Source organism: Thalassococcus sp. (assembly GCF_982780845.1).
This window is the reverse complement of record NZ_CEYADA010000015.1, coordinates 56,602-113,056: the sequence shown is the minus strand read 5'-3', so window position 1 is coordinate 113,056 and position 56,455 is coordinate 56,602. Positions and strand designations below refer to the sequence as shown.

The following is a 56,455-nucleotide window of genomic DNA, read 5'->3' as shown; positions in this document are numbered from 1 at the left end:
GCGATATCTCCGAGATGTACCGCACCGGCATTGCGGGCGAATATGATTACGGACGCCAGTTCTGGCGCGACGAATATCGTTTGAATGCCTTTATGGCCTCTTATCCAAAGCCAATCGTCAGCTTTTTGCACGGCTTCACCATGGGCGGCGGTGTTGGCGTTGGCTGCCACGGTTCGAACCGGATCGTTTGTGAAACATCACAGATCGCGATGCCGGAATGCGGGATCGGTTTGGTTCCGGATGTGGGCGGCACGTATCTGCTGGCCTCGGCCCCTGGACGGTTGGGCGAATATCTCGGGCTGACGGCAACACGCATGAAAGCAGGTGATGCGATCTATGCGGGTTTTACCGATAGCTTTGTGCCGCAGGACAAATGGGAATTGTTGAAGGCCGCGCTGATCACCACAGGTGATGTGACCGCCATTGAGCAATACAGCGCCCCTGCCCCAGAGTCCGAACTGGCCCAGCAGCAAGACCAGATCAACCGCTATTTCGGTGGCGAACGTTTGGGCGACATTCTGAATGGCTTTGCCGCGATGCCCAGCGACTTTGCCGATGCCAGCCTGAAGGTTCTTAAACGCAACGACCCGTTGGCCATGGGCGCGACTTTGGAAATTCTGCACCGTCTGCGCATGGGCACACCCACTGTCGAAAAGGCGCTTGAGCTGGAGTACCGCTTCACCCATCGCGCGCACGAGGATGGTGATTTTCTGGAAGGCATCCGCGCCGCGATCATCGATAAGGATCGCAGCCCGCAATGGACGCGCAAGCTTGAGGCGCTGCCCTTGGTGGATGTGTCCAAGATGCTGCGCCCCATTCCCGGCATTAAGCTTCAGTTCCATCAGGAGGAGACGGCAATGAAGATCGGTTTCATCGGCTTGGGCAACATGGGCGGCCATATGGCGCGCAATTTGGCCAGCGCCAGACATGAGGTGACAGGGTTCGATACAGCGGATGTGTCGATTGAAGGCGTTTCCAAAGTTGGCACCGCAGCTGAAGCCGCCAAGGGCATGGATGTTGTCATAACCATGCTGCCAAACGGCGCGATCCTACGCGCGGTGGCTGATGAAATCCTGCCGGTTATGTCGGCTGGCGCCGTTTTTGCGGACTGTTCCACCGTTGACGTCGACAGCGCGCGCGCCGTTGCGGAACAAGCCCAAGCTTTGGGTGTCATGCCCGTAGATGCGCCCGTATCCGGCGGTGTGGGCGGCGCGGATGCTGGCACACTGACGTTTATGGTCGGCGGAAGCACCGAGGCGTTCGACAAGACAAAGCCGCTGTTCGACATCATGGGTCAGAAGGCCGTGCACTGCGGCCCCTCCGGCAATGGGCAAGCCGCGAAGATCTGTAACAACATGATCCTTGGCGTCACCATGATCGCCACCTGCGAAGCCTTTGCATTGGCCGACAAACTGGGTCTGGACCGTCAGGCGATGTTTGATGTTGTTTCGACGTCCTCGGGCGCATCCTGGTCGATCAACGCCTACTGCCCCGCTCCGGGTGTTGGCCCGACATCGCCGTCCGACAATGACTATCAGCCGGGGTTTGCCGCAGAACTGATGCTGAAAGACCTTCGTTTGTCACAGGACGCGGCAACCAGCGCGGACGCGGATACGCCGATGGGCCAGCTTGCGGCAGAACAGTACCGCCAGTTTGTTGAAGACGAAGGCGGACAGGGTCGTGACTTTTCGGCGATGTTGCCGCGCTTTGTCTCGCGCCGGCGCAGCTAGGGATCGGCAAGACGTCTCTTAAAACATGCGTTCACGGAAATGTGTCACCTGATTTTTTCAGGTCATGCGTAACGTGAACGCATAGATTGAATAGGAGACACACCATGAAGGCCATTTTTACGTTCGCCACCGCCGCCTCGATCGCATTTGTAGGCAGTGCCATGGCACAGGAAGATTTTTCAGCAAATCTGAAAGCCCGTCAGGGCCAGTTCCGCATTCTGGCGATCAACCTAGGCATTCTTGGCGATATGGCCAAAGGCAAGATGGATTACGACGCCGCAGCCGCCGAAGCAGCAGCAAACAGCATCCATGGCGTTTCAATGGTGCATCAGGCCGCTCTCTGGCCAGAAGGGTCGGACAACATGTCCATCGATGGCACGCGCGCCCTGCCTATGATTTGGGATGACTTCGCAGACTTTTCGTCTAAGTGGGATGCATTGGGAACAGCTGCCGAGAACCTCGTCTCGGTCGCGGGCACGGGGCAAGAAGCCATTGGTCCGGCGCTGGGTCAGATTGGCGGCACCTGCAAAGCCTGCCATGATACCTATCGGGCATCTGCAAACTAAACGGTTGATATGAAAAACAAGCTTGGCATTCTGATCGCATTGGTTGCTGTCGGCTCTGGCGTTGCATGGGGCGTGCTACGTGCATCGCCTGTCGACGTAGACCGGTTCGCCGCACTGAGCGGCAATCCCGACAACGGACAGATCATCTTTACCGCTGCGGGCTGCGCGTCATGCCACCACGCACCGGACGCAGAAAAGGATGCCAAGCTGGTTTTGACTGGGGGGCAGAAGTTTCCCAGCGACTTCGGGACATTCATCGCCCCCAACATATCAAGTGATCCGGAACACGGGATCGGAGGCTGGAGCCTGAACGAATTCGCGAGTGCGGTCACCAAAGGTGTGTCGCCGGACGGGGCGCACTACTATCCCGCATTTCCCTATACGTCCTACACCAAGATGACAGATCAGGACGTGGCCGACCTATGGGCCTACATGCAGACGCTTCCTGCGTCGGACGCGCCTTCGCAACCACATGAAGTCGGCTTTCCGTTTAACATCCGCGCCTCTTTGGGGGGATGGAAGCTGCTATTCATGTCCGATGAATGGGTTGTGCAAAACGTGTCGACCGAAGCAGAAACCAAGGGCCGCTATCTGGTCGAAGCCTTGGCCCATTGCGGCGAATGCCACAGCCCGCGCAACGCGCTCGGCGGATTGGATCGTAACAACTGGTTGGCCGGCGCCCCTAATCCTGCTGGTGACGGACGCATCCCCGCACTAACCCCAGGTCAACTGGATTGGGCGAGCGAGGATATTGCCTACTATCTTGAATCCGGTTTTACGCCCGACTTTGACAGCGTCGGTGGGCACATGGTCGAAGTCGTCGATAACTTCGCAAAACTCAGCGCCGAAGATCGCACGGCAGTCGCACAGTACCTAAAGGCCCTGCCAACCGCCGATTAATTACTTAAATCACTTGCGCGCCAGTTTGGCCTCGCGCGCTTCCCGCAGGCGCGCAAAATCATCGCCCGCGTGGTAAGACGAGCGCGTCAGAGGCGTTGCGGACACCATCAAGAACCCCTTGCCCCACGCGGCCTTTTCATAAGCCTCGAACTCTTCCGGCGTCACGAAACGATCAACGTGGTGGTGCTTTGGCGTCGGCTGCAGGTACTGACCGATGGTCAGGAAATCTACGTCGGCTGCTCGCATATCGTCCATCACCTGCTGAACCTGCGAACGATCCTCTCCCAAACCAACCATGATGCCGGATTTGGTAAAGATCGACGGATCCAGCTCTTTGACGCGCTGAAGCAGGCGCAAGGAATGGAAATACCGCGCGCCGGGGCGAACACTCGGGTACAGGCCGGGTACGGTTTCAAGATTGTGGTTGAAGACGTCGGGACGTGCCTGAACCACCATTTCCAACGCACTGTCGTCGCACTTCAGGAAGTCGGGCGTCAGGATTTCGATGGTTGTGTCGGGCGAGCGATGGCGAATGGCGCGAATGGTTTGCGCGAAATGTTCCGCACCACCATCATCCAGATCGTCACGGTCAACCGATGTGATGACTACATGATTCAGACCCAGTTTTTGAACTGCGTCGGCTACACGACCGGGTTCAAACACATCAAGCGCGTCCGGACGACCGGTGGCCACGTTGCAGAACGTGCAGCCACGAGTACAGATTTCGCCCATGATCATCATGGTGGCGTGGCCCTGTGACCAGCACTCGCCAACGTTCGGGCAACCTGCTTCTTCACAAACCGTGGTCAGGTTGTTGTCCCGCATAATGCGGCGCGTGTCTGCATAGGCTTTTCCACCTGGCGCGCGTACACGAATCCAGTCAGGCTTCTTGGGCTGAGCCTTATCGGGCCGGTGCGCCTTTTCCGGATGACGCTGGCTTGGAATTTTCAGATCACGCATGATCGCTTCTCAGCTCCTTAACACTTTGGAGCCATAGTAATGCGTGGCAGAGGCGTTTGCCAGTACTTGCTTCGGCATAGCGGCCTTGCGATGAGCGCCCCCTTTCCAGAGTATCCTCTGCCCCTCGCGCTCTCGCGACCTGCGCGGCCCGACCGCCCCTTTCGGCTGGGCCGTTTCGACGGTTCGTCAGCCGATCAAGTCACCGCCATTAAACGCCTCGCGATCATAGTGGCGATGCAGACGCATCAAAGCGATCCGCAGAACAACTTTACCAGAACGCGCCGCAAAACCCATTTGCCGTTCCGAGGTTTCAAGCCCTTCCAAAAGGCAGCAGCAGCGCAAAGCAATCTCAGACAGTTCCGGCCCGAGATCTTCCAGCGCAGCGATCAGACGGCCTTTGGCAACAACAGCCCCTTTGCCTGCGTCATCTTCGCCAGGAAACGCCAGAAATGCCTTGGAGCCAGATGCCTCAAGCTCCGACCATTCCGCCCGATCCGGCACGGTTGCCTTGGCCAGTTCGAAATCCTCACGCAGCCTTTCGCCCGCACGCACATGGAAATCCTTCAGATAAGGATCACCGCCTTTGTCCCGACGACGCGACAGCGCCGCCAACGGACTTTCGGGCAGAACAAACCGACCATTCCGTTCCAGCCCTGCCTGAAAGGCATCGGGCAGATCAATACTGCGGGCCCGTCGCGTATCAAAACCCGCCTGAGACTCTGCAAAGCCACGCACTTTGTTTTCGCGTTTGGCGGTCAGCTGGTTCAAAAGGCTTCGGCCCGCGGGCGTGATCCGGTACTTCGACACCCGTCCCGTGGTGCTGCAAGCAATCCAGTCTTTCAGCGCCATGGCCTCGGCCACATCACGCTCGACCACCTGTTTTCCGAAATTGTCGGTCGCATCAGAGCCCTGCACAACCACTGCTTTTTGCATTTCAGCGGCAATCGCCAACACAGCACCGGGCCGGGCAAGCACCTGAAGGACGCGATACGCATCTTTCATCAGACGCTCTTCGCTAACAGGGTTTGCGGCGCTTTTCAGAGGGTTGACCATATCGGATTTATCCTTGGACTGATCTACGCCCTCTTCAAAATTTCCGCATTCCCCAAGACCACGCAACGCCGCATCCACCAACGGATCGTCCCGACGCTGTTCCAGCTTGCGTACCTGCCGCAGAACTGTCGACGGATGACAGTTCTGACGTCGCGCCACAGCCCGAAGGCTTTCGCCGTACTCGGTATGCGCGATATAATTCTTGGCTGCGTCAGGCACCCAATTCGGCAAGCTACGTTCCGCTTTGACAACCATTTCGATAGTCATGTTGACCCCCGTCTAAATTCAATCCACAAAATTACCCACAAATTGTTATGCAACCTATGCGTGATTTTGTTACGGAAAAATTAACTGTTTCCGCTTTCTCAACGGTCGTTTCTGATAGGTAAACAATGGTGAATCCACCGTACGGTTTTACCTCGACGGCAACGCCCCGCATTCTCGTGCAAACAATGACGGCCCAAGAACACGAGGAACGTCATGCACAATCACTTTGGCAATCTGTCCAGCCTACGTCGCCCACGCCTTCTGGTACGCGCCGCGCGCATCGGAGCGGAAGAGTTTCACCGAAACATCCACCTTCCCCGATTTCTGGGGCATTCCGACCTGAGCGATGGCGTGAAAATCCTCGATCAACTGTCGGGTCTGGAACGCGACATCGAACAGTCCCGCAAGGCAGGTGAACTCAGCTACTCGATCAGCCAGCACGTAGATGTGCTGGCCGCTCTGTTGGCTGAACTGAGTTTCCAGCAAATCAAAGAAAAAGGGCTGCACCAAACGGCACAGCCCGAGATGGTCTAGGAAAATCGCCCCGAGATTTACGCAAAGGCGTCTGGCATAGACGCCTTTTTCTGCTCCACGTAGGCGGCCAGATTTTCTGCAATCGCCACGTCCAGAGCAGGCGGCTGATATGTGTTCAGCATGTGCTGCACCTTCTCGGACGCCAAGGTGACGGTGTCACGTGCCCCCTCTTCGCTCCATTGCTCGAAGGGCTTGTAGTCCAACAGATTCGACCGCCAGAACGCTTCTTTGAAGTTGCGCTGGGTGTGGTCACAGCCAAGGAAGTGACCGCCAGGGCCAACTTCACGGATGGCGTCCATCGCTTGCGCATTTTCGTCGATCGAAACGCCCTTTGCCATGTGGTGCAGCGCACCCAGCTGATCGGCATCCATCACGAACTTTTCGAACGACGACACAAGGCCACCTTCAAGCCAGCCACAAGAGTGAAGCATAAAGTTCACGCCCGACAACAGCCCCATGTTCAACGAGTTCGCGCTTTCATAGCCTGCCTGCGCATCGGGAAGCTTGGACCCACAGAAACCACCGGCGGACCGGTACGGTAGGCCAAGGCGACGGGCCAATTGCCCTGCCCCATATGTGATCTGCGATGCCTCCGGCGTGCCGAATGTCGGTGCGCCCGAGTTCATGTCGATCGATGTCACAAAGGCGCCCATGATCACAGGTGCGCCAGCGCGGATCAGCTGGCTATAGGCCACACCGGCCAGCGTTTCAGCCAGAACCTGCGTCAGAGTACCCGCCACAGATACCGGTGCCATAGCACCGCCCACGATGAACGGTGACACGATGCAGGCCTGATTGTTTTTCGCATAAACCTCAAGCGCGCCCATCATCACGTCATCGAACGTCAACGGCGAGTTGATGTTGATCAGGCTGGTCATAACTGTGTTCTGCTGAACAAAGTCTTCACCGAACAGGATGTTACACATATCAACGCTGTCTTGCGCACGGGACGGTTCGGTGACCGACCCCATGAACGGCTTATCTGTCAGCGTCATGTGCGCCAGAAGCATGTCCAGATGGCGTTTGTTCACCGGAACGTCAGTCGGTTCACAAACTGTACCGCCAGAATGATGCAACCACTTAGACATGTGGCCCAGCTTCACGAACTTGCGGAAATCTTCGATGGTGGCGTAGCGACGGCCACCGTCAATATCGCGCACGAAAGGCGGGCCATAGACCGGTGCAAGCACCAGGTTCTTGCCGCCGATCTCGACGTTGCGGTCAGAATTACGGGCGTGCTGTGTAAAGGTCGACGGCGCAGTTGCGCACAGCTTGCGGGCCAGCCCGCGTGGAATGCGCACACGATCACCATCAACGTCTGCGCCCGCATCACGCCAGCGATCAAGCGCAGCAGGGTTATTGGCAAAGACCACGCCGATCTCTTCCAGAACGGTTTCGGCGTTGTATTCGATGACTTCGATGGCTTCTTCTGTCAGCACTTCGAAGTTCGGAATGTTGCGCGTGATAAAACGCGCGACTTCGACATTTACTGCCGTACGTTCGGCACGACGAGCCGCGCCGCCTCCTGTTCCCCGAGAACGTCTGCGTTGCGCTACATCTGTCATGCTTTGAATCCCTTGGTGTCAGGCTTTTTTCTGCGCCTTCGGCATTTTGGTAAGCCTCAATAGCCCAGCACAGCGACCATTCTTGGCCTGTTTCCGTCGTCTGAGAGTGGAAACCGACATTTCCTTAGTCCAACGTCACTTTCCACAGGTGCCAACCGCACAAAAATCACTGACTCGCCTCTTGCGCAAAATCCGGCCTCGGCTTAATGCCGAGACATGGAAAACGCCCAGCATGACCGCCTTCTCATCATCGACTTCGGATCGCAGGTAACGCAGCTGATTGCGCGCCGCTTGCGGGAACTGAACGTCTATTGTGAAATCCACCCCTATCAGAACGTGACTGACGCGTTTCTGGCTGACTTCGCGCCCAAAGCCGTGATCTTCTCCGGCGGCCCGGACTCGGTCACACGTGAAGGATCACCGCGTCCGCCGAAATCGGTTTACGATCTTGGTGTTCCGATCCTGGGCATTTGCTATGGCCAGCAGGTCATGATGCACGATCTGGGCGGCAAGGTTGTTTCAGGCGAAGGCACCGCTGAATTTGGCCGCGCCTATGTAAGCCCCGCAGACGAACGCCTTTCCTTCCTGAACGGCTGGTTCATGGATGGCGACGGACGTGAACAAGTCTGGATGAGCCACGGCGACCATGTTGCTGAAATCGCACCGGGTTTCTCGGTTTACGGTACATCTCCGGGCGCACCTTTTGCCATCACGGCAGATGTCGACCGCCGCTTCTTTGCGGTGCAGTTCCACCCCGAAGTGCACCACACGCCAAACGGTAAAACACTGTACGAAAACTTCGTTCGCGAAGCAGGTTTCTCGGGCGATTGGACCATGGGCGCCTATCGCGAAGAAGCGATCCGTAAAATCCGCGAACAGGTCGGCGACAAAAAGGTCATCTGCGGCCTGTCCGGCGGCGTCGACAGCTCGGTCGCGGCGGTCCTGATCCACGAAGCGATCGGCGATCAGCTGACATGTGTTTTCGTTGACCACGGCCTTCTTCGCCAGAACGAGGCTGAAGAAGTCGTCGCCATGTTCCGCGACAACTATAACATCCAGCTGATCCACGCGGATGAAAGCGAACTGTTCCTTGGCGAACTGGACGGTCAAAGCGATCCGGAGACCAAGCGTAAGATCATCGGCAAGCTGTTTATCGACGTGTTCCAGAAACACGCCGACACAATCGACGGCGCTGAATTCCTTGCCCAAGGAACGCTCTATCCGGACGTGATCGAAAGCGTGTCCTTCTCTGGCGGTCCGTCGGTAACGATCAAATCGCACCACAACGTCGGCGGCCTGCCCGAGAAAATGGGCCTGAAGCTGGTCGAACCGCTACGCGAACTGTTCAAAGACGAGGTTCGCGCCCTTGGTCGCGAACTGGGTCTGCCTGACAGCTTCATCGGCCGCCACCCCTTCCCGGGACCCGGCCTTGCCATCCGCTGCCCTGGCGAGATCACACGCGAAAAGCTGGAAATCCTGCGCAAAGCAGATGCGGTCTACATCGACCAAATCCGCAAGCACGGCCTTTACGATGAAATCTGGCAAGCCTTCGTTGCGATCCTTCCGGTCCGCACAGTCGGCGTCATGGGCGACGGTCGTACATACGACTACGCTTGCGCCCTACGCGCCGTGACATCTGTCGACGGTATGACTGCGGATTACTACCCGTTCAGCCACGATTTCCTGGGCGAAACAGCCACGCGGATCATCAACGAGGTCAAAGGCATCAACCGCGTCACCTATGACGTGACCTCGAAGCCTCCGGGAACGATCGAGTGGGAGTGATCCACACTCAATCCAAAGGTCAGCTTGCATGAGCAACACGGTCCGCGCCTGTCTGTGGATGATCGGGGCGATTGCCTCTTTCACGTCGATGGCGGTCGCTGGCCGCGAGGTGAGCTTTGAGCTGGACACCTTTGAAATCATGCTGTTTCGCAGCCTGATTGGTTTTGCGATCGTTGTGGGCATCCTGACGGTTACGGACCGGCTGAAGGACGTTCAGTTCAGAAAGCTCGACCTTCACGTCTTTCGAAACATCGCACATTTCACCGGCCAGAACTTATGGTTTTACGCGATCACAGTGAATCCGTTGGCGCAGGTGTTTGCGTTAGAATTCACATCGCCTCTTTGGGTGATTGTCCTGTCGACGGTCATTCTTGGCGAAAAGCTGACCCAGCACCGTATCATTGCGGGCATTGTCGGGTTCATCGGCATCTTGGTCGTCGCCCGCCCGTCTCCCGAGACAATCAACATCGGCCTCATCACCGCCGCCTTGGCAGCAATCGGGTTTGCCCTGACAATCGTCTTTACGCGCAAACTGACACGGACCGAGTCCATCTCGAGCATTCTGTTTTTCCTGACGGGTGTGCAGGCTATCCTCGGCTTGGCATTTGCCGGATTTGACGGCGATATCGCCCTGCCCTCGGGCGAAAGCTGGCCTTGGGTTGTTCTGATTGCTGCGGCTGGTTTGCTGGCGCACTACTGTCTGACCAATGCCTTGAAGCTCGCCCCGGCGACGGTCGTCATTCCTATCGACTTCACACGACTTCCCATTATCGCGATCGTGGGCATGCTTCTTTACAAAGAGCCTCTGGACCCGATGGTACTGCTAGGTGCGACCATCATTTTCGGTGCCAATTACTACAATATTTGGCGCGAAACACGTTTGTGACAAATTAGTGACGTAGCGACGCTTTGTGCGGATTCGCACAAAGCTAACGCGGGGTCAAAATTGACCGATAACAAATGCGTCACCTAGACTTTAGTGCAGGACAAAAGGGATGAGGAACCTTCAGATGAAAAATCTGTTTTTGGGCGTATCTGGCCTCGCGATGATGGCAAGCGTCGCATCGGCCGGTGGTCTCGACCGCTCTGGTCAGAGCGTTTCTGCGATCTTCGCAGACGACAACACAGCCAGCCTGTCGTTCGGCTATGTCGCACCCAGCATCACGGGTACAGACAGCCAAGGCGCAAGCTATGACGTTGGCAACAACTATTCGCAAATCGGCCTGAGCTACACGAATTCGATAAACGACAAAGTGAACTACTCGGTCATCTTTGATCAGCCGTATGGCGCGGACGTTTCCTACAACACCAACCCGTTCATTTCGAACCTGGGCGGGACAGGCGCAGATCTGGACAGCCAGGCGATCAGCTTCGTTGCACGTTTCAAACTGAACGATCGCATCAGCTTCTTCGGCGGCATCAAGGGCGAAGCTGTTGAGGGCGAAGTCAGCCTGAACGGTACGTCTTACGCCAGTGCAATCGCTGTCAACGCCGTCGCTGGCGCAACGCCTGGCGTTGAGGCCGAGACACTTGGCGCAGCTTTGCAAGGTGATCCAGACGCCATCGCGGCATTGGGTGGTTTGGCAGCTGTTGGCGCACTGGGCACGGCTGTGGCCACTCAAGCAGGTACATTTCTGACGACAGGCGGCTACTCCTTCGACATGGAGAAAGACACCAAGGTTGGTTACATCTTGGGTGCGGCATACGAGATCCCCGAGATCGCGCTGCGCTTTGCTCTGACCTACTCGCCCGAGATCCAGCACAAAGCGAAAACAACGGAAAACATCTTTGGTGCCGTTGTTACAGGTGACGTTGAGTACGTGACACCGCAGTCTGTGAACCTTGAATTCCAGACCGGTATCGCAGCCAACACACTGCTGACTGCTGGCTATCGCTGGACTGAATTCTCGGCCGTGGATGTTATTCCTGACGCACTGGGTTCTGACCTTGTGAACCTTGACGACAGCCACCGTTACTCGATCGGTATGGCGCGCCGCTACTCTGATGCGTTGGCATCCTCGATCACTCTGACGTACGAACCCGAAGGCGAAGATAACCTCGTGTCCCCGCTTGGGCCGACAAACGGTCTGTTCGGTGTCAGCATCGGCGCACGTTACTCGGAAGGCCCGCTGAACATCTCTGGCGGTGTAAACTACACCAAGGTTGGTGATGCGCTGGCTGAAGTTGGCGGACGTGAAGCAGCGTCGTTCGAAGACAACCACGTCTGGGGCGTCGGCTTTAAGGCTGAAATGTCCTTCTAATCAGGGCCTAAATGCCCGATCCAAAACCGTCCGGCACTGCCGGGCGGTTTTTTTGTTGAAGCGCCCCGCCGCTCTGACTACCCATCTCGGAAGATAGAGTTCCAATTCGAAGGCCCGACCATGTTGTATTCCTCTGCCAAAGAATGGCGCGAAGCCCCGCAAAAACGCGTGTTGTTTTTTGCGATGTCCGGCTTGGGGAAAACCCATGTGTCGAACCTACTGCGCGAAAACGGTGGGTGGTTTCATTATTCGATCGATTACCGCATCGGCACCCGCTATATGGGCGAATACATCATCGACAACGCGAAACGCGAGGCGATGAAGGTCCCCTTCCTGCGTGATCTGCTGCGTTCGGATTCGATCTATATCGGCTCGAACATCTCGTTCGAGAACCTGACACCTGTGTCCACATATCTTGGAAAACCCGGCAATCCCGATGCCGGCGGCACCCCGATTGATGTGTACCGCACCCGTCAGGACCAGTTCGCGCGCGCCGAAGAACAGGCGCTACTGGACACCGGTTACTTCATCCAGCGGGCGCAGGACCTCTACGGCTACCCGCATTTCATTTGTGATACCGGTGGCTCGATCTGTGAATGGGTCGATCCGGAAAACCCCAATGATCCGATCCTGAAACATCTGTCGGAACACTGCCTGATGGTCTGGATCAAAGGAACCGAGGACCACACCGAAGAACTCATCCGCCGCTTTGACCGCGCGCCCAAGCCGATGGCCTATCAGCCTGCGTTTATGACACGGGTCTGGAACGACTATCTGGATCAGATGAACACCAAACCTGACGATGTGGATCCTGATGCGTTCATCCGCTGGACCTATGCGCAGGCACTGGCCCATCGCCAGCCACGGTATGAGGCGATGGCCAACAACTGGGGCATCACTGTTCCGGCATCGGATATGGCAACTGTCACCGACGAAGCTAGCTTTGAAGATGTCATCGCAAAGGCCCTTGAGGCCAAAACAAGCAACGCCTAAATCCACACTCTTACAACTGACAATCTGGACGCATTCCCATGCCAATCAAACTGCCCCGCGATCTGCCTGCCTATGACGTACTCTCGAAAGAGGGTGTCATGGTCATGCCGGAAAGCACAGCAGACCAGCAGGATATCCGTCCCATTCGCATCGGGTTGTTGAACCTGATGCCGAAAAAGATTGCGACCGAAAACCAGTTCGCCCGCCTGATCGGTGCGACCCCGCTTCAGATCGAGTTTTCCTTGATCCGGATGAGCGAGCACGAAACCAAGAACACCGCGGCCGAGCATATGGAAAGCTTCTACCGCCCGTTCTCGGAAGTCGAAGCAACCGGTGAAAAGTTTGACGGTCTGATCATCACAGGTGCGCCCATCGAACATCTGGATTTTGAGGCCGTCACCTATTGGGACGAACTCAAGCGCATCTTTGACTGGACCCAGACCCACGTACATTCCACCTTTGGCGTGTGCTGGGGTGGCATGGCGATGATCAACTATTTCCATGGCGTGAAAAAACACATCCTGGACGCCAAGGCCTTTGGCTGTATTCGTCACCGCAACTGTGATCCCGCCTCGCCCTACCTGCGCGGATTTTCCGACGATATGGTCATTCCTGTATCGCGCTGGACCGAATTGCGCCGTGACGAGATCGAAGACGCAGGCCTGAAAATTCTGATCGACAGCAAGGAAACCGGACCGGCCTTGGTCGAGGATCCGGATCACCGCGCGCTCTATATCTTCAACCACTTCGAATACGACAGTGGCACATTGAAAGAAGAGTATGATCGCGACGTTGCCGAAGGAAAGCCGATCAACATTCCGGCCAACTACTATCCGGATGATGACCCGACGCAGGCACCGCAGAACCGTTGGCGAAGTCATGCCCATCTTTTGTATGGAAACTGGGTATCAGAGATCTATCTGACTACCCCGTATGACATTAGCCGGATTGGGACAGACTCGACCGATCTGCGCAAATAAGGCGTTGGTATGATTGCAAAGACATTGATGGGCGTAATGGCCTTCGGACTTGCGGGCTGTTCATTTGTGGGGAACCGCGCAGAGCGGCGCGAAGCACAATCACTTCAGACGTGGCCACCCGTGGGCCAGTTTGTCGAAGTTGACGGCAAACAGGTGCACGCCTTTGTTGCCGGCTCAGGACCTGATCTTGTTCTGATCCATGGGGCATCGGGCAACATCCGTGACTTTACCTTTCAGTTCGTCGATCGCGTTAAAGACCGCTACCGCGTGATCGTCTTTGACCGACCCGGTCTGGGCTATTCAGACCGCGCCACGGATCAGGACGGGGCCTTTGCGAACACAGCGGAAACGCCCGCGCAACAGGCCGCCCTGCTTCACGCTGCGGCCCAAAAACTGGGGGTCGAGGACGAGATCGTTCTTGGCCATTCCTTTGGTGGCGCTGTCGCCATGGCGTGGGGTCTGAACTATGATCCTGCGGCTCTGGTGGTGGTCTCTGGTGCAACAATCCCGTGGGAAGGCGGCTTGGGCTTTCAATACCGCTTCCTGGGATCATCCATTGGCGGAGCGCTCGCCGCGCCCTTGGCGTCAGCTTACGTCAAACAGCCCCTGATCGAACGCACCATCGAAGATATCTTTGCACCAAACCCGGTGCCCGAAGGCTATGTCGACTATATCGGCCCCGGCCTTTCGCTGACACGGACAGCAATCCGCGCCAACGCGCGTCAGGTGAATACCCTGCACGCGCAGCTGCTGGACATGGCCCCGCGCTATGAAACCATCACGATCCCAGTGGAAATCCTGCATGGACGCGCCGATGACACCGTCCCGCCCCATGTCCACGCTGAACCGCTGCATAATCTTTTGCCCAACAGCAATCTCGTACTGGTCGACAATCTGGGCCACATGCCCCACCACGCAGCGCCTGCCTACGTCGAGGCGGCAATTGACCGCGCCGCGCTACGTGCCGAATTGCGTTAAGCCTTTTAACATCCCATATTAACTGGGAACGATATAAGGACGACGCTGTGACCGACCTGCCTTTTGATGGCGCCATCAGCCACTTTTACGAAGAAGACGCCCCTAAACCGATCCGCGAAGCGATCCAGCGCGCGGACAAGGATGATGTGCTGGATCCCGACTATCCGCACTCCGAGGTGCTGAAGAAGAAAGCCTATGAGAAAGAGCTGAAAAAGCTTCATATCGAACTGGTCAAAATGCAGGCGTGGGCCAAGGAAACCGGTGAGCGCGTTGCCATCGTTTTCGAAGGTCGCGATGCTGCCGGAAAAGGTGGCACAATCAAACGCTTCCGAGAATACCTTAATCCGCGTGGAGCGCGTGTTGTCGCGCTCTCCAAGCCCTCGGAAACCGAACAGGGCCAGTGGTATTTCCAGCGCTATATCCAACACCTGCCCACTGCCGGTGAGATCGTGTTTTTCGACCGCTCTTGGTTCAACCGCGGCGTGGTTGAAAAGGTGTTCGGATTCTGCACGGATGACCAACGCGAACATTTCTTTGCCCAAGTCGGGCACTTCGAAAAAATGCTCGTCGATGACAATATCCACCTGTTCAAATTCTGGCTGAACGTCGGGCGCGCGGAACAGCTGCGCCGCTTTATCGACCGTGAAACCGACGCCCTGAAACACTGGAAACTGTCCTGGATCGACGTTGAAGGCTTGAAAAAGTGGGACGAATACTCCGACGCGATCAAGGAAACACTGGCTCGCTCCGACCATGACGATGCGCCTTGGACGGTGATCCGGTCCGACGACAAACGCCGCGCGCGGCTTGAAGCCATCCGTCACGTTCTGAAATCCCTTGATTACAGCAACAAAGACGAAAAAGCGCTTGGCGAAGTCGACCCGACAATCATTGGGGGTGTGGACATCTGGGATGCCTAAACGCGGTTATCATCACGGCAATCTGCGTCAGGCCCTGATCGACGCGGCCCTGATCCTGATTACGGAAAAGGGCCCGACCGGCTTTACCCTGTCCGAGGCCGCCAAAAGCGCGGGCGTCACCCCTGCTGCCGTCTATCGCCACTTTGCCGGGCGCGAAGACCTGATCGCCGAGGCCGCTCGTCAGGGGTATGAAATCTTTGTCGAGGTGATGGAAAAAGCGTTCAACGACGGCAATCCATCCGCATTGGCCGCCTTCGAATCCACCGGTCGCGCATACCTATGGTTCGCAAGGGAACATCCCGGCCATTACATTTCGATGTTCGAAAGCGGCATTTCCATCAACCACTCGCCGGAACTTGCAGATGTCGCGGGACGCGCGTGGGGTGTTCTGGAAAAGGCAGCAGGCAATCTCTCCCAGCACATTCCCGCTGAAAAACGTCCGCCCGCAGCCATGTTTTCCGCCCACATCTGGGCGCTCAGCCACGGAGTGGTTGAACTTTTCGCACGGAATTCACCGGGTCGCCAATCCCCCTTCCCGCCTGAGGACTTGCTTGAAACCGGCATTGGCGTCTATCTGCGCGGGCTGGGGCTGATCCCGCAGGACGAATAGGCAGACAACATGGGCAAGACGTTCTTTCTGGGCCTCGGCGGCCAGAAATGTGGTTCAAGCTGGATTCAGGCCCAACTGGCCAAGGCCGAGGGCAGCGATTTCGGGCGTCTGGGCGAATATCAGGTTTGGGAACATCAACTCGGCGGCGTTTTCGCCCGCTATAATGTGGCCGAGCCCTCCAAGTTCGAAAAGCTGCGCACACGCCTGAAACTCTCCGTCGGCGCGCCGGAACCTGTGGCGCATCTTCGCTGGCGCCTACAGTCCGATCCCAACGCCTATTTTGACTATTTTGCCGCCTTGCTTGACCAAAAGGGCATACAGAGCACTGGAGATATCACCCCCAGCTACGCCGCCCTGCCCGCCGATATGCTGGCCATGATCCGCTACGGCTTTGCCACTCGAGGAATCGAGACCAAGGTGATTTTTTCCATGCGCGATCCGGTGGCCCGCCTGAAATCGCACTTCCGCATGGACATCCAGAAAGGCCGTATTCTGGAACCGAAAGACTTCGATGCAGCACTGGTCGAGTTCGCGAAATCCGACGAAGGTATGGCCCGAAGCCGATACGATCTCACGCTCGCCAATATCAAAGAGGCCTTTCCCAAAGCTCAAACCCACATCTGTCTTTTCGAGGAGCTGTTCACACCGGAAGGCGTCCAAAGCCTATCTGAATTTTCAGGCGTACCATTGGCAACGAACGCAGGCGGCACCAAGGTGAATGCGCGAAATGGAACGTTAAAACTCAGTGATGGTGCCGAGAGCAAAATAGCTCAACAACTGACGACTGTGTATAAAACCGTTGAGAAAGAATTTCCACAGATCAACGATCTCTGGAGTTCTTACGGCTGGGCTGATAGACAAAACTCATGATAATAAGCCACGAACATCGTTACATTTTTCTTCATTCCCGTAAAACTGCAGGAAGTTCAATTTGCGTTTCTTTGGCGAGGTCACTGGGGCCGAATGATCTTCAATTGTCAGGTCTTTCCGAGACCTTTCAGGAGGGCATTTCATTCACAACAAGAGTGCGAGAAGAAGCCGAGGCCTGGCGAATGGATAGGCAAAGTCTCTCTCAAAAACTACTTCGCTTTCTACCTCTTTCGAATGAGAAAAAAGCAAGAAATGTAAAAAAATACTTGCTTGAAAAGTATCGCCATGAACTTGGAGAAAGCCAACCGCAACACTCCTATGCGACGAGCATACAATCCAATTTTCCCAATGAGTTTAAGAACTACAGAAAATTCTGCGTTGTGCGGAACCCGTGGACAAAAGCCGTTTCGGATTACTTCTGGCGCATTAAGAATATCCAGTCGCCTCCCAGTTTTGAGGAGTTTATCCGAGCAATTGAAAAAGGGGACAGCTTGAATGATATCGTTCGGCTACGGTATCACGACAATTGGCCTATTTACACAATAGACGATGAGATTGTTGCAGATCGGGTTATCCGATTCGAAAAACTGAAGGCGGGTGTACAAGAAACCTGCACAGAATTTGGTATTCCGTTTGACGGCTGGCTCCCAAACGCAAAGGGTGGGCATCGCCCCAAATCTGGCAAAAAGGCGCTGCCGGCTTCTTTTTACACGCAAGAGTTAAAGGATACGGTTGGTCGTCTTTATGAAAATGAAATTAATGCCTTCGGCTATACATTCGACGAGCTTAGTACCAACGCATAAGACCGATTTGCGCTAATTGTTTCGCCCCCGAATACTTGACACTTAGCTTACTAAGCAGACCGTTTGCTTGATGGGCCGATTTTTTTAAAATCTGCGCATATCCGTAATACTTGCGACCGCCATGAGCATGAGCACCTGTCTTGATTGCCGCGGCAGCCTTGTCGCGAAGTCTGTGCGTGAACACAAAATGCGCGATTGCTAACCAGCGATCACTCGCAGGCGCCTTGCTGGAATTATGACTACCTACTTGCCAACTACTTGAGGTTCTTAAGATTAATGGCGTTTTATGTCGTGGTGACGTTTGTGCCCTCTGATCCGCCTTGACTTTGCGCGGCATCCAGAACTTGTGCCAACCCTTCCTTACAAGCGGAGGGGAAATGTTGAACTCCTGATACAACTTTGCGGTCTTTGACTGCGACAAAAACATTGGCTTTGACTTGCCTTCTTCAGGTATCAAAAGCGGTTCAGCTTCAAAATACGGATAAGCCTCAAGTAATTTTTCAAAACTATCAGGAAATCCTTTGAACTCGCTGTCCAAGCTACTTGGGAAAAATTCAATCAAGGACGCGAGAATTGAGGTTTCCCCATTTGCCTTCAAGGCCTCCACAATATCAGCGATACTGCTAACCTCGTCTGGCAGTATCAAGAATTCATCTGCATCCAGGTATGCAGAAAACTTGTTTGGCAGATAAACGTGAGGAGCTGCAACTTTTACGTAAGTTCCGAAACGCACAGAACGTTTAGTGCCATCAGGTTCTAAATACGCCACGGCATCGCCGAAACTGTATTTAGACCTTAAGACGACCACATCTTTCTGAGAAACTAGATACGAGCCACTTCCATCAATAGAATTATCGTCCCAAATTAAAAACTGCTGAAAACCAATTTTTCGATGATGATCCAGCCAAGCTGGCAGAAAGTCCATTTCGTTCTTCATTGTAGAAAACAACGTTAAACAATCTGGCTTCAGCTCACCTGATACTATTGGGGCCAATTCACGAATATTTTCGAAGCTAAGATATCTTGGACTCATTCACAGCCTCCATCGAAAGCACTCAGGCTGGATCGTAACTGATGTCCAACCAAAGCGCATTGTAGCTCAACCCACAAAAAAACGGGGCCCCAAACATGGGACCCCGAAAATCTGTGCAAGCGGTAGAATTAACGCTTTGAGAACTGGAAGGAACGACGCGCTTTGCGCTTACCGAACTTCTTACGTTCAACAACACGGCTGTCGCGTGTCAGGAAGCCTGCGGCTTTCAGAGCCGAGCGCAGTGCGGGATCATAGATCTGCAGCGCTTTGGAGATGCCGTGCTTGACCGCACCGGCCTGACCGGACAGGCCGCCGCCTTTTACGGTTGCCATGACGTCGAACTGGTCTTCAACGCCTGCAACTGTGAACGGCTGGCGCAGGATCATCTGCAGAACGGGGCGTGCAAAGTACGCCTTCATTTCTTTGCCGTTTACAACAACCTTGCCAGAGCCGGGCTTGATCCAAACACGGGCAACAGCGTCTTTACGCTTGCCTGTGGCATAGGAACGGCCCAGTTCATCACGAACGGGTTCGCGAACGATGGCGGTTTCTTCAGCAACCGGAGCAGCGCCGCCGGCAACCTGGTTCAGCTCTTCGAGCGAATTGATTTGATCAGCCATTTATTCACACCCGGGTGTTTTTGGAGTTCATCGACTTCACGTCGAGCACTTCGGGGCTCTGGGCCTCGTGGGGGTGCTCGGCGCCCGCATAGATGCGCAGGTTTGTCAGCTGCTTGCGGGACAGACGGTTGCCGGGAAGCATACGCTTAACAGCTTGGAATACGACACGCTCGGGGTGTGCGCCTTCCAGGATCTGCTGTTTTGTGCGGGATTTGATGCCGCCGGGGTGGCCAGTGTGCCAGTAGAAGTTTTCTTCACGCTTCTTGCCGGTCAGCTGTACTTTGTCCGCGTTAACGATGATGATGTTATCACCAGTGTCCATGTGCGGTGTGAAAGACGGCTTGTGCTTGCCACGCAGACGCATAGCAACGATCGAAGCAAGACGGCCGAGAACGACGCCTTCAGCGTCGATCACGAACCATTTCTTTTCGATTTCTGCCGGTGTTGCAGAATAGGTTTTCATGGTCGGTCCTGTTTTCAAAGTGGGGCAAGCGGGAATCCACCGGCCCAAAAATCCGATTGCCGGGTTATACTCGGCTCGAAAATGCAGTCAAGCGGCACAAGTTCGAAATAACTAAGTAAAAACAATATCTTAAAATTATGGTATAATAATACCCCAATGTCAAACCGCGATTCTTTCCGGTGGATTGTCCAAAAGCACCCGCAAACGCCCCATCGCCTTTTCAAAACTGGACAACGTGACCTGCGCATTGATCGAAATGCGCACGGCATGGGGCACGCGCGCGTCACGCAAAGCAAATTCATCCGCCGACCTGATTTGCACCCCCTCCGCCTCGGCGGCCTGACAAAAGGCAGCGGCCCGCCACCCAGCAGGAAGCGTCAGCCACATAAAGGGCATGTCATTGCGCCAGACCAGATCATAGCCACCCAACACATTAACTCCTGCTTGTACGTACCTGGCGAATTCGTCGCGAATCTTCTGGCTCAGTTTTGGCATTCCCGGATCACACAGAACCATTTCCGCGACGTCTGCCAACGGTCTGGCCAGACCAAAGAACCCGTGCTCTGCCACTCTGCGCAGGTCGGCAACCTTGCCACGCGGCGCGACCACAAACCCGATCCGCAAGGCGGGCGTGATGATTTTAGAGATCGAAGACACATACCAAGCCAGGTCTGGCACCAGCGCGCGGTAACAAGGTTCATGCGATATCGCCATCCGGTAGCAATCATCATCGATGATCTGGAGGCCAAGCCGTTCGGCCACAGCTGCAATCTCCATCCGCCGCTCCATGGGAGTCGAGAGCCCCGTGGGGTTGTGCATTTCTGGCGTCGTACACAGAACCTGCGCCTTATGCTGACGGGCAAGACGTTCTAGAGCTTCGGGAATGATCCCCTTCTCGTCCATCGGAACGCTGACAACCTCGGCACGCAACAGTTCGGCCGCCCGACGGAAGCCCGGATAGGTCAGCTCTTCCAGCAAAACGACCGGCTTCGGACCTGTCAGAATGGACTGCAAAGCCAATGAAATGCCGTTTTGACCACCATGACACAGCACCATATCTTCAGAATTGATCGGGCCAAGGGGTACATTTTTCAACCAATGTACCACTGCTTCGCGCGCCGGTTTATACGCGGCACGAGATGGATAGTTCATCAAATCTTCTGCGGGGCGGTCGGCCAGTCGGGCAAAGGAATCACGGATTAATGCGACCTGACCGCAATCGGGAAGTTTGGGCGAAAACAAACTGACGACTTCGGAATCCACGGGCGCGTTATGACGTTCCCAATTCAGATCGCGCTTAGCGTCCCGTCCCTTAGAGACGGAACGTTTTGCATTGATATCAGCGATATACGTGCCACGCCCCACTTCGGCGATAGCCACGCCATCATCGGTCAGGATGGTATAAGCCCGCGCAACAGTGCCCGGCGTAATATTCAACTTCCATGCAAGTTCCCGCACCGGAGGAAGCTTTTCACCGACCTGAACCTCACCTGCCCGAACAGCGTCGATGATCGCCCGCGCAACCCCTTTGTATTTGGGTCCCGCCTCGGCACATTTTGCGAACCGCTCTAAAATTGTATCCATTACAATGTTTCCGTAGACGAGAGTGAAGCACAATTGTATCAATATATCCGTAACAATACAGTTACATTGTGTCAATACAATTTAGATACACCTAGGACATCTTATTATAAGGAGTAGACCAATGTCCGCGACACCACATGCAGCCCACATCGCGTTCCTCGGAGCAGAGCCTCGTCTCGCCCCTATGGCCTCTTTCGCGCTGACAGCGGCCGTGGTGATCACAAAATGGTCCCAGAACGCGCGAACCCGACGCGCGCTTGCCCAACTAGACGGCCATTTGCTGGATGACATTGGCGTTGATCCGCGTGCTGCCCACCGGGAAGCCCGCCGGATGTTCTGGCAGGACTGATCCCTGACTTGCCAGACCTCTTCCTCTGGGCCGCTTCCGGGCGGCCCCTTTTTGCATAAAGGCGCATCAGCCCCCTTCCCCCCGCGCCCACAAGGTTTTAAAGAGCGCGCATCTGCCAAAGGGGATGACGACATGCAGGAACCGGCCATCACGCCCGAACTGATTGATGCACACGGGATCAAACCCGACGAATACGACCGCATCCTCGAAATTATCGGACGCGAACCCACCTTCACCGAACTTGGTATTTTCTCGGCGATGTGGAACGAACACTGTTCCTACAAATCGTCCAAGATCCACCTTCGCAAGCTGCCGACAAAAGGCCCGCAGGTTATCTGTGGCCCCGGCGAAAACGCAGGCGTTGTTGATATCGGCGACGGTCAGGCCGTGGTTTTCAAAATGGAAAGCCACAACCACCCCTCTTACATCGAACCCTATCAGGGCGCGGCCACAGGCGTTGGCGGCATTCTGCGTGACGTCTTCACAATGGGCGCCCGCCCGATCGCGGCGATGAACGCGCTCAGCTTTGGTGAAAAAGACCACAAAAAAACCCGCCAGCTGGTTCACGGCGTCGTCGAAGGCGTTGGCGGCTACGGCAACTGCTTTGGCGTTCCGACTGTTGGTGGCGAAGTGCGCTTCCACAATGCGTACAACGGCAACTGCCTTGTAAACGCTTTCGCGGCGGGTCTGGCCGACGCTGACAAGATTTTCTACTCGGCCGCTTCGGGCGTTGGTCGCCCCGTGGTTTACCTCGGCGCGAAAACAGGTCGTGACGGCGTTGGCGGCGCGACAATGGCATCGGCAGAATTCGACGACACGATCGAAGAAAAGCGCCCCACCGTTCAGGTTGGTGACCCCTTCACCGAAAAACGCCTGATGGAGGCCTGCCTTGAGCTCATGCAAACCGGCGCAGTGATTTCCATTCAGGATATGGGCGCCGCTGGCCTGACATGTTCCGCCGTAGAAATGGGCGACAAAGGCAATCTGGGCGTGCGTCTGGACCTTGAAAAAGTGCCTTGCCGCGAAAATGGCATGACAGCATATGAAATGATGCTGTCGGAAAGCCAGGAACGCATGTTGATGGTTCTGGATCCGTCGAAAGAGGCCGAAGCAAAGGCTGTCTTCGACAAATGGGACCTCGACTTCGCCATCGTTGGTGAAACCATCGCAGAAGACCGCTTCCTGATCGTCCACAACGGCGAAGTGAAAGCCGACCTGCCGCTTAAGGCTCTGTCCGGCACGGCCCCCGAATATGACCGCCCGTGGGTTCCGACCCCTGCAGCCGCGCCTCTGGAAGATGCGCCCAGCATCAACGCGATTGAGGGTCTGAAAACCCTGATCTCTTCGCCGAACTACAGCTCGCGCGAATGGGTATACGAACAGTACGACAGCCAAGTCATGGCCGACACGATGCGCCAGCCTGGCTTCGGCTCTGGCGTGATCCGCGTACACGGCACCGACAAAAAGCTGGCCTTCACTTCTGACGTGACACCCCGCTATGTGCGCGCCAACCCCGTTGAAGGTGGCAAGCAGGCGGTTGCAGAAGCGTTCCGCAACCTCTGCGCAGTGGGCGCTAAGCCCTTGGCAACAACAGACAACCTGAACTTCGGCAACCCCGAAAAGCCCGAGATCATGGGCCAATTCGTTGGCGCACTGGACGGCATCGGTCAGGCGTGTCTGGCTCTGGATATGCCCATCGTGTCCGGTAACGTGTCGCTTTACAACGAAACCGACGGTCAGGGCATTCTGCCCACGCCGACCATCGGCGCCGTTGGCCTGATCGCCGCTGATGAAGAGCCGATCCTTGGCTATGCGCGCGACGGTCATGTGGCGTTGGTTCTGGGTGAAACGGCTGGTCACCTCGGCCAGTCCGCGATCCTGTGCGAAGCGTTCGGTCGTGAAGACGGCGATGCACCTGCTGTCGATCTGGCAACAGAACGCGCCAACGGCGAATTCATCCGCGCGAACCGCGATCTGATCCGCTCTTGCACGGACCTGTCCGATGGCGGTCTGGCTATGGCTGCGTTCGAGATGGCAGAAGCCGCAGGCGTTGGCGTCAGCATCGATGCAGACGACACACCGACGCTCTTCGGCGAAGATCAGGGCCGCTACCTAATCGCCTGTAACTTCGACGCGGCCGAGGAATTGATGGCACGCGCAGCGCAAGCTGGCGTGACCCTGACCCACGTTGGCAAGTTCGCAGGCACAGACGTCAGCTTTGGTAAAGAAAGCGCATCACTCGACGACCTGCGCGACCTGTATCGCGGTAGCTTCGCCAAGCACTTCGCGTAACAGCCGACCAATCCAAAACGAAAAGCCCCGTCAAATTGGCGGGGCTTTTTCTATTCGTTGATCATGGCCATCAGGCGGGCTTTTTCGCCCAGATCATCGGGCCGTGAAATCGCCTCGGCCAGATCGGCCAAAGACTGGATCGAATGGCTGGCGCGGAAGCTGTCGACATGCGGCAGCATCTTTCTGATGCCAGCGGCCTTCGGCGCGAAACCGTCCCAACGCAACAGCGGATTCAGCCAGATCAGACGGCGCGAGGACAGATGCAGACGCTGCATTTCCTTTTCCAGATCCCCCTCTGGGTCTCGATCCAGACCATCAGTGATCAGAAGAACGACAGCACCCTGCCCCATTACACGCCGCGACCAATCACGATTGAAGCTGTGCAGGCATTCACCGATCCGCGTGCCGCCCTCCCAATCCTGCGCCTCGGCGCCCGCAGCTTTCAGCGCTGCATCCACGTCGCGGGTCGCAAGGTGGCGCGTTATGTTGGTCAGACGCGTGCCAAAGGTAAAGGCATGGACCTTGGCCCAGCCCGCGCCTTTCTGGTTGGCGACGGCATGAAGGAAGTGCAAGACCATCCGGCTATATTGGCTCATAGAGCCTGAGATATCGCAAAGGACCACTAGGTTCGGCCAACGTGGCCGCGGTTCTTTCAAGGCCAGTTTCTGTAACTCACCCCCTTGGCGCATCGCGCCACGGATCGTGCGCCGCCAATCGGCCTGACGCCCGTGGGTAGATGCCTTACCTCGGCGCGATTTGATCGGCTTTACCGGCAATTCCAAGCTGGCAATGATGCGTTTGGCTTCTGCCACTTCCTCAAGCGACATCTGTTCGAAATCTAAACTGCGCAGCTTTTCATCCGTCGAGATCGTCTGCGAGGCGTCCACCTCGATCGAAATCTCTTCCTCGCGCTGCCCGCCTTCGGGTTCAGGCATATCCGGTAAATTGTCATCCAGCAGCGCCTGCGCCGCCCGCTTTTCAGCCGCGTCAGCCGCGCGTTCTTCCTGAACCCCGCGCACGGATGGCAGCATCAGCGACATCATATGTTCAAGGTATCGCGGATCACGCCAATACAGTCGGAACAACTGCGAAAAGGTCGCGCGATGTTCAGGGCGCGTCACGAAACAGGCGTGCAACGTCCAGAAAAAATCGCGCTTTTCGGTAAAGCCTGCCGCCTCAACCGCGCGGATCGCATCAATCACCCGACCCGGCCCAACAGGCAGCCCCGCACGGCGTAAGGCCCGCGCAAAATGGATGATGTTTTGCGCCAGCCGCGGGTTTTCCGGCAACTCTAGGGGGATGTATTCAGGCATGCCCGATCAGCCCCGCTTAATCTGCCATTGCCAGTTGTTCGCGGGTTTCGTCCAGAATGCGTTTCGCCTCGGACCCTTGGATTTTCGCGATGTCGTCCTGATATTTCAGGATCGCACCCAACGTGTCCGAAATCACCTCGGGCGACAGATCGATCACATCCAACGCCAGCAGGCATTTTGCCCAGTCGATGGTTTCCGCTACACCCGGTTTCTTGAACAGATCTTCGGTCCGCAGGCGCTGAACAAAGGCCACAACCTCGCGGCTTAGGTTTTCTGCAACCTCTGGCGCACGGGCGTGCAGGATTTCGACCTCACGCGGGAAATCAGGGTAATCGACCCAGTGATACAGACAACGACGTTTCAACGCGTCGTGCACTTCGCGCGTCCGGTTGGATGTCAGGATCACAATCGGCGGCTCGGGCGCTTTTACGGTGCCCAGTTCTGGGATCGTCACCTGAAAATCAGACAGGGCTTCCAGCAGGAACGCCTCGAACGGCTCATCCGTGCGGTCCAGTTCATCGATCAGCAGAATAGGCGCGCCGTTTTCATCGGGGCGCATCGCTTCAAGCAACGGGCGCTCCACCAAAAATTCGTCCGAGAACAGCTCGGTCTGCAATGCCTGACGGTCGGCACCACCAGATGCCTCTGCCGTACGGATGGCCACCATCTGCGCCGCAAAGTTCCATTCATATACGGCCGAGGACGCATCCAGACCTTCATAACACTGCAAACGGATCAGCTTGCGCCCCAGCATCGCGGCCAGTGCCTTGGCAATCTCGGTTTTACCGACGCCGGCCTCGCCCTCAAGAAACAGCGGTCGGCCCAGTTTCAACGACAGAAAAACGACCGTCGCCAAGGCCCGCCCACAGACGTATCCGGTTTCTGACAAACGCGCCTGAACTTCATCGATGCTTGATGGAATGGTCATATTTCCTCCGTAGCTTTCCCCTAGGCCTCACCCCTCAGCGCGCGCGGGTCAATAGCGCATAGGTCGCATATGCCACTCTGTCGCCCCTTTGCCCGCCATGCAATTGACGCGTAAGGCCCAAGATGAGATGTTTATACAAAAGAACAAGCGCCAGACTTTGATTTGGCGCAAAAGGGCGGAACAGGATTAATGGTGAAGTTGGTAGTTTGGGGGTGGTCATGCGTGTGACCGCGGTAACCTGCGTGAAAAACGAAGGTCCGTTCCTTTTGGAATGGATTGCCTTCAACCGCCTGATCGGTGTGACCGATTTTCTTTTCTATTCAAACGACTGCACCGACGGCACTGATAAGCTGCTGGATGCAATGGCGGCCCGTGGCGGTGTGGTTCACCTGCCCAACCCCGCTGAAGGCCGCAATTACCAGATGGAGGCGCTAAAGGACTGCGCCCACACCGACGTGGTTAAAAATTCCGATTGGGTCTGGATCGCGGATGTCGATGAGTTCCTGAACATTCATGTGGGCGATCACACTATCCCTGCCCTGATCGAGGCGTGCGGTAACCCCAAAGCGATTTCCGTGACGTTCCAGTTTTTTGCCAGCGGCAATGTGCGCGACTTCGAAGATCGTCCTGTGATCGAACAATTCACCCACAGCCATAATCCCGACCTGTGGTGCGCCGAGTCCGCGATCGAGGTCAAATCACTGACCCGTCGCGATTTCCCACTGCAATACTATGGAGCCCATCGTGCTTTTTTCCGCAAAGGTCTGGCAGAAGAAAAGCGGCCTACATGGACCGACGGATCGGGCCGCAAGGTTCAACATAAATTTCTGGTCGCCGCCAACCCGCGCCGCATCCGGAAATTTCCCGCCGCAGGCGCGCGGGACTTTGCGACGCTGAACCATTATGCACTGCGGTCTCTGGACAGCTATCTGGTGAAAAACGACCGAGGCGATGTGAACCGCGAACACCGTGCGTTCGATGACACATATTGGCGCGAACGGAATGACAGCGCGTGGGAGGATACGTCGATCCACCGCTACCTGCCTGCTCTGAACGAAGCCCTGGCAGAACTGAAATCCGACCCCGAGATCGCCGCACTGCACGACGAATGCGTGCGCCTTCATAAGGCCAAGCGCGACGAGCTTATGGCACAAGACAGCTACCGCGAGATGTACGATCAACTCGCATCTTTGCCGCCCTATCCACCGGGAGAGTTGGAACTGATGCAAGAACTGGGGATCGCACCATGAGCCGATTGCGTGTGGTTAACCTTGGCCTTCCAAAATCAGGTACCACTACACTCGGTAAAGCCTTGGCCAGAGCGGGTTTGAGTGTAGCAGATTGGAAAGTACATGAGGGGCAATCCCGCGGCGACGCACTCAAAGATGAGTTTGTAGGGACTATTCTTTACAGAGGCTATTACGGCACCGGCGATCCATTGGCAGAGATGGATGAGTTTGACGCTTTCACCGAAATCAGCACGATTTCCAAAGGTTTGAGCATCTGGCCCCAGTTCGATTATCCGCTGCTATCCGCTATTGAAAAACACCACTCAGGTGCCAAGTTCATCCTTTCCGCACGTCCGGCAAAGGACGTCGTCGATAGCATGATGCGCTGGTCCAACCTCGGCTCAAGACGCCTTCCTAATTATTCAGTTCCAGGTCTACCTGTCGGCTTCGGCACCACAACAGATGAACTTGAGCGCTGGGTTAACGGCCACTACGAATTTGTGCGCAAGGCCTTTGGAGGCCAGCAAAATTTTCTAGAGTACCGGACCGACGATCCCGAAGCGCCCAAAATAATCGGTGATTTCCTGGGGATCGAGTTGCCCTGGTGGGGGCGTAGTAACGAAAACAAAAACAGTGCGTCTGAGGGCGCGGTAAAAGGCAAAGACGAGTAGTGCGGGTTTATCTTCATATCGGGCCGGACGCGGATAGCGCGGACAGGCTACAGCGTGTTCTAGACGCGAAACGTGATCAGTTGATCAGCAAGGGCGTGCTTTACGCCCGCTCACCTGGCGCGCGGAACCATACGCGTTTGTTCATGGCCAGCAGCGATCCGGACGCCGTTGATGCGTTGCGATTCAACCGTGGCTTCATTCTGCCTGAAAAACAGGCCCGTCTTCGTGAAGATGTAACCCAAAGCCTTGCTGCCGAGGTCGGGGCGACGCGCCCTGACGTTTTGATCCTGTCTTGCCATCAGCTTGGTACAACATTGATGCGCACCACAGAACGTGCGCGTTTGCACGACATCCTGCGCCCTTTGTCTGATGACATCCGTGTCATTGCCACGGTCGACGACCCTGCCCGCATGCTTGCCCGCCGTTATGCGGCACAAGTTCTGGATGGTCGCAGCAGCGGGCTTGAGCTTGAACTGGGCCTGATCAAGAAAGACAATTGGTGGGACGGCGCCCTGTCACGCTGGCCCAGCCTTAGGCCCGAGGCCGGTGTTTTCCCCGAGGTCCAAGGCCCCTCGCCCTGGCTTGATCTCGCACGGCTGGTTCAGGAATGGGACAGCACGTTCGGCAAAGGCGCGACACAACTTGTGTCGTTTGATCGCGACCGGATTTGGACCGATGCTTTCGCCGACGATCTGAAGGCTGTCTTTGAAATCCCGCACAACTTTGGCCGTGCGGAACCTACGGACGTACCGCAACAGCCCTCTGCTGCATGGCTGTCCCGAGCGCGCCGTTTCAATGATGCCGTCATCCGCCTTCTGGATCGCACGGATATGATCCTGGGTCGCCCGTTGTGGCGCAAACTCGTTGGCGAGATCAAAGTGTCCGGTGATCCTATCGACACAGGCAGTCTGAACGAAATCTCGGCCTTTTTTGCCGAAGACCTGCAGGAATTGGCCGAAAACCATCCTGATCTCCACCTCGAACATCTGCATCCCGATCCGGAACAGGATCGTTGGGAAGAGGCAGATCCGATGTACGGCTTCCGCCCGACCCAGTACCTGATGGCCGCCCGTTGGCGTATCAATCAGGCCGCAAAGCAGGAAATGGAAACCAAAGCGCAGGCCCTGCAAGCTCTGCAATCCATGCCAGCCCATGAACAAGAAGCGGCCAGCACAACCCTGCCCCCTGTCGATGGCCTGACACCAGAAGCCGAAGCCGTCATGCCACCCCTTGCCAAGGAAAAATTTGCCCAGCTTCAGGGTTCGATCTATGCGCCGCACAACAACATCGGCCGCGTAAACGAAGAAGAGCTTGCCGCCGCATTCGAGCCAATCACGCCCCGTGATTTGCCCGAGGGAAATACCGGCAACGTGATCGTCGGCTGTATGAAGAACGAAGCGCCATACATCGTCGAATGGGTCGCTTATCACCGTGCGATGGGCGTTGATAACTTTCTAATCTACACCAACGGATGCGAGGATGGGACGACCGAAATTCTTGATCGCCTGCAGGAAATGGGCGTTCTTCAGCACCGTTTGAACGACGACTGGAAAGGCAATTCGCCCCAGCAATATGCGCTGAACCGGTCATTGAAAGAACCGGTGATCATGAACGCCGAGTGGATCGCGCATATCGACGTAGATGAGTTCATCAACGTCCGCTGTGGCAACGGCACGCTTCAGGATTTCTTTGAACGCGTCCCCGATGCCACCAACGTTGCGATGACATGGCGGCTGTTCGGGCATAATGGCGTGACGAAACTGGCCGATGAATTTGTCATCGAACAATTCGATACCTGTGCCCCTAAATTCTGCCCCAAGCCGCACACCGTCTGGGGCTATAAAACGATGTACAAGAACATCGGCGCCTACCAGAAAATCAGTTGCCATCGCCCGAACAAATTGAACGAAGGCTTTGATACAAAAGTAAAATGGGTCAATGGCTCGGGTCTGGACATGACCAGTGAGGCTATCAACAATGGCTGGCGCTCGTCCAAGAAATCCATCGGGTATGATCTGCTGCAACTGAACCATTATGCGCTGCGCTCGGCCGAAAGTTTCCTTGTGAAACGCCAGCGTGGCCGCGCCTTGCACGTCGATCGGTCGATTGGTTTGAACTACTGGATTCGAATGGATTGGACCGACTTCAAAGACATCACGATCAAACGCAACGTGCCCCGTCTGCGGGCCGAATACGATCGTTTGATGCAGGATGACACGCTGCGCAAATGGCATGAAACAGGTGTCGCATGGCACCGCGCCAAGGCGGATGAACTTCACGGAATGCCCGAGTTTGAGGAACTGTATCAGCAGGCGTTGTCACTGAAGCTGACAGAAACCGAACGCGTCGCCTATGCGCTGGCTTTGGATTTGGAAAGCTAAGATGTCCGAGGCCGCAAGCGATACCGATGTGATTAACGCAAACGGGATTTTGTTTCCGAATGACCCGCGTTTCATCTCGGACCGGATCGCCAAGCGGCTTGAACGTGGCGGCTATGAAGAACGTGAAGCCAACGCGGTGCGTCAGGTTCTTCGCCGTGGGGATCGCGTTTTGGAACTGGGCGGCGGCATTGGCTTTATCTCGTCCCTGATCGGCACATCCCGCCCCCCGTTAGAGTTTCATGTTTATGAGGGCAATCCCCAGCTTGTCCCGTTTATCCGTCAGGTTCACGCCCTGAACGGTCTGGGCAACATCAGTGTCCACAACACGCTTTTGTCTATCGACGCCACAGACGACGTTCCCTTTTACCTGCGCGAGGATTTTCTGGGCTCTTCCATGGATCGCGACAATGATCCGGACACGATAATCGACACTGTGATGGTACCGCAGAAACCGTTCTCTGACATTATTGAAACGCTGCAACCGACCTTCCTTGTTTGTGACATCGAAGGCGCTGAAAGCACGATTTTACCATCGGCGGACCTGTCATGTCTGCGGGCCGCTGTTGTCGAGCTTCATCCACAATGGACCGGTCAGGATGGTGTGCAGGCCGTCTTTGATGCCTTCCAAAATGCAGGCCTCACTTACTTTGCCCGCACATCACACGGCAAAGTCGTGACGTTCAAAAAGCGAGGATAACCAAATGAAAATACTCGCTATTCTTTGCGTCCGAAACGAAGGCGCGTTCCTGCTGGACTGGCTGGCACATACGCTGGCCTCTGGCGTGACGCATGTACTGGCCTATTCAAACGACTGCGACGATGGCACCGATCTGATGCTTGATCGGCTGTCCGAGGTCGCGCCGGTCTCACACCTGCGCAATCCTGGCCCCTATGATCAGGGCGGCATTCAGTTCACCGCCCTAAAGGACGCCGCCAAGCAGAAATTGGTCAAAGAGGCCGACTGGATCCTACCGCTGGATGTGGACGAGTTCATCAATGTCCACGTCGGCAACCGCACCTTGCCCGATCTGATCAATGCCTTGCCCGATGCCACCGCAATCACGCTGACGTGGCGGTTGTTCGGCAACAACAGTCAGGCGCGTTATCACGACCTGCCCGTGCCACATCGCTTTCCCAAAGCCGCGCCAAAAATCCTGTACTGGCCATGGCGCGCGTCGATGTTCAAAACGCTCTACAAGAACGACGGCACCTACGGAAAACCGGGCGTCCATCGGCCCCGTTCCCCCAACGACAACAAGATCAGCCAAGCGCGCTGGTTTGATGGCCACGGGCGCGAGCTGGACGCGCTGTTCCAGACAAAACGAATCTTTTCGACCTTTGGCCAAGACAACTACGGCATGGCTCAGCTTAACCATTATCCCTTGGGCGATATGGAAAGTTACGTGCTCAAGGCCTATCGCGGCCGCGCTGTGCATTCCGACCATTTGCTGGGGTTGGATTACTGGGTGGAACGCAACTTCAACGTCGAAGAAGATCAGACAATCCGTCAGTTGGACCCGGTCGTGGCCAAGTTCCGCGCAGAGTTCTTGAAGGACGGCAAACTGGCAGATCTTCACGATAAATCAGTAGCTTGGCGCAAAGAGACATTCGACAAGCTGATGTTGGAGGAACCCTACCGAGCACTATTCGGCCGCCTACTCATGACGCCCCCGACACAGCCGGTTCCCCTGAATGCCGCGCGCTTTCTTTCCAGCTATGGCAACCGCGCTCGGGAATTGGCCCTCCAAAATCCTGATCAAAAACCCTAAATCTCCTACGATACGGCTCAATTTTGCCTAAATGCGCTGGAATACGTTAGGAAAATATGCGCCCGAAATGGGCCACGGATCGAGGATACGCAGACAATGCAGGACATTTCTGACCTGATTGATGATGATTTGCCCGAGCTGTCCTACAAGGACTGGCGCGGTCGTATGCGTGCCATCGGCGACGTCCATGGTTTCTACGAAGAACTCGGTCCAGCCCATCACGGGTTGTTCGTCGAAGACGGCGATACGCTGCTTGTGACGTTCGAAAGCTTCGCGGGCATTCAGACCCTTTCCAATGATGGCATGCCTTTGGGTTACCAGATGGTTCAATCCGAAGGCTGGTCGCATCTGGCGGTCGTGTCGAAATCCGACACATGGTTCCGCGCACCCGAGGTCTATGGCTTTTTCGACCAACTCAGCGACGACGGTTTCTTTGACGAATTCGATAAGGTCGTCTTCTATGGCGCAGGCCCCTGCGGATACGCAGCCGCGGCGTTTTCCGTGTCCGCACCGGGCGCACGTGTTCTGGCGCTCCAGCCTCAGGCAACGCTTGATCCGCGCGTTAGTGAATGGGATGAACGGTTCACAGAGCAACGTCGGATGTCCTTTACGGACCGCTATGGATATGCCCCCGATATGCTCGATGCCGCACAACAGGCCTATGTGCTTTATGACCCGCGCGAACATCTGGACGCGGTGCATTCGGCCCTGTTCAATCGCAGCAATGTCAAACGCTTCCGCATGCCGTTCATGGGCGCGGCTTTGCAATCCGACATTATCGATCTGGACCTGCTAGAGCCTTTGCTGATCGCCGTTGCCACCGATACGCTGACGGACCTCAGCTTTGCCAAAATGCTGCGCGCACGGCGCGATCACGTGCCCTATTTGATGAAACTGCTCGCCAAGCTGGACGCCGACGGGCGCGAAGGCCTTGCCCTGATGCTGTGCGAAAACGTGGTGCCACGCCATCCGGTTCGCCGGTTCCGCCGCCGCCTGCGCACGCTGCGCCTTACCGACGGCGATGAAACCGAAACGGACACACAGTCCGCTACCTACGCCGACTGACCAACGCGTCGCGGATCGGGGCCTGAAAGTACCCGATCAATCCGCAGATCAGCATCAGGATCATTGGCGTCGGCATCGTCAAAAAGCTCAGGATCAGCGCGGCCAACCCCATCGTGACGCAAAACGCGATCAACCTACGGCCCGCTTCGTCAGGCAGCCTTTCTTCATCCAGATACCGATGCAGAAATTCTGTCACCCGTGGTTGAACAGGCACGACCGCTGCACCGGCCAGAACTGACAAAACAATGGTCAACAACATCGCAAACCTACCTTCGCTTTCGCGGTGATGTTGCCTGATGTCGGAACCAAGGTAAACATGGACAAGGGCACAGAATGCCTCTGGCCCCGCGTCACACCTCGTGCTAACCGCACAATCATGACCGACATGCTGACACTCCGCCGCCCCGACGATTGGCACCTGCACCTGCGCGATGGCGCAATGCTCAAGGCCGTTCTGCCTGAAACCGCACGCCATTTCGGCCGTGCGATCATCATGCCGAACCTTGTGCCGCCCGTTGTGACATCCACAGACGCAGCCGCCTATCGCGACCGCATTCTGGCGGCCCTGCCCGATGGCATGACGTTCGAGCCGCTGATGACACTCTATCTGACCGAGAACACGGACCCCAAGGATGTGGCAGCCGCCCATGCCTCTGGCCTGATCAAGGCGGTCAAACTGTACCCTGCGGGTGCCACGACGAACTCGGCCTCGGGCGTCACGAATTTCGAAAACGTCCGCGCGGTGCTTGAGAAAATGGCCGAGATCGGCCTGCCCCTGTGTGTGCATGGCGAAGTGACGACACATGACGTCGATATCTTTGACCGCGAAGCTGTGTTTATCGACACCGTTCTGGACCCGCTGCGCAAAAGCACACCGGGGTTGCGCGTGGTCATGGAACACATCACCACGCGCCAAGGCGTCGAATATGCCCGTTCTGGCGGCGACGATCTGGGCGCGACGATCACAACGCACCACTTGGTCATCAACCGTAACCACATTCTGGTTGGCGGCATCAAACCGCATTACTACTGCCTGCCCGTCGCCAAGCGCGAAGAGCACCGCTTGGCCTTGCGCGACGCCGCAACATCGGGCGAAGGCCGCTTCTTCCTTGGCACCGACAGCGCGCCGCACCCCGATGATGCGAAGGAAAGCGCTTGTGGCTGTGCGGGCTGCTTCACAGCAACCAACACAATGTCGATCCTTGCCGAAGTGTTCGAACAAGACGGTGCCTTGGACAAGCTCGAGGCCTTCACGTCGCTGAATGGCCCTGCGTTCTACGGCCTGCCTGCGAACACCGACACCATCACCCTAACAAAGGGCGATGCCGTCACCTACCCCGAAAAAATCCAGACTGGCGAGGCCGAAGTGACCGTCTTCGATCCCGCCATGCCGCTGCACTGGCGCGTCAACGCCTGACCCCGCGATCCAAAGAAAGGTACACTGATGATCCCGACCAGCTTTCCCACAAAAGAGGAAATCGCCCGCCTTTCCGCGCGGATGTTGTTGGAAATCGGTGCTGTGAACTTCCGCCCGGAAGATCCGTTCATTCTGGCGTCCGGTCTGCCTTCGGCGACCTATATCGACTGCCGCAAGCTGATCTCGTTCCCGCGTATCCGCTCGACCCTGATGGATTTCCTGACAGTCACCGTGATGCGTGATGCCGGGTTTGAGGCGTTCGATAACATCGCAGGTGGCGAAACAGCGGGCATTCCCTTTGCTGCGCTGGTGGCCGAACGCATGGCGCTGCCCATGACCTACGTTCGTAAAAAGCCCAAAGGCTACGGCAGAAACGCCCGCATCGAAGGTGCGATGTCCGAAGGCCAGCGGGTTCTGCTGGTCGAAGACCTGACCACAGACGGCGGTTCCAAGATCAGCTTTGTGGACGCGATCCGCGACACTGGCGCGTCCTGCGCGCATACTGCCGTGATCTTCTATTACGGAATTTTTCCGGAAACCGAAAAGACGCTAGGCGATCACGGCGTGACGCTGCACCACCTCTGCACTTGGTGGGACGTACTGGAAGCCGCGCGCGAAATGGGCAGCTTCGACGAATCGACACTCAGCGAAGTGGAAAAATTCCTGCGTGATCCGCGTGAATGGCAGGCGGCACACGCAGTCTGACAAAACGCGCCAAAAAATGCTGCACTGCAGTCAGCACGAACATGCTGACTGCACCCGCGGCATTTTCTAAATCTTGACGAACCAGTGATCCGTACCGCAATATAGTGTGGTGTTTCCGGCTGTTCGATATCCCCAAGATATCCACAGGAATATACCGTTTGCGTCACAGGGCATGGCTGTTCTATGCCCCACAGACCGGCAAAAATACGAATGAAACGAGGGGCAGATGAACGAGATAGCGGCTTTCAATCCAACCGGGGCCGAAATCCAATCGCCTGACACGATGCCTCATTCCATCGAGGCTGAACAACAGCTCTTGGGCGCTATCCTGACCAACAACGACGTCTATGACCGTGTTGCGTCGATCATCAGCGAAAAGCATTTCTACGACCCTGTTCACGCCCGCATCTTTGAAATCGCCGCGGCGCGGATCGCGAAAAACAACCTTGCGTCTCCCGTAACGCTCAAGGCGTTTATGGAAGACGACGAAGGCCTGAAAGAGCTGGGCGGTGCGGCCTATCTTGCGCGTCTGGCCGGTGCAGCAGTGTCGTCATTTGCGGTACGCGATTACGCCCAGATGATCTACGATCTGGCGATCCGCCGCGAACTGATCGCCCTTGGCCGTGAAATCGCGGACAAAGCCGCGCGTGTCGAAGTGGCGTCAGAGCCTAAAGACCAAATTGTTCAAGCGGAACAGTCGCTTTACAAACTGGCAGAACAAGGCAAATCAGATTCCGGTTTTGTCAGCTTTCTCAAGGCAGTAACGGGCGCAGTTAACGTTGCCAACGCCGCCTACCAGCGTGAAGGCAAGCTGTCCGGCATTTCGACCGGACTGGTTGATCTGGACGCCAAACTGGGTGGCCTGAACCCCTCTGACCTTCTGATCCTCGCCGGTCGTCCGTCGATGGGTAAGACCTCGCTTGCGACCAACATCGCGTACAATATCGCCAAGGCCTATAAGAAAGGTATCCGCCCCGACGGCACCGAAGGCGCTATTCAAGGCGGCGTCGTTGGCTTCTATTCGCTCGAAATGAGCTCGGAACAGTTGGCCGCACGTATTTTGTCCGAAGCGTCCGAGATTTCGTCCCACAAGATCCGTCAGGGTGACATGGAAGAGGATGAATTCCGCCGCTTTGTTGAGGCTGCGAAAAAACTCGAATCCTGCCCGCTTTATATTGACGACACGCCCGCGCTGCCCATCGCACAGCTGGCCGCCCGTGCACGCCGTCTGAAACGGACCCATGGCCTCGACGTTCTGATCGTCGACTACCTTCAGCTGGTGCGCGGTATGTCCGACAACCGTGTGCAAGAGATCGGCGAAATCTCGATGGGTCTGAAGGCGATCGCCAAGGAACTGAACATCCCTGTGGTCGCCCTGTCCCAGCTTAGCCGTACGGTTGAAAGCCGCGACGATAAACGCCCGCAGCTGTCCGACCTTCGTGAATCGGGCTCGATCGAACAGGATGCGGACGCCGTTATGTTCGTGTTCCGCGAAGAGTATTACGTGGAACGGGAAAAGCCGTCTGATGACAACCTTGAAGCAATGGCCGTCTGGCAAGACAAAATGTCCCGTTTGCACGGCAAGGCCGAGGTGATCATCGGCAAACAGCGTCACGGTCCGATTGGGACAGTCGAACTGTCGTTCGAAAGCCAGTTCACACGCTTTGGCAACCTTGCGAAAGCCTGGCAGAACAACGCTGTCGAAGACTACTAACAGGCGCACCCCGCGTCATAATGCGTCGTATCTGCTGCGTTTTTCCCTTGACCTGTTCCTAAGGCAAGGCAAAGAAACCGCATGGCTCAATCTACTCTTACTATCGATCTGAACGCGCTTCGCACCAACTGGCGCAACCTGAACAGCAAAACCGCCTGCGAAACCGCGGCGGTGGTCAAAGCCGATTCATACGGCCTTGGCGCTGGAAAAGTGTCCCAGATGCTGGCCCAGATCGGCGTCCGCAAATTCTTTGTCGCCCTGGCCGAGGAAGGCGTCGTCCTGCGTCAGGCGCTGGGTCACGGCCCTGAAATCTGCGTCTTTTCCGGACATATGAACGGCGACGCCGAGAAAATCAGCGGCGCGCGCCTGACCCCGATGATCAACAGCCTTGACCAGATGCTCTTGCACATGGAAACGCTGCCCGGTCATCCGTTCGGCGTTCAGTTGGACACAGGCATGAACCGGTTAGGCATGGAGCCTGCCGAATGGTCTGCGCTGCGCGAGATCGCGTTGGGCCAGAACCCGGAACTGGTTATGAGCCATCTGGCCTGCGCCGATGAGCCGGACCACCCGATGAACGCGCAACAACTGCGTGTTTTCAAAGAGATGACCCATGACGTTGACGCGCCTCGGTCGCTGTCGGCGACGGGTGGCATCCTGTTGGGGCCGGACTATCACTTTGATCTGTGCCGTCCCGGCATCGGCCTTTATGGCGGCCTGCCCTTTGTCGATGCGCAACCCGTCGCGTCGCTGGACATTCCGGTCATTCAGGTACGCACCGTTGAAGAAGGTGAATCCGTTGGCTATGGCAACACATGGATCGCCGAACAGCCCACCTATGTGGCCACTATTGCGGCGGGCTACGCCGACGGGATCATTCGTGCAATGGGCCCCAAGGCCTATGTCTATGCGGGCGAACAGCGCTGCAAAATCCTTGGGCGCATTTCCATGGACCTGATCGCAGTGGATGTCACAAACGTCGCCGAGATGCCTGAAACGGTCGAATTGCTGGGACGTCACCAATCCGTCGACACCTTGGCCGATGCGGCCGGAACAATCGGATACGAAATCCTTACGTCTTTGGGCGCACGATACGACAGACACTACATCGACGGCTGATTTTCGCCCCGCTTGTTGAAGCCAGCGCAACGGGATGCCATCTAATTTGCAACCCGTTGCAAATCGAGGAACGCATGCAGTCATTTTTTGAACCGAATTACAGCGTCCTGACGTTTTTGTTCTTCAAAAAATTTGTATTTTTCCAAATACTTTTTTTGCTTTCCTTGTTTCGGATATTCACGTCGCAGGCAAAGGCACGGTTGGTGTCTTTCCTTGTCTTTCTGCTGTCATCTTGGGCACTAATAACTCTGTTTGCACCCAGTCTGGGATGGTACGGGCTGCCACTGGGTCGTCAAACGGCGCTTCTACTTGGACTGCAGAACGGAATGCTGGCACCTGTGGGGCTTTCCTTAATCTTTGCCGCAACGGCCTTCGTGCCCAAAGTGAAACGGCGGACAATCGACTGGTTGCATATAGCTTTGGTTCTGGCGCTTTTCGCGACATGGGGGGCAACCTTTGTCGATTGGTAAGATCAGGCTGGCGGCAATTATCCTGATTGCGGTGCTCTACCCTATATCGTGGTTCGCCCCCTTGGCCCGCGCCGGATTGCTCCCGCTCTTCAGCTTGTCAGAAATCAGCGTCATGTCCGGCATTCGGTCATTGATAGAAACGGATATCTTCCTTGCTGTACTTGTGGCGCTATTCGCGCTGGTCGCCCCTGTTCTGAAGCTGATCGGGCTGGCGTTGAATGAACTGTCCACGCTTCCCAACCGCGTGACCAAAGCGATCACCTTCGCGGGCCGTGTCGCAATGGCGGATGTTTTCCTGATTGCCGTATACATCACCTTGTCAAAAGGCATCGGGGTGGGACGGATCGAAACCGCTTGGGGCCTTTATTTGTTCACGTTTTGCATATTGGCTTCGATGTTTGTCGGGCACTGGCAAAAAACCTCGAAAACTGACCACAGCATGTAAGTGCCGACACCACAAAGCCGCGTCTTGCGGCGCACCCATCTTTGCGCCAAAAGCGGGTATGGCAAAAGTTTCCGCTCTGTTCGTTTGTACCGCCTGTGGTGCAAGTAGCTCCAAATGGTCCGGCCGCTGCGAAGCGTGCGGGGAATGGAACACAATTCAGGAAGAGGCCCCGCTGTCGGCAGGCCCAAGTTCCAAATCCTTAGGCCGCGCCAAGGGGCGCACCGTTCCCCTAAGCGATCTTTCCAGCAAGGAAACACCACCGCCACGCACCGCCAGCGGCCTGTCCGAACTGGACCGCGTTCTTGGTGGAGGACTTGTTCCGTCCAGCGCCATTCTTGTCGGCGGCGACCCGGGCATCGGGAAATCCACATTGCTTCTTCAGGCAGCGGCGCAGTTTGCGCAGGCTGGTCTGAAAGTGGTCTATGCCAGCGGCGAAGAGGCCAGCGCGCAGGTTCGTATGCGCGCGCAACGTCTTGGCTTGGCGGATTCAACTGTCAAACTGGCGGCCGAAACCAATCTGCGCGATATCCTTACCACGCTTGAGGCCGAACAACCCGATCTGGTCATCATCGATTCAATCCAGACCATGTGGGTCGACAACGTTGATAGCGCACCGGGCAGCGTGTCTCAGGTTCGCGCTTCGGCGCACGAACTGACGACCGTTGCCAAGCGCCGGAATGTTTCTGTCATCATGGTGGGCCATGTCACCAAAGAGGGCCAGATCGCGGGCCCGCGTGTTGTGGAACACATGGTCGATACGGTCCTTTATTTCGAAGGCGAACGCGGCCATCAGTTCCGTATTCTTCGCGCTGTGAAAAACCGTTTTGGTCCCGCGGACGAAATCGGTGTGTTCGAGATGACAGGCGCCGGTCTGGCCGAGGTGGTGAACCCCTCTGCCCTGTTCCTGTCCGAACGCGCCCAGCCCAGCCCCGGTTCGGTCGTTTTCAGTGGCATCGAAGGCACGCGGCCTGTTCTTTGCGAACTACAGGCGCTGGTCGCGCCCAGCCCCCATTCCCAACCCCGACGCGCGGTTGTCGGATGGGACGGCAGCCGTCTGTCGATGATTTTGGCCGTGCTTGAGGCGCGCTGCGGCATCCCCTTTGCTGGTTTGGATGTTTATCTGAACGTCGCGGGCGGCATGAAAATTTCTGAACCCGCCGCTGATCTTGCCGTCGCCGCCGCCCTTTTGTCGGCACGTGAAGACAGCGCCCTGCCCGCTGAAACCGTGGTTTTCGGGGAAATAAGTCTCAGTGGGGCGCTCAGACCGGTGTCACAAACCGAAAACAGGTTGAAAGAAGCGCAGAAACTTGGTTTCACCAGCGCAATCGTGCCATCTGGAGGCAAAGCCGCAGATGCATCAGGCATGTCATTGGTCCAGACTCCGGATTTGACAAGTTTTGTGGGTGAAGTATTCGGCGCTGGTTAAGCGGCCAAAACGAAAAGAGAAGGCACAAAGCCATGGAAGGTTTTACAGCAGTAGACGCGGTTGTTGCCGTCGTTATCGTTCTTTCGGCGCTTCTGGCGTATTCGCGTGGCCTTGTGCGGGAATCGCTTGCGATCCTTGGCTGGATCGCGGCTGCGTTTCTGGCCTTTTTGTTCGCGCCTCAGGTTCAACCGATCGTCAAAGAACTGCCGGTCGTCGGCGAATTCCTGTCTGACAGCTGTGAACTGTCGATCATCGCGGCCTTCGCAACGGTCTTTGCCGCGGCCCTGATCGTCGTTTCGCTGTTCACACCGGTCTTCTCAAGCCTTGTCCAGCGCTCTGTTCTGGGCGGGTTGGATCAGGGCCTTGGCTTTCTTTTCGGTGTCGCGCGCGGCATCCTTTTGGTGGCCATCGCGTTCTTCGTCTATGAAACAGTCATTACGTCGCAGGACATTGCGATGATCGAAGACAGCCGCTCTGCCGCTGTTTTCAGCCAGTTCACCGACAAGATCGAAGAACAGAACCCGGATCAGGCTCTTGGCTGGATCACCACACAATATGAACAACTTGTAGGCGTTTGCGAAGCACCCGCAGGCACCGACGGCTAAAACCAACGATCCGAACGCCCGCCACCTTGGCGGGCGATTTCTTTTGTGATCGTTTCGTGACACGACGGCAATCAGCCCTTATGAGGGCGGTAAAGATGCACCTAACTGGATTCGGAGCTGCCTTGATGGATCCCCAAATGCCCCCCGCTCACCCGTTTGATGACGACAAACTGAAAGAGGAGTGCGGAATTTTCGGGTGCGTCGGCGTTGCCGATGCTGCGAACTTTGTGGCTCTTGGCCTGCATGCCTTGCAACACCGTGGTCAGGAAGCAGGCGGTATCGTCAGCCATGACCCCGAACAGGGCTTCAATTCAGCCCGCCGGTTTGGCTATGTCCGTGATAACTTTACATCGCAGTCCCTGATGAAAACGCTGCCCGGCGAACTGGCAATCGGCCACGTGCGCTATTCCACAGCCGGTTCAAAGGGTCAGACACAAATCCGCGACGTTCAGCCGTTCTTTGGCGAATTTTCCATGGGCGGTGCGGCGATCGCGCACAACGGCAACATCACAAACGCCGATGCCCTGCGCCGCGAGTTGATTGAACGTGGTTCGATCTTCCAGTCGTCGTCCGACAGTGAATGCATCATCCACCTGATGGCCCGTTCGCTTCAGCGCAACATCCCCAGCCGGATGGAAGACGCGCTGCGCCGTGTCGAAGGCGCGTTCTCGGTCATCGCGATGACCCGCACCAAGCTGATCGGTGTGCGTGACCCGCTGGGCGTACGCCCGCTGGTTCTGGGTAAAATCGGTGACGGGTATGCGCTGGCATCGGAAACCTGCGCGCTGGACATCATCGGCGCGACATTTGTGCGTGAAATCGAACCCGGCGAAATGGTTGTCATCACAGCGGAAAAAGGCGTGGAAAGCAGCCACCCGTTCCGCCCACAGCCGTCCAAGTTCTGCATCTTTGAACACGTCTACTTCTCGCGTCCTGACTCGATCATCGGCGGACGTTCCGTCTATGAGACACGCCGTCAGATCGGTGTGGAACTGGCCCGCGAAGCTCCAGTCGAGGCCGATCTGGTCTGCCCCGTCCCCGACAGTGGCACGCCTGCCGCCATCGGTTTTGCGCATGAAAGCGGTATTCCCTACGGCATGGGCATCGTCCGGAACCAGTACATGGGCCGGACCTTCATCGAGCCCACCGAACAGATCCGTAACATGGGTGTGCGTCTGAAGCTGAACGTCAACCGCGCCCTGATCGAAGGCAAACGTGTGATCCTCGTGGATGACTCGGTTGTGCGCGGCACCACCAGCCGCAAGATCAAGGAAATGATCCTTGATGCTGGCGCGGCCGAGGTCCACTTCCGTATCGCGTCGCCGCCCACAGCATGGCCGTGCTTCTACGGTGTAGACACGCCCCAGCGTGAAAAGCTGCTGGCGGCCACCATGTCCGAAGACGAAATGCGTGACCACCTTCAGGTGGACAGCCTGCGCTTTATCTCGCTCGATGGTCTGTATCGTGCGGTTGGTGAGGCCGAAGGCCGTAACGCCAAATGCCCGCAGTATTGCGACGCCTGTTTCTCGGGCGAATATCCTGTCACACCGGCGGATATGATCGAAAAGGGCTTCAAAATGAAAACAGCCGCCGAATAAGGCGGCTGACCGGCCCACAGCGGGCTAAGCCAAGCAGGAAACGACATGAACCTTCTTGATCTGGACGCCCGCTGGAAACGCTTCAACGACGAAAACCGCACCTGCCCGTGTTGTGACCGCCGGTTCAATGGCGTCTTCGACATCGGCTTTGACCATCCCGACACGTGGCCACACGCCAGCCTGCGTGATGCAGGCGCGGACGAAGTGGTTGTCGGCGATGACAAGCTGGGCACCGACCTGTGCCGTCACGGCGAATACCGTTACATCCGTTGCGTTCTACCGCTGCCGATCCGTGGATCGGACGAGGTGTTCAACTTCGGCGTTTGGGGCAGCGTCCATCCTGACAGCTTTTATGCCTATATCGATTACGCGACGGGCGAAAACGATGGGTTCGAGGGCTGCTTTGCGTGGTTGATGAACACCCTGCCCGGTTTTGAAGACGAAGACACCGTTCCCTGTAATCTGATCCCCGGTGAAGACGGGATGCGCCCCAGCCTGTTCGCGCAAGAAGGCGCGCTGGCAGATGCGCAGAAGAACGGGATTTCGTTTGACGACTTGTTGGATATCTACGCGGCGTTAGGCAACGATATCCGCCCGCATCTCAGTTCAGACTAACGCGACGTTTGTTACAATCGATCACAGGCCACCGCCTACCACTCACATCGCCGCCAGCCCCCTTTCAACACAAACCAATCGCGGTCACCTTCTTCATAATTCACTGAAGGAGACGACCATGAACACCCTGACCCGCCGCGCGTCGCTTGGCCTGATGCTGGCCACACCCGCCCTGATCCTGGCCGCACGCCCCGCCTTTGCCCGCGAACCCGACATCTACCAAGAAGGCGGCATCGCCATCGACGGATCAGACGCTGTAGCGTACTTCGATGGCAACGGCCCTGTAGCAGGAAACCCCGCCCATCAAGTCGACTGGAACGGTGCCATCTGGCAGTTTGCCAGCGCGACCAACGCAGACACCTTCCAAGCAGACCCGACCGCATACGCCCCCCAGTTCGGCGGTTACTGCGCCTATGCGGCCTCACTAGGATACCTCGCGCCGACAATGCCCGAGGCGTGGACGCTGTACGACGGCAAGCTATACCTGAACGCCAACCTGCGCGCCCGCGAACTCTGGCTTCAGGACGTTCCCGGTAATATTGCCAAGGGCGAAGCGAACTGGCCCGGAATTCTGGGCTAATCCGCGCACGACACAGGACCATACTTGACCTTTCAGCGCGCAAGCGGCACATGCAGCGCATGACACAGATTGCGCTTATCACCGGTGCGTCCCGTGGCCTCGGCTTTGCCCTGGCCGAGGCGCTTGCCCCTGAATACCACATCGTCGCCGTCGGCCGGACCGTTGGCGGATTGGAAGATCTGGACGACCGGATCAAAGCCAAAGGCGGCGATGCCACGCTGGCCCCGATGGATGTGACCAATCGCGATGCGATGGCACAACTGTGCCGCTCTGTGTTTGACCGCTGGGGCGGTGCAAAACTGTGGATCCACACCGCGATCCATGCGGCCCCCTTGGCCCCTGCCGATCATCTGGACCAGAAAGATTGGGACAAGTCGGTAAACACCAATGTCACGGCAATGGGCCACCTGATCCCCTTCATCGCGCCGCTGATCGGGCCGGAAGGCACAGCTGTGTTTTTCGACGACACCCACGCGGGCGAAAAGTTCTTTGGTCACTACGGTGCAACAAAAGCCGCGCAGATGGCACTTGTCCGCAGCTGGCAGTCCGAAGCGGAAAAAATCGGGCCTAAGGTGAAGATCCTTTCGCCCGGTCCGTTGCGCACGGCGACCCGTGGTCGCTTCTTCCCCGGCGAAGACAAAGACGCACTACCGCTACCGAAAGATGTGGCCGCAGAACTTCTGCAACAAATCATCTGATAGCAAAGCCTTGCCGCGCTTGCCCCGCGTTCCGTGTTTGCCTATTCAGGTCGAAAGGCAAAGGCGGAACGTATGCGCATTCTCATTACCAATGACGACGGGATCAATGCACCGGGCCTGAAAACCCTGCATGCGATCGCAAACGAACTTGCAGGCGACAGTGGCGAGGTTTGGACCGTCGCACCGGCGTTCGAACAATCCGGCGTCGGGCATTGTGTCAGCTACAGCCATCCGTTCATGATCAGTCAGCTGGATGATCGTCGCTTTGCCGCCGAAGGCAGCCCCGCCGATTGCGTTCTTGCCGGCGTCCACGACGTGCTAAAGAACAAGACCATAGATCTGGTCCTTTCCGGTGTGAACCGCGGCAACAACTCGGCCGAAAATGCGTTGTATTCCGGCACTTTGGGCGGCGCACTGGAAGCGGCCCTTCAGGGTCTGCCCGCGATTGCGCTGTCTCAATATTACGGCCCCGACAACGTCAATCTGGACGATCCGTTTGAGGCCGCAGCACAGCACGGTGCCGACGTCGTTCGCAAAATTCTGGATTTCGGATTTGGTGACGCAGACGGCTATAAGCTGTTCTACAACGTCAACTTCCCGCCCGTGCCTGCCGATCAAGTCAAAGGCACCCAAGTTGTGCGACAGGGACTGCGCAAGGGCACAGGTTTTTCTGTTGAGCCGCACATCTCGCCCACGGGCCGTCGTTACATGTGGATCCGTGGCGGCGACCAGCGGCGCACCACCGGGCATAAGACAGACGCGCAGGCCAATCTGGACGGCTACATCAGCGTCACGCCCATGCAGGCCGATTTCACCGCGCATCATACGCTCGACGATCTGGAAAGCCATTTCTCATGACGATCGACGCGGAACGCAAAATGCAGTTTCTCTTTGCGCTCCGCTCAAAGGGGGTCACGAACAGCGCCGTGCTGAACGCGATGGAGAAAATCGATCGCCTGCCATTCATCCGGCACTACTTCACCGACCGCGCGTATGAAGACATGCCGCTGCCAATTGCCTGCGGCCAGACGATTTCGCAGCCCTCTGTCGTCGGGCTGATGACACAGGCCTTGGACATCTCACCGCGTGACAAGGTGCTCGAGGTCGGGACAGGCTCTGGCTATCAGGCCGCAATCCTAAGCCAGCTGGCGCGACGCGTTTATACCGTTGACCGGCACGCCCGCCTTGTCCGTGAAGCCCGCGAGGTTTTCGACGAATTGGGATTGGTGAACATCACCGCCTTTGCTGCCGACGGAAGCTTTGGCTTGCCGGATCAGGCGCCGTTCGACCGTATTATTGTGACAGCCGCCGCAGAAGACCCGCCGGGCCCCCTATTGGCGCAGCTTAAGATCGGCGGTATTATGGTTGTACCCGTGGGCCAGTCGGACGCTGTGCAAAGCCTGATCAAGGTAACGCGCACGGAAACCGGCTATGACTATGATGAACTGCGCGCCGTGCGGTTTGTCCCACTACTTGAGGGGATGGGCAAAGAAAGCTAATCCCTCTTTGAACTACCAGACGTTCCGGCAACAAGGGGCGCAGTTGAGGATATCGAGATGACAGTGACAAACCGATCATTTTTGCGTCTGAATGCCAGACTGGGTGCGGCGGCATTGGCCCTGACCACAGTGGCCGCCTGTGAAGGCCCCGTCGATCTGGACCTGCGTGGTCGTCTGGGTGGCCCCGTCGACACCGCTAGCGCGGCTGCCAATGCAACAGCGCCCAAACCCAAACCCGATGCAAACGGTGTTATTTCCTACCCCAGCTATCAGGTCGCAGTCGCCCGTCGCGGCGACACGCTTTCCACGCTGGCGGATCGCGTCGGCGCGGATGTGAACGAACTGGCCCGGTTCAACGGCATCAAGGAATTCGATCCCCTTCGCGCAGGCGAAATCGTCGCCCTGCCCACGCGGGTCGCCGCACAGGACACCGCCCCGATCAAACCGGCGGGCAACATCGACATCACAACACTTGCAGGCAACGCCATTGACCAGGCCGCGCCGACGCCCAGCCAGACCACTGCCACAACTACGGGTGGCGTTGAACCGATCCGACATCAGGTCCAGCGTGGTGAAACGGCCTTTACCATCGCACGGCTGTACAACGTGACGCCGCGTGCGCTGGCGGACTGGAACAGCCTTGATCGCAACTATTCGATCCGTGAAGGCCAATATCTGCTGATCCCCGTTACCTACGCTGCAGAAGAGCGTGTGGTCGAACCCGCCACCACGACACCCGGAACTGGCAGCCCGACCCCGACGCCGCCGTCGGCATCGAAACCGCTGCCGCCCGCAGACACAACAGCCGCAGCGACCAAACCTGCTGAAACGACAACCGCAGCCAAGCCTGCCGAACCTGTCGCTGACGTGGGCGCAACAACGACTGCCTCTTCGGCCAGCCGCCCGATGCAAATCCCTGTCCAAGGGTCGATCATTCGCGATTACGCAAAGGGCAAAAACGATGGCATCGACATCGCAGCGCCGGCTGGCACAGCCGTAAAGGCCGCCGAATCCGGCACAGTCGCCGCGATCACCACAAACACCGAAGGCGTTCCGATCCTTGTGATCAAACACTCCAACAACCTTCTGACCGTCTACACCCACATTGATGGGATCACGGTCAAAAAAGGTGACACCGTCAAACGTGGCGAAACCATCGGCAAAGTGCGCGCAGGCGATCCGGCGCGGATGCACTTCGAGGTACGGGACGGCTTCGACAGCGTTGATCCCAACGACTACATCTAACGCCCGTTGGACGGCGCAAAGCAGCGGTCAGGGACCGTTACTATGAAGAGACAAAGACCCGGCTGGAAACTTGGATCGAGTTTTTGGAAGGGTCTTTTGCATTGGCAAAACAATAGCCATCTGCTTGAAAAATCTTGCCAAAAGCCAATCCGTCATGCTTTGCCCGAGCGACGAAGGCAGGCACATCTTCGACGTCGAACACCAGCTTGACCAGAACCTGCCCTTCTTTCTGGCCCGTCGACGCTGGATGCAACAAGATCCCCAGTCCGGTGCTCGGGTGAACAAGTTCAACGATGCGGTCCCCTTCTTTGCGGACCACATCAAAGCCGAAATGCCTTTGATAGAAGGCTTCCATCTCGGCCATTTTGTGGGTGTAAATCACGACACGTCCAAAGGCAGCCGACATGGAATTCTCCCTCATCAAATTTATCGGTGATAAGGCCACATCAGCATACGCAACGCAAATAGTGCTTAGCCCAGCTTAACGCCCTTACGACCGGCCAGATCGGTAAAGAACTGCCATGCAACACGGCCAGATCGCGATCCGCGTGTTGCCTGCCATTCAATGGCCTCGGCCCGCAGTTCATCTGCATCCACTTTGACGCCATAAGCATCACAGTAGCCGTCGATCATCGCCAGATATTCATCTTGCGTACAGGGATGGAATCCAAGCCAAAGGCCAAAACGGTCGGACAGGGAAACCTTTTCTTCAACCGCTTCGCCTGGATTGATGGCAGAGGACCGTTCGTTTTCGATCATGTCGCGCGGCATCAGGTGGCGGCGGTTGGATGTGGCATAGAACAGAACGTTCTCGGGCCGCCCTTCGATCCCGCCATCCAGCACGGCCTTCAGGCTCTTGTAGTGCTGGTCGTCATGCGAGAATGACAGGTCATCGCAGAACAACAAAAACCGGTAGGGCGCGCCGCGCAGATGGTTCAACAGGCGCGACACCGACGGTAGGTCTTCGCGCTGCAGTTCGACCATTTTCAGATCATAACCTTCGGCCTGAACGGCCGCGTGCACCGCCTTAACCACCGAAGATTTCCCCATCCCGCGCGAACCCCAAAGAAGCGCGTTGTTGGCGGGCAGCCCCTTGGCGAACTGGCGTGTGTTTTCCAAGAGCGTATCACGGGTGCGATCAATGCCGACAAGCAGCTTCAGATCAATGCGCGACACCTCGGGCACAGGCTCCAGACGATCTGGCGACACATGCCAGACAAACGCGTCGGCGGCGTCAAAGTCAGGTGTGCTCAGCGGGGCCGGCGCGAGGCGCTCTAGCGCCTCGGCAATGCGGATCATCGGATCGGTGTCAGTCATTAGGATTTGCTGTCTTCGGATTTCTCGGCAACTTCGACGTCGGCCTCTTCGTCTTCGTCGTCAAAGATTTCGTCGTCATCTTCGACCCAAAGGCCCTGTGCCCGAAGATCGGCTTCGCGCTTTCGTTCGACACGACGCACAAGGAAGATCGACACTTCGTAGAGGCCATATACCACAACGAACAGGATGATTTGGGTAATGACGTCCGGCGGTGTGACCAGTGCGGCCAGCACCAGAATGGCGACCACTGCGTATTTGCGCACATCGCCCAGCCCTTTGGAGCTAACCAGACCCGCCTTACCCATAAGTGTCAGCAGAACCGGCAGTTGGAAACACAGGCCGAAAGCCACGATGAACTTAACTGTCAGGTTCAGGTATTCCTGCGCAGAGCCTTGAAACACAACCGACAAAGGCGCTGCATTCTGACCACCTTCTACGCTTTCACCACCGGTTCCGAACTGCTGGAAGCCAAGGAAGAAGTCGTAGGCCAATGGCGTTACGACATAAAAAGCAAAGGCCGCGCCCAGCATGAACATGAAAGGCGACGCCACCAGAAACGGCAGGAATGCACCCTTTTCGGATTTGTACAATCCCGGCGCAACAAAGCGCCACAACTGGTTGGCAATAAAAGGAAAAGACAGCATGAAGCCACCAAGAAGCGACACTTTGATCGCAACAAAGAAGCCTTCCTGCGGCGAGATAAAGATCAGGTCACAGTCCTGACCACGTTCGGCCAGAACCTGACACAGGGGCGCGGTCAGGAAGTTGAAGATCGGCGTCGCGACGGTAAAGCAGATCACCATACCGATCAGGAAATAGACCACACAGCGGATCAACCGCGTGCGCAATTCGGCCAGATGTTCAATCAGCGGGGCCGAAGAGTCGTCGATCTCGTCTTGTGCGCTCATGCCTCGTCCTTCTTGGTGGCCGCTGCCTCAAGCTCTTCGGCCTTCTTCAACGCAGCCTCGGCTTCGGCCTGCCGTTTTTCGGCTTCCTTGCGGGCTGTCGTTGCTTCGATCTTTTTGCGCAGGTCGTCCTTTTCAGGCGCTTTCGGCGCATCGGGTTTATCCGGATCGAAATTGGTCAGATCACGGGCCGCATCCTTAACGCTGTCCATTGCCGAACCCAGCGGATTTGTCGCCGACTTCAGGGTCTTGGTCACGTCGCTGACGCCAGCTTCGTTGGCGGCATCGTTCATTGCGCGCGAAAACTCGCGCGCCATACCTTTGGCCTTGCCCATGAACCGCCCCATATTGCGGAACAGCACAGGCAAATCCTTGGGGCCGACCACAATCAGCGCCACAATGCCAACGACCAACAGCTCGGTCCAGCCCATCCCAAACATGGCGGATTAGACCTTGTCTTTTTCGGTCTCGGATTCCGGTGTCACGTCTTTTGCGGACTCGGCGCTGTCGTCTTCCAGTTCCTTGGCACCGTCGCTTACGCCCTTTTTGAACGCAGTGATGCCCTTGCCCACTTCACCCATCAGGCCGGAAATCTTGCCACGGCCGAACAGCACAAGCACGACAACGGCGATCAGCAGAAGGCCGGGAAGACCAATATTGTTGAGCATTTCATTTCTCCCAAAACTGCAGGCCGTGCCTGCGATATCCTCAATAGTTCTAGCCACAACCCGCCCCCTCGGAAAGCGGCAAAAGCACCGCAATTGCGCTGTTAGCGCCGGAATTTCCCACTAATTACTGACATATACTTGTCAGTTGTCAGGTTTTTGTCAGTATGGGCGAAAATGACATGAGAATCAGGGATGAAACGCACAGACCGCCTCTATGCACTGATGACCCGCCTGAAAGACGGCGGCCTGCATCGCGCCGAAGACCTTGCCACCGAATTGGGCGTGTCCTTGCGCACCATCTATCGTGACATGGACACGCTGGCGGCTTCTGGCGTGCCGGTCGAAGGCGAACGGGGTTTGGGTTATACCGCGCGTGCGACAATCACCCTGCCGCCGATGAACCTGACAGACGCAGAGCTTGAAGCGCTTCACATCGGTTTGGCGGCTGTTGCGGCATCTGACATGCCGGAACAGGCCGAAGCTGCGCGGACGCTGGCCAGCAAGATGGACGCGGTTCTGCCCGAAGACGCAGGCATGGCCGCCCGTAGCTTCGGATTTGCCACCTATCCGTTTTCAGAAGCAGCACAGGGGTTCCGACATATGCCCGCGATCCGCGCAGCCCTGCGTGCGCGACAAAAACTGCGGCTGACGTTCTTGGACGACACCAAACCCCACGATGTCCGGCCGCTGCATATGGATTATTGGGGTCGTATCTGGACCTGCATTGCGTGGGACGAAACCGATGGTGCTTTCAGCAGCTTCCGGATTGACCGCGTCGATACCCTGCGTCCCCTGCCCGGGTTGTTCGTTGATGAACCGGGGAAAAGCCTGAAAGACTATCAGGCGCTTGAAAACGCAAAACCTTAGGCTGGTGGCGCCATGTCCATGGACCGGCACAGATCAAAAACCTGCTGGCGCATCCATCGGGCAAGCGGCGCATTGTCAGACCGGCTATGCCAAATGCCGACAATCTGCACGACATCCATCGGCATGGGGGCTTTGAATATCCTCAGATCGTAGGAGTTTTTGAATTCCAACGCCAATTGTGCCGGAATTAGCGCGATCAGGTCACTGCCCCGCACGACCCTGCATACGCCTGAAAACACCTGAACCGTCATCGCAACATTCCGCGACCGACCGATTTTCGCCAGCGCGGCATCCCCCATCGCCGACAGCCGGCCCTCGGGTGAGAACAGCACATGCGGCATGGCGCAAAACCGGTCGATAGGAATTTCGCTGAAGTCTTCCAGATCAGCCACACCGGGGTTACTGCCCCGCGCGATCACGACAAAGGGCGACCGGAACAATGGTTCGCGGCTGATCCAGCTGGGCAATTCACAATCGGGGATCAGTGCTAGATCCGCGTCATAACGCTCAAGACTGGCAAGATAGTCGTCCGGTACAAGATCCACCAATTGCGCCCGCAGTTTTGGCGCAGTGCGCGTCAGCAGATCACCCAAATTCGGCATCAGCAATTCGGCAAAAAAATCCGAGCCGGAGATTTTGAAATGCCCTTCCGCCGTTTCGGGATCAAAGGCATCCGCCTTGGACAAAAGCAGCTCGATCCTGTTCAACTCATCCTGCACCCCATGCCGCAGGTTTTCGGCAAAATCCGTGGGCACCAGCCGGTTGCCCTGCCGGACAAACAAGGGATCATCCAAAGCATGACGCAACCGAGACAAAGACGAAGACACAGCAGGCTGGGATAGCCCAAGCCGTGCGCTGGCTTTCACTGTGCTTCCTTCGCGGAACAACGCATCCAGAACACGTAACAAATTCAGATCAAAGATCGCGAAATTCATCGGGCTGATAGATATTATATAAATTACAGATTTGTCTTATATCATGAACCGGTAATACCTTACCGTCAACGGAAGCGCTTTCGTTTCGACCTGTGCATTTAAAGGTGAAACGATGAAAGACACACATAATCCAGACGCCCCGCTGACATGGCTGGGCGTTACATACCAAACAATTTTGTCACCCGAGGCCACCAATGGCGCGATGTCGATTGTTGCATCCACCTCGCCCGTTGATAGCGGACCGCCACGGCATATCCATCACGCAGAAGACGAAACCTTTGTGGTTCTTTCCGGAGCATGCCGTATCTGGCTTGAAGGGCGCGAATTTGACCTGACCGCCGGACAAAGCGCCTTTATCCCACGTGGGAAAGAGCACACCTTCAAGGTCATCGGGCAAGAGCCCTGCCGCAAACTTATCATTCTGACGCCCGGCGGTTTCGAAGGTTTTTTCGCGGACATGGCCGAAGGTCAGTTCGCAATTCCAGACGACATGCCCGCCGTCGACGCAGTTGCGGCGCGGCACAACATGACCTTCACTGGTCCACCTTTAGATTAAAAACAGGGACAGAAACATAAAACAGATTGCATCCTACTTTTACATTCTTGCGGCTCTCTCGGCATTGTGTGGTATGGCTTGGGGCATCCAAATGTCCGCATCGGGCGACCACCTTCTTTCACCTGCACATGGTCATTTGAACCTGCTGGGCTTTGTCGCGATGGCAGTGTTCGGCACTTATTACGCGCTATCCCCCGCAGCCGCGCAATCCCGCATCGCGGCGATACATCTTGTTCTGGCCGTTCTGTCAGTGGTCGTACTGATCCCCGGCATCGTGTTTGCGATCACCGGACAGGGCGAAGTGCTGGCCAAGATCGGGTCGATCCTTACCGTTGTGTCGATGCTGATCTTCACCTTTGTGGTCGCGAAACACCGCATCCCAGCCTGAAGACGCGGGTAAACGGAGATTTGAGGAACGCATTGCTATGACAGACAAATATATCGTCTACCACATCCCCGTTTGCCCGTTTTCCCAACGGCTTGAGATTATGCTGGAGTTGAAAGGACAGCGCGATGCCGTCGAGTTTCGCGTTATCGACATCACCAAACCCCGCGATCCCGAACTTCTTGCCAAAACGCGGGGCACAACCGCCCTGCCCGTTCTGGAAACCCCTGATGGACAGATCGTAAAAGAAAGTCTGGTGATCCTGCGGTTTTTGGACGAGGCACTGTCAGGTCCAACCCTACGCCGAAGCGATCCGCTAGAGCACGCGATCGAGTCCATGCTGGTCGCAAAGGAAGGCCCCTTTACCATGGCGGGCTATCTGTTCGTCATGAATCAGAACAAAGACCAGCGCAGTGAACATGAGGCCAAAATGCTGGGTCTTTATCGCGAACTGAACGACTTTCTGGTTGAACACAATCCGCATGGGACGTTTCTGTTCGATGACTACGGGTTGGCAGAAACCGTCTTTACGCCGATGTTCCAACGTTTCTGGTTTCTCGATTATTTCGAAGACTTCGCCCTACCAGACGGTCCCGATTTCGCCCGTGTCCGCCTTTGGCAAGATGCCTGCATCGAACATCCTGCGGCGCATCAAGTCACCTACGATCAAATCGTGAAGCTGTACTATGACTACGCAATGGGCGCAGGAAACGGTGCATTGGTCGAAGGCCGAAAACTGTCCAGCTTTGTGTTCGAACCCGATTGGCGCGAACGCCCGATGCCGCCGAAAGACAAATACGCCGGCACGGCAAGTGACACAGAACTGGGTTTAATTGCCTAATCTTCAGGACTTTTTCTGCGGAAACACAAAACAACGGTCCCGACGTACCGTCAGCCAAAGCGGCGTTCCCGGCTTGGGCAGGAACACATTCGGCACCGTGGCTTTCAAAACCTCGTTGTTGTAGTCCATCCGAAACTCAACAAGGCTTTCAGACCCCATGAAACGCGCGCGTTCAACGATACCGCGGGCGGGCGTGCCCTGTGCCGCCGTTGGCAAAGGCCCGCGACCACCGCGATCAAAATCGATGCCCACATGTTGGGGTCTAAAAACAATATCCACCCGTCCACCATCCGGCACGCCCGGCGCAAGGAACTGGCCAAAGGGCGTTTCGGTCAAAGCGCCGCGAACTTCACCTTCTAGCACGTTGATATCGCTGAAAAATGAGACTGCTGCGCGATCAACTGGCGCGTTATAGATATTGTATGGCGCTCCACGCTGAACAATCTTGCCGCCGCGCATCAACGCGATTTCGTCGGCCATGCGCATCGCTTCTTCGGGTTCATGCGTGACCAACAAAACGCTGGTGCCTTCTTCCTTCAACAGCGCTAGTGTCTCGTCCCGAATGCCATCACGCAGACGGTTGTCCAAACCGGAAAACGGTTCATCCATCAGCATCACACGGGGCTTGGGCGCCAATGCGCGGGCCAAAGCCACACGTTGCTGTTCCCCGCCGGACAATTCATGCGGAAAGGCATCGATGTGATGCATCAGACCGACGCGATCCAACAGGGTCTCAACCCGCTTGCGTTGCTCGGCCTTGGGACCGTTCAGGCCAAAGGCCACGTTTTCAGCGACGCTTAGGTGGGGAAACAGCGCGAAGTCCTGAAACATCAGACCAATCGAGCGTTGCTCGGGGGGGATATGATGCTGATTGTCGCTGATCAGCGCCCCATCCAGATAAATCTCGCCCTCGTCCTGCGTATCGACGCCCGCAATCATGCGCAGCGTGGTCGATTTCCCGCAGCCCGACGGCCCCAAAAGACAGGTGACATAGCCTGGAAGAATGGACAAAGACACATCATCAACGACGGTTTTTCCTTCAAACCGACGCGTCAGATTTCGGATTTCAAGACGGGGTTTGGCGGCGCTCACGTCTGAACCTCAGATATAACCGATGGAATTTATCAGCTTTTATATGCGCCTATCAGCGCAAGCCCAGCTTCGCAAGTCAAAGCGCTGAATTTGCCATCGCTTTCGCCAGTCGTGGAAGGCGCGCCTTTTTCAGCAAAGGCCTGAGTTCCCAAGCCTCTCCGGACAGGCGGCGGGCTTCGGACAGGACAGATTGACACACGGCCTGAACGCCTTCGGGATCAGTTTGGGCGATGCCCAACAGGAATGCGTCGGGGTCGGCACGGCTGACCCCTTCTTCCGACAATGTGTTTCTGGGAAAGTCACTGGCGTTCATGGTCAGGATGATATCCGCCGAACCGGAAATCGCCGCCGCTAGAACGTGCAGGTCATTTTTATCCGGCAACCACAAACGCGCCTCAAGCGACGGGTTCCATGTCACCTCGGCATTCGGCCAGTCGCGGCGGATCATTGCGATTTCCGATCGCGCCTGCGCCTCGCCATCCGGGCCGAGTTTGCGAGCCGCGCGTGCCCATTCTTCTAGGATACGCGCGGACCAAAGCGGCGTGAACGCCCCTGTTTTTGCAACACCCAAGATAACCTCACGCATGACCGTGGGGTACAAAACACAGGTGTCGATCAGGACCTTCACGATGTTACAGCCGGAAGACCAACGATTTTAGATAGCCGGACTCTGCCAGTTGCGGCATCAGCGGGTGATCAGGGCCAGCCTGACCGGTGTGGATCAATTGCGCACGACGCCCTGCCCGACCGATGCCGCGAAGGCACGCACCGGTAAAGGCGCTGAGGTCTGCGGCATGGGAACAGGAACACAGAACCAGATAGCCGTTTTCCTCAACCAAACCCGACGCCAGACGCGCGATACGTTCGTAGGCGCGAAGGCCCGCATCCAAAGCCGGTTTTGCCGGAGCAAAGGCTGGCGGATCACAAATCACCAGACCGAATTTTTCACCAGCCTCATTCAGCGCGGAAAGCGTGTCGAACGCATCGCCCTGACGCGCCTCAAACCGATCCGACATGCCACTGGCCTCGGCCCCTTTTGCCGCCAGTTCCAGTGCTGCTGCCGATCCATCCACACAAAGCGCAGAGGTCGCGCCACCAGCCAATGCGGCCAGACCGAACCCACCAACGTGCGAAAAGACGTCAAGAACACGCTGACCATCCGCCAGACGTGCGGCAAAGCCATGGTTCGGGCGTTGATCGTAGAACAAGCCGGTCTTTTGCCCGCCGGACAGATCGGCAAAATAGGTCGCGCCATTCATGACAACAGGCAGCGGCCCCTCA

The 56,455-nt window shown here is 56.6% G+C and carries 60 protein-coding genes (2 of these 60 running past the window's edge); 41 read left to right on the top strand and 19 right to left on the bottom strand.

The window, feature by feature from the left end; translation table 11 throughout:
• From mmsB to AC4FIA_RS15560, 3 genes are all read left to right on the top strand, one after another.
• Positions 1-1,730, top strand: partial view of a 3-hydroxyisobutyrate dehydrogenase gene (gene mmsB / locus AC4FIA_RS15570; RefSeq protein ID WP_490366608.1) — the 3' portion only. The gene continues 193 nt to the left of window position 1, outside the view; 1,730 of the gene's 1,923 nt are visible here — the last part of the coding sequence; the start codon falls outside the window, past its left edge; its stop codon occupies positions 1,728-1,730.
• Positions 1,731-1,834: 104 nt separating this feature from the next.
• The gene (locus AC4FIA_RS15565) at positions 1,835-2,296 is read left to right on the top strand and encodes a c-type cytochrome (RefSeq protein ID WP_490366607.1); all 462 of its coding nucleotides are present in this window, start codon (positions 1,835-1,837) and stop codon (positions 2,294-2,296) included.
• Positions 2,297-2,305: 9 nt separating this feature from the next.
• A complete protein-coding gene (locus tag AC4FIA_RS15560) occupies positions 2,306-3,196 on the top strand; it encodes a cytochrome c (protein WP_490366606.1) in 891 nt (296 codons plus the stop codon).
• 9 nt (positions 3,197-3,205) lie between these two features.
• On the opposite strand, the gene lipA is transcribed toward AC4FIA_RS15560, so the two are convergent.
• Positions 3,206-4,156 (bottom strand): lipoyl synthase, encoded by a 951-nt coding sequence (gene lipA, locus AC4FIA_RS15555; RefSeq protein WP_490366605.1) that lies wholly within the window; start codon positions 4,154-4,156, stop codon positions 3,206-3,208.
• 186 nt (positions 4,157-4,342) lie between these two features.
• Positions 4,343-5,476 (bottom strand): DUF6456 domain-containing protein, encoded by a 1,134-nt coding sequence (locus AC4FIA_RS15550; protein WP_490366604.1) that lies wholly within the window; start codon positions 5,474-5,476, stop codon positions 4,343-4,345.
• 213 nt (positions 5,477-5,689) lie between these two features.
• Between AC4FIA_RS15550 and AC4FIA_RS15545 the strand changes: the two genes are divergently transcribed.
• Positions 5,690-6,010: a DUF6477 family protein gene (locus tag AC4FIA_RS15545; RefSeq protein ID WP_490366603.1), complete on the top strand. Its 321-nt coding sequence runs from the start codon at positions 5,690-5,692 to the stop codon at positions 6,008-6,010.
• A gap of 17 nt (positions 6,011-6,027) precedes the next feature.
• Here AC4FIA_RS15545 and AC4FIA_RS15540 read toward each other — a convergent pair whose 3' ends face one another.
• Positions 6,028-7,575, bottom strand: coding sequence for a trimethylamine methyltransferase family protein (locus AC4FIA_RS15540; protein ID WP_490366602.1), 1,548 nt, complete (start codon positions 7,573-7,575; stop codon positions 6,028-6,030).
• Between the two features lie 216 nt (positions 7,576-7,791).
• Between AC4FIA_RS15540 and guaA the strand changes: the two genes are divergently transcribed.
• From guaA to AC4FIA_RS15490, 10 genes are all read left to right on the top strand, one after another.
• Complete coding sequence (gene guaA / locus AC4FIA_RS15535) at positions 7,792-9,360, top strand: glutamine-hydrolyzing GMP synthase (protein ID WP_287475942.1); 1,569 nt, start codon at positions 7,792-7,794, stop codon at positions 9,358-9,360.
• Positions 9,361-9,388: 28 nt separating this feature from the next.
• The gene (locus AC4FIA_RS15530; RefSeq protein ID WP_490366601.1) at positions 9,389-10,246 is read left to right on the top strand and encodes a DMT family transporter; all 858 of its coding nucleotides are present in this window, start codon (positions 9,389-9,391) and stop codon (positions 10,244-10,246) included.
• 124 nt (positions 10,247-10,370) lie between these two features.
• Entirely contained in the window at positions 10,371-11,621 is a 1,251-nt protein-coding gene (locus tag AC4FIA_RS15525) for an OmpP1/FadL family transporter (RefSeq protein ID WP_490366600.1), read from the top strand.
• A 120-nt stretch (positions 11,622-11,741) separates the two neighbouring features.
• Complete coding sequence (locus tag AC4FIA_RS15520; RefSeq protein WP_490366599.1) at positions 11,742-12,614, top strand: ATPase; 873 nt, start codon at positions 11,742-11,744, stop codon at positions 12,612-12,614.
• A gap of 38 nt (positions 12,615-12,652) precedes the next feature.
• Entirely contained in the window at positions 12,653-13,594 is a 942-nt protein-coding gene (locus AC4FIA_RS15515; RefSeq protein ID WP_490366598.1) for a homoserine O-succinyltransferase, read from the top strand.
• Positions 13,595-13,606: 12 nt separating this feature from the next.
• Positions 13,607-14,572 carry an alpha/beta fold hydrolase gene (locus AC4FIA_RS15510; protein WP_490366613.1) on the top strand — a complete coding sequence of 322 codons (966 nt, stop codon included), beginning with the start codon at positions 13,607-13,609 and terminating at the stop codon, positions 14,570-14,572.
• A 47-nt stretch (positions 14,573-14,619) separates the two neighbouring features.
• Positions 14,620-15,492 carry a polyphosphate kinase 2 gene (gene ppk2, locus AC4FIA_RS15505; protein WP_490366597.1) on the top strand — a complete coding sequence of 291 codons (873 nt, stop codon included), beginning with the start codon at positions 14,620-14,622 and terminating at the stop codon, positions 15,490-15,492.
• On the top strand, positions 15,485-16,102 hold the full coding sequence (locus AC4FIA_RS15500) for a TetR/AcrR family transcriptional regulator (RefSeq protein WP_490366596.1): 618 nt from the start codon (positions 15,485-15,487) through the stop codon (positions 16,100-16,102). Before ppk2 ends, AC4FIA_RS15500 begins: the two co-directional genes overlap by 8 nt.
• Positions 16,103-16,111: 9 nt before the next feature.
• On the top strand, positions 16,112-16,972 hold the full coding sequence (locus AC4FIA_RS15495) for a hypothetical protein (protein ID WP_490366595.1): 861 nt from the start codon (positions 16,112-16,114) through the stop codon (positions 16,970-16,972).
• Positions 16,969-17,775, top strand: a complete 807-nt coding sequence (locus AC4FIA_RS15490) for a sulfotransferase family 2 domain-containing protein (RefSeq protein ID WP_490366594.1) — start codon at positions 16,969-16,971, stop codon at positions 17,773-17,775. The genes AC4FIA_RS15495 and AC4FIA_RS15490 overlap by 4 nt, the downstream gene beginning before the upstream one ends.
• Here AC4FIA_RS15490 and AC4FIA_RS15485 read toward each other — a convergent pair.
• The 4 genes from AC4FIA_RS15485 to AC4FIA_RS15470 all read right to left on the bottom strand — a co-directional run bounded on the left by AC4FIA_RS15485 (position 17,759) and on the right by AC4FIA_RS15470 (position 21,475).
• Positions 17,759-18,808: a glycosyltransferase family 2 protein gene (locus AC4FIA_RS15485; RefSeq protein ID WP_490366593.1), complete on the bottom strand. Its 1,050-nt coding sequence runs from the start codon at positions 18,806-18,808 to the stop codon at positions 17,759-17,761. The two genes, AC4FIA_RS15490 and AC4FIA_RS15485, sit on opposite strands and share 17 nt — an antisense overlap.
• 128 nt (positions 18,809-18,936) lie before the next feature.
• Positions 18,937-19,428 carry a 30S ribosomal protein S9 gene (gene rpsI / locus AC4FIA_RS15480; protein ID WP_103909960.1) on the bottom strand — a complete coding sequence of 164 codons (492 nt, stop codon included), beginning with the start codon at positions 19,426-19,428 and terminating at the stop codon, positions 18,937-18,939.
• Between the two features lie 4 nt (positions 19,429-19,432).
• Positions 19,433-19,891 carry a 50S ribosomal protein L13 gene (gene rplM, locus AC4FIA_RS15475; protein ID WP_103909961.1) on the bottom strand — a complete coding sequence of 153 codons (459 nt, stop codon included), beginning with the start codon at positions 19,889-19,891 and terminating at the stop codon, positions 19,433-19,435.
• 159 nt (positions 19,892-20,050) lie between these two features.
• Positions 20,051-21,475, bottom strand: a complete 1,425-nt coding sequence (locus AC4FIA_RS15470; protein WP_490366592.1) for an aminotransferase-like domain-containing protein — start codon at positions 21,473-21,475, stop codon at positions 20,051-20,053.
• A gap of 121 nt (positions 21,476-21,596) precedes the next feature.
• On the opposite strand from AC4FIA_RS15470, the gene AC4FIA_RS15465 reads away from it, so the two are divergent.
• Both AC4FIA_RS15465 and purL read left to right on the top strand, forming a co-directional pair.
• Positions 21,597-21,824, top strand: coding sequence for a DUF1127 domain-containing protein (locus AC4FIA_RS15465; protein ID WP_103909963.1), 228 nt, complete (start codon positions 21,597-21,599; stop codon positions 21,822-21,824).
• 132 nt (positions 21,825-21,956) lie between these two features.
• A complete protein-coding gene (purL, locus tag AC4FIA_RS15460; RefSeq protein ID WP_490366591.1) occupies positions 21,957-24,116 on the top strand; it encodes a phosphoribosylformylglycinamidine synthase subunit PurL in 2,160 nt (719 codons plus the stop codon).
• 50 nt (positions 24,117-24,166) lie between these two features.
• Here the strand turns inward: purL and AC4FIA_RS15455 are convergent, their stop codons facing one another.
• Both AC4FIA_RS15455 and AC4FIA_RS15450 read right to left on the bottom strand, forming a co-directional pair.
• A complete protein-coding gene (locus AC4FIA_RS15455) occupies positions 24,167-25,429 on the bottom strand; it encodes a vWA domain-containing protein (RefSeq protein ID WP_490366590.1) in 1,263 nt (420 codons plus the stop codon).
• A gap of 16 nt (positions 25,430-25,445) precedes the next feature.
• Entirely contained in the window at positions 25,446-26,357 is a 912-nt protein-coding gene (locus tag AC4FIA_RS15450) for an AAA family ATPase (RefSeq protein ID WP_103909966.1), read from the bottom strand.
• 218 nt (positions 26,358-26,575) lie between these two features.
• Here AC4FIA_RS15450 and AC4FIA_RS15445 point away from each other — a divergent pair, with 218 nt between their 5' ends.
• The 6 genes from AC4FIA_RS15445 to AC4FIA_RS15420 all read left to right on the top strand — a co-directional run bounded on the left by AC4FIA_RS15445 (position 26,576) and on the right by AC4FIA_RS15420 (position 33,472).
• Positions 26,576-27,607 carry a glycosyltransferase family 2 protein gene (locus AC4FIA_RS15445; RefSeq protein WP_490366589.1) on the top strand — a complete coding sequence of 344 codons (1,032 nt, stop codon included), beginning with the start codon at positions 26,576-26,578 and terminating at the stop codon, positions 27,605-27,607.
• On the top strand, positions 27,604-28,257 hold the full coding sequence (locus AC4FIA_RS15440) for a sulfotransferase family protein (RefSeq protein WP_490366588.1): 654 nt from the start codon (positions 27,604-27,606) through the stop codon (positions 28,255-28,257). Before AC4FIA_RS15445 ends, AC4FIA_RS15440 begins: the two co-directional genes overlap by 4 nt.
• Positions 28,257-30,638, top strand: coding sequence for a glycosyltransferase family 2 protein (locus AC4FIA_RS15435; RefSeq protein ID WP_490366587.1), 2,382 nt, complete (start codon positions 28,257-28,259; stop codon positions 30,636-30,638). Before AC4FIA_RS15440 ends, AC4FIA_RS15435 begins: the two co-directional genes overlap by 1 nt.
• Position 30,639: 1 nt before the next feature.
• Positions 30,640-31,335, top strand: a complete 696-nt coding sequence (locus tag AC4FIA_RS15430; protein WP_490366586.1) for an FkbM family methyltransferase — start codon at positions 30,640-30,642, stop codon at positions 31,333-31,335.
• A 4-nt stretch (positions 31,336-31,339) separates the two neighbouring features.
• Positions 31,340-32,407 (top strand): glycosyltransferase family 2 protein, encoded by a 1,068-nt coding sequence (locus AC4FIA_RS15425; RefSeq protein ID WP_490366585.1) that lies wholly within the window; start codon positions 31,340-31,342, stop codon positions 32,405-32,407.
• Positions 32,408-32,503: 96 nt separating this feature from the next.
• Complete coding sequence (locus AC4FIA_RS15420) at positions 32,504-33,472, top strand: phosphoadenosine phosphosulfate reductase (protein ID WP_490366584.1); 969 nt, start codon at positions 32,504-32,506, stop codon at positions 33,470-33,472.
• Here AC4FIA_RS15420 and AC4FIA_RS15415 read toward each other — a convergent pair.
• Entirely contained in the window at positions 33,456-33,731 is a 276-nt protein-coding gene (locus AC4FIA_RS15415) for a hypothetical protein (protein ID WP_103909973.1), read from the bottom strand. The genes AC4FIA_RS15420 and AC4FIA_RS15415 overlap by 17 nt on opposite strands.
• Positions 33,732-33,848: 117 nt before the next feature.
• Between AC4FIA_RS15415 and pyrC the strand changes: the two genes are divergently transcribed.
• The 15 genes from pyrC (at position 33,849) to AC4FIA_RS15340 (ending at position 47,608) form a co-directional block, all read left to right on the top strand.
• Positions 33,849-34,889 carry a dihydroorotase gene (gene pyrC, locus AC4FIA_RS15410; protein WP_490366612.1) on the top strand — a complete coding sequence of 347 codons (1,041 nt, stop codon included), beginning with the start codon at positions 33,849-33,851 and terminating at the stop codon, positions 34,887-34,889.
• A gap of 27 nt (positions 34,890-34,916) precedes the next feature.
• On the top strand, positions 34,917-35,594 hold the full coding sequence (locus AC4FIA_RS15405; RefSeq protein ID WP_490366583.1) for an orotate phosphoribosyltransferase: 678 nt from the start codon (positions 34,917-34,919) through the stop codon (positions 35,592-35,594).
• 226 nt (positions 35,595-35,820) lie between these two features.
• Positions 35,821-37,308 (top strand): replicative DNA helicase, encoded by a 1,488-nt coding sequence (locus AC4FIA_RS15400; protein WP_287474683.1) that lies wholly within the window; start codon positions 35,821-35,823, stop codon positions 37,306-37,308.
• 81 nt (positions 37,309-37,389) lie between these two features.
• A complete protein-coding gene (gene alr, locus AC4FIA_RS15395; RefSeq protein WP_490366582.1) occupies positions 37,390-38,427 on the top strand; it encodes an alanine racemase in 1,038 nt (345 codons plus the stop codon).
• A 74-nt stretch (positions 38,428-38,501) separates the two neighbouring features.
• Positions 38,502-38,897 carry a hypothetical protein gene (locus AC4FIA_RS15390; protein WP_490366581.1) on the top strand — a complete coding sequence of 132 codons (396 nt, stop codon included), beginning with the start codon at positions 38,502-38,504 and terminating at the stop codon, positions 38,895-38,897.
• Complete coding sequence (locus AC4FIA_RS15385) at positions 38,890-39,342, top strand: paraquat-inducible protein A (RefSeq protein ID WP_490366611.1); 453 nt, start codon at positions 38,890-38,892, stop codon at positions 39,340-39,342. Before AC4FIA_RS15390 ends, AC4FIA_RS15385 begins: the two co-directional genes overlap by 8 nt.
• A 58-nt stretch (positions 39,343-39,400) precedes the next feature.
• The gene (gene radA, locus AC4FIA_RS15380; RefSeq protein WP_490366580.1) at positions 39,401-40,768 is read left to right on the top strand and encodes a DNA repair protein RadA; all 1,368 of its coding nucleotides are present in this window, start codon (positions 39,401-39,403) and stop codon (positions 40,766-40,768) included.
• Positions 40,769-40,800: 32 nt separating this feature from the next.
• On the top strand, positions 40,801-41,373 hold the full coding sequence (locus AC4FIA_RS15375) for a CvpA family protein (protein WP_103909978.1): 573 nt from the start codon (positions 40,801-40,803) through the stop codon (positions 41,371-41,373).
• A 137-nt stretch (positions 41,374-41,510) separates the two neighbouring features.
• Positions 41,511-42,971 carry an amidophosphoribosyltransferase gene (gene purF, locus AC4FIA_RS15370; protein WP_200813185.1) on the top strand — a complete coding sequence of 487 codons (1,461 nt, stop codon included), beginning with the start codon at positions 41,511-41,513 and terminating at the stop codon, positions 42,969-42,971.
• 45 nt (positions 42,972-43,016) lie between these two features.
• A complete protein-coding gene (locus AC4FIA_RS15365; protein ID WP_490366579.1) occupies positions 43,017-43,586 on the top strand; it encodes a DUF2199 domain-containing protein in 570 nt (189 codons plus the stop codon).
• A 118-nt stretch (positions 43,587-43,704) separates the two neighbouring features.
• Complete coding sequence (locus AC4FIA_RS15360) at positions 43,705-44,166, top strand: YHS domain-containing (seleno)protein (protein WP_490366578.1); 462 nt, start codon at positions 43,705-43,707, stop codon at positions 44,164-44,166.
• Between the two features lie 59 nt (positions 44,167-44,225).
• Complete coding sequence (locus tag AC4FIA_RS15355; protein WP_287474714.1) at positions 44,226-44,864, top strand: SDR family NAD(P)-dependent oxidoreductase; 639 nt, start codon at positions 44,226-44,228, stop codon at positions 44,862-44,864.
• Between the two features lie 72 nt (positions 44,865-44,936).
• Positions 44,937-45,722 (top strand): 5'/3'-nucleotidase SurE, encoded by a 786-nt coding sequence (gene surE / locus AC4FIA_RS15350; protein WP_490366577.1) that lies wholly within the window; start codon positions 44,937-44,939, stop codon positions 45,720-45,722.
• Complete coding sequence (locus AC4FIA_RS15345; protein ID WP_103909983.1) at positions 45,719-46,363, top strand: protein-L-isoaspartate(D-aspartate) O-methyltransferase; 645 nt, start codon at positions 45,719-45,721, stop codon at positions 46,361-46,363. Before surE ends, AC4FIA_RS15345 begins: the two co-directional genes overlap by 4 nt.
• A gap of 57 nt (positions 46,364-46,420) precedes the next feature.
• On the top strand, positions 46,421-47,608 hold the full coding sequence (locus tag AC4FIA_RS15340; RefSeq protein WP_490366576.1) for a peptidoglycan DD-metalloendopeptidase family protein: 1,188 nt from the start codon (positions 46,421-46,423) through the stop codon (positions 47,606-47,608).
• A gap of 40 nt (positions 47,609-47,648) precedes the next feature.
• On the opposite strand, the gene AC4FIA_RS15335 is transcribed toward AC4FIA_RS15340, so the two are convergent.
• From AC4FIA_RS15335 to AC4FIA_RS15315, 5 genes are all read right to left on the bottom strand, one after another.
• A complete protein-coding gene (locus AC4FIA_RS15335) occupies positions 47,649-48,014 on the bottom strand; it encodes a VOC family protein (RefSeq protein ID WP_490366575.1) in 366 nt (121 codons plus the stop codon).
• A gap of 65 nt (positions 48,015-48,079) precedes the next feature.
• The gene (locus AC4FIA_RS15330; protein ID WP_103909986.1) at positions 48,080-48,925 is read right to left on the bottom strand and encodes an ATP-binding protein; all 846 of its coding nucleotides are present in this window, start codon (positions 48,923-48,925) and stop codon (positions 48,080-48,082) included.
• Entirely contained in the window at positions 48,925-49,833 is a 909-nt protein-coding gene (gene tatC / locus AC4FIA_RS15325) for a twin-arginine translocase subunit TatC (protein WP_490366574.1), read from the bottom strand. The genes AC4FIA_RS15330 and tatC overlap by 1 nt, the downstream gene beginning before the upstream one ends.
• Positions 49,830-50,270: a Sec-independent protein translocase protein TatB gene (gene tatB, locus AC4FIA_RS15320; RefSeq protein ID WP_490366573.1), complete on the bottom strand. Its 441-nt coding sequence runs from the start codon at positions 50,268-50,270 to the stop codon at positions 49,830-49,832. The genes tatC and tatB overlap by 4 nt, the downstream gene beginning before the upstream one ends.
• Before the next feature lie 6 nt (positions 50,271-50,276).
• Positions 50,277-50,498, bottom strand: a complete 222-nt coding sequence (locus AC4FIA_RS15315; protein WP_490366572.1) for a twin-arginine translocase TatA/TatE family subunit — start codon at positions 50,496-50,498, stop codon at positions 50,277-50,279.
• A 192-nt stretch (positions 50,499-50,690) separates the two neighbouring features.
• Between AC4FIA_RS15315 and AC4FIA_RS15310 the strand changes: the two genes are divergently transcribed.
• Positions 50,691-51,365 carry a helix-turn-helix transcriptional regulator gene (locus AC4FIA_RS15310; protein ID WP_490366571.1) on the top strand — a complete coding sequence of 225 codons (675 nt, stop codon included), beginning with the start codon at positions 50,691-50,693 and terminating at the stop codon, positions 51,363-51,365.
• Here AC4FIA_RS15310 and AC4FIA_RS15305 read toward each other — a convergent pair.
• Positions 51,362-52,300, bottom strand: a complete 939-nt coding sequence (locus tag AC4FIA_RS15305) for a LysR family transcriptional regulator (protein WP_490366570.1) — start codon at positions 52,298-52,300, stop codon at positions 51,362-51,364. The two genes, AC4FIA_RS15310 and AC4FIA_RS15305, sit on opposite strands and share 4 nt — an antisense overlap.
• 112 nt (positions 52,301-52,412) lie before the next feature.
• Between AC4FIA_RS15305 and AC4FIA_RS15300 the strand changes: the two genes are divergently transcribed.
• The 3 genes from AC4FIA_RS15300 to AC4FIA_RS15290 all read left to right on the top strand — a co-directional run bounded on the left by AC4FIA_RS15300 (position 52,413) and on the right by AC4FIA_RS15290 (position 54,082).
• Positions 52,413-52,856, top strand: a complete 444-nt coding sequence (locus tag AC4FIA_RS15300; protein WP_490366569.1) for a cupin domain-containing protein — start codon at positions 52,413-52,415, stop codon at positions 52,854-52,856.
• Between the two features lie 91 nt (positions 52,857-52,947).
• Entirely contained in the window at positions 52,948-53,244 is a 297-nt protein-coding gene (locus AC4FIA_RS15295) for a hypothetical protein (protein ID WP_490366568.1), read from the top strand.
• A gap of 37 nt (positions 53,245-53,281) precedes the next feature.
• Positions 53,282-54,082 carry a glutathione S-transferase family protein gene (locus AC4FIA_RS15290; protein WP_490366567.1) on the top strand — a complete coding sequence of 267 codons (801 nt, stop codon included), beginning with the start codon at positions 53,282-53,284 and terminating at the stop codon, positions 54,080-54,082.
• Between the two features lie 3 nt (positions 54,083-54,085).
• Here the strand turns inward: AC4FIA_RS15290 and AC4FIA_RS15285 are convergent, their stop codons facing one another.
• The 3 genes from AC4FIA_RS15285 to AC4FIA_RS15275 form a co-directional block, all read right to left on the bottom strand.
• Positions 54,086-55,174 carry an ABC transporter ATP-binding protein gene (locus AC4FIA_RS15285; protein ID WP_287474649.1) on the bottom strand — a complete coding sequence of 363 codons (1,089 nt, stop codon included), beginning with the start codon at positions 55,172-55,174 and terminating at the stop codon, positions 54,086-54,088.
• Between the two features lie 76 nt (positions 55,175-55,250).
• Complete coding sequence (locus AC4FIA_RS15280) at positions 55,251-55,802, bottom strand: RSP_2648 family PIN domain-containing protein (RefSeq protein ID WP_490366566.1); 552 nt, start codon at positions 55,800-55,802, stop codon at positions 55,251-55,253.
• 4 nt (positions 55,803-55,806) lie between these two features.
• Positions 55,807-56,455, bottom strand: the 3' portion of a protein-coding gene (locus AC4FIA_RS15275; protein WP_287474645.1) for an RSP_2647 family RNA methyltransferase. The gene runs 569 nt beyond the window's last position; only the last 649 of its 1,218 coding nucleotides appear in the window; its start codon lies beyond the right edge, outside the window; it ends in the stop codon at positions 55,807-55,809.

Bases quoted from the DNA above. Each gene is read 5' to 3' on its own strand.
- AC4FIA_RS15565 (WP_490366607.1), top strand. From the start codon at position 1,835: ATGAAGGCCATTTTTACGTTCGCCACCGCCGCCTCGATCGCATTTGTA.
- AC4FIA_RS15560 (WP_490366606.1), top strand. From the start codon at position 2,306: ATGAAAAACAAGCTTGGCATTCTGATCGCATTGGTTGCTGTCGGCTCT.
- lipA (WP_490366605.1), bottom strand. From the start codon at position 4,156: ATGCGTGATCTGAAAATTCCAAGCCAGCGTCATCCGGAAAAGGCGCAC.
- AC4FIA_RS15550 (WP_490366604.1), bottom strand. From the start codon at position 5,476: ATGACTATCGAAATGGTTGTCAAAGCGGAACGTAGCTTGCCGAATTGG.
- AC4FIA_RS15545 (WP_490366603.1), top strand. From the start codon at position 5,690: ATGCACAATCACTTTGGCAATCTGTCCAGCCTACGTCGCCCACGCCTT.
- AC4FIA_RS15540 (WP_490366602.1), bottom strand. From the start codon at position 7,575: ATGACAGATGTAGCGCAACGCAGACGTTCTCGGGGAACAGGAGGCGGC.
- guaA (WP_287475942.1), top strand. From the start codon at position 7,792: ATGGAAAACGCCCAGCATGACCGCCTTCTCATCATCGACTTCGGATCG.
- AC4FIA_RS15530 (WP_490366601.1), top strand. From the start codon at position 9,389: ATGAGCAACACGGTCCGCGCCTGTCTGTGGATGATCGGGGCGATTGCC.
- AC4FIA_RS15525 (WP_490366600.1), top strand. From the start codon at position 10,371: ATGAAAAATCTGTTTTTGGGCGTATCTGGCCTCGCGATGATGGCAAGC.
- AC4FIA_RS15520 (WP_490366599.1), top strand. From the start codon at position 11,742: ATGTTGTATTCCTCTGCCAAAGAATGGCGCGAAGCCCCGCAAAAACGC.
- AC4FIA_RS15515 (WP_490366598.1), top strand. From the start codon at position 12,653: ATGCCAATCAAACTGCCCCGCGATCTGCCTGCCTATGACGTACTCTCG.
- AC4FIA_RS15500 (WP_490366596.1), top strand. From the start codon at position 15,485: ATGCCTAAACGCGGTTATCATCACGGCAATCTGCGTCAGGCCCTGATC.
- AC4FIA_RS15495 (WP_490366595.1), top strand. From the start codon at position 16,112: ATGGGCAAGACGTTCTTTCTGGGCCTCGGCGGCCAGAAATGTGGTTCA.
- AC4FIA_RS15490 (WP_490366594.1), top strand. From the start codon at position 16,969: ATGATAATAAGCCACGAACATCGTTACATTTTTCTTCATTCCCGTAAA.
- AC4FIA_RS15485 (WP_490366593.1), bottom strand. From the start codon at position 18,808: ATGAGTCCAAGATATCTTAGCTTCGAAAATATTCGTGAATTGGCCCCA.
- rpsI (WP_103909960.1), bottom strand. From the start codon at position 19,428: ATGGCTGATCAAATCAATTCGCTCGAAGAGCTGAACCAGGTTGCCGGC.
- rplM (WP_103909961.1), bottom strand. From the start codon at position 19,891: ATGAAAACCTATTCTGCAACACCGGCAGAAATCGAAAAGAAATGGTTC.
- AC4FIA_RS15470 (WP_490366592.1), bottom strand. From the start codon at position 21,475: ATGGATACAATTTTAGAGCGGTTCGCAAAATGTGCCGAGGCGGGACCC.
- AC4FIA_RS15465 (WP_103909963.1), top strand. From the start codon at position 21,597: ATGTCCGCGACACCACATGCAGCCCACATCGCGTTCCTCGGAGCAGAG.
- purL (WP_490366591.1), top strand. From the start codon at position 21,957: ATGCAGGAACCGGCCATCACGCCCGAACTGATTGATGCACACGGGATC.
- AC4FIA_RS15455 (WP_490366590.1), bottom strand. From the start codon at position 25,429: ATGCCTGAATACATCCCCCTAGAGTTGCCGGAAAACCCGCGGCTGGCG.
- AC4FIA_RS15450 (WP_103909966.1), bottom strand. From the start codon at position 26,357: ATGACCATTCCATCAAGCATCGATGAAGTTCAGGCGCGTTTGTCAGAA.
- AC4FIA_RS15445 (WP_490366589.1), top strand. From the start codon at position 26,576: ATGCGTGTGACCGCGGTAACCTGCGTGAAAAACGAAGGTCCGTTCCTT.
- AC4FIA_RS15440 (WP_490366588.1), top strand. From the start codon at position 27,604: ATGAGCCGATTGCGTGTGGTTAACCTTGGCCTTCCAAAATCAGGTACC.
- AC4FIA_RS15430 (WP_490366586.1), top strand. From the start codon at position 30,640: ATGTCCGAGGCCGCAAGCGATACCGATGTGATTAACGCAAACGGGATT.
- AC4FIA_RS15425 (WP_490366585.1), top strand. From the start codon at position 31,340: ATGAAAATACTCGCTATTCTTTGCGTCCGAAACGAAGGCGCGTTCCTG.
- AC4FIA_RS15420 (WP_490366584.1), top strand. From the start codon at position 32,504: ATGCAGGACATTTCTGACCTGATTGATGATGATTTGCCCGAGCTGTCC.
- AC4FIA_RS15415 (WP_103909973.1), bottom strand. From the start codon at position 33,731: ATGTTGTTGACCATTGTTTTGTCAGTTCTGGCCGGTGCAGCGGTCGTG.
- pyrC (WP_490366612.1), top strand. From the start codon at position 33,849: ATGACCGACATGCTGACACTCCGCCGCCCCGACGATTGGCACCTGCAC.
- AC4FIA_RS15405 (WP_490366583.1), top strand. From the start codon at position 34,917: ATGATCCCGACCAGCTTTCCCACAAAAGAGGAAATCGCCCGCCTTTCC.
- AC4FIA_RS15400 (WP_287474683.1), top strand. From the start codon at position 35,821: ATGAACGAGATAGCGGCTTTCAATCCAACCGGGGCCGAAATCCAATCG.
- alr (WP_490366582.1), top strand. From the start codon at position 37,390: ATGGCTCAATCTACTCTTACTATCGATCTGAACGCGCTTCGCACCAAC.
- AC4FIA_RS15390 (WP_490366581.1), top strand. From the start codon at position 38,502: ATGCAGTCATTTTTTGAACCGAATTACAGCGTCCTGACGTTTTTGTTC.
- radA (WP_490366580.1), top strand. From the start codon at position 39,401: ATGGCAAAAGTTTCCGCTCTGTTCGTTTGTACCGCCTGTGGTGCAAGT.
- AC4FIA_RS15375 (WP_103909978.1), top strand. From the start codon at position 40,801: ATGGAAGGTTTTACAGCAGTAGACGCGGTTGTTGCCGTCGTTATCGTT.
- purF (WP_200813185.1), top strand. From the start codon at position 41,511: ATGCCCCCCGCTCACCCGTTTGATGACGACAAACTGAAAGAGGAGTGC.
- AC4FIA_RS15365 (WP_490366579.1), top strand. From the start codon at position 43,017: ATGAACCTTCTTGATCTGGACGCCCGCTGGAAACGCTTCAACGACGAA.
- AC4FIA_RS15360 (WP_490366578.1), top strand. From the start codon at position 43,705: ATGAACACCCTGACCCGCCGCGCGTCGCTTGGCCTGATGCTGGCCACA.
- AC4FIA_RS15355 (WP_287474714.1), top strand. From the start codon at position 44,226: ATGACACAGATTGCGCTTATCACCGGTGCGTCCCGTGGCCTCGGCTTT.
- surE (WP_490366577.1), top strand. From the start codon at position 44,937: ATGCGCATTCTCATTACCAATGACGACGGGATCAATGCACCGGGCCTG.
- AC4FIA_RS15345 (WP_103909983.1), top strand. From the start codon at position 45,719: ATGACGATCGACGCGGAACGCAAAATGCAGTTTCTCTTTGCGCTCCGC.
- AC4FIA_RS15340 (WP_490366576.1), top strand. From the start codon at position 46,421: ATGACAGTGACAAACCGATCATTTTTGCGTCTGAATGCCAGACTGGGT.
- AC4FIA_RS15335 (WP_490366575.1), bottom strand. From the start codon at position 48,014: ATGTCGGCTGCCTTTGGACGTGTCGTGATTTACACCCACAAAATGGCC.
- AC4FIA_RS15330 (WP_103909986.1), bottom strand. From the start codon at position 48,925: ATGACTGACACCGATCCGATGATCCGCATTGCCGAGGCGCTAGAGCGC.
- tatC (WP_490366574.1), bottom strand. From the start codon at position 49,833: ATGAGCGCACAAGACGAGATCGACGACTCTTCGGCCCCGCTGATTGAA.
- tatB (WP_490366573.1), bottom strand. From the start codon at position 50,270: ATGTTTGGGATGGGCTGGACCGAGCTGTTGGTCGTTGGCATTGTGGCG.
- AC4FIA_RS15315 (WP_490366572.1), bottom strand. From the start codon at position 50,498: ATGCTCAACAATATTGGTCTTCCCGGCCTTCTGCTGATCGCCGTTGTC.
- AC4FIA_RS15310 (WP_490366571.1), top strand. From the start codon at position 50,691: ATGAAACGCACAGACCGCCTCTATGCACTGATGACCCGCCTGAAAGAC.
- AC4FIA_RS15305 (WP_490366570.1), bottom strand. From the start codon at position 52,300: ATGAATTTCGCGATCTTTGATCTGAATTTGTTACGTGTTCTGGATGCG.
- AC4FIA_RS15300 (WP_490366569.1), top strand. From the start codon at position 52,413: ATGAAAGACACACATAATCCAGACGCCCCGCTGACATGGCTGGGCGTT.
- AC4FIA_RS15295 (WP_490366568.1), top strand. From the start codon at position 52,948: ATGTCCGCATCGGGCGACCACCTTCTTTCACCTGCACATGGTCATTTG.
- AC4FIA_RS15290 (WP_490366567.1), top strand. From the start codon at position 53,282: ATGACAGACAAATATATCGTCTACCACATCCCCGTTTGCCCGTTTTCC.